Below are 52201 nucleotides of genomic sequence, written 5' to 3' on the forward strand. Positions count from 1 at the left end.
CCGAGCGGCGCGTCGCTGTGCGGTCGCGGTAGGAGACGGCCGCTGCTCGGCTGATCCGTAACAGGCCCGAAACTACCGGTTGAGAATCCTGGAACATTCTGCGAGCCTGAGAACCATCGATCGCTGTGAACGTTAACATGATCCACTCAGCTCTGGAGGCGCCGCACGCGACCGTCAGGCCCACCCCCAGAAAATCAGCAGGATTTCCCGGAACCGTCCCGCCGGGCGTACCCGATTCCGAACACCCACTACTTCCGGAACAGCCGCGATAGTTGCGGCTCTGGTCGTGTCGCTGCTGCCCAATCTCAGCTCCGGCGGCGACTACGGTCTGCTGCCGTACCGGCCGGGTCTGCTGACGCTGCAACGCTGACGATCGGACAGCGCCGGGGCGGGCAGGTTCGGCCCCCGACCGAACCCGCCCGCCCCGCACTCATCCACCACCAGGAGGTACCGACAGTGCGAGGACCCGCAGACCACCCCCCGCCCTCGGGCGACACCCATGCCGACCGAGTGTCCTTCCGGTCTCGCGGACGGCTGCTCAAGCTCGCCGCGGCCGGGATCGCCGCCGCGGTCGGGTTGTTCACCATGACTGTGGCGACCGGGTCGGCGTCGGCCGCCGACAACCCGTACCAGCGGGGCCCGGACCCCACGGCGGCCAGCGTCACCGCCGTGAACGGCCCCTTCGCCAACACCTCGGTAAGCGTCCCGACCGGGTACGGCTTCAACGGCGGCCGGATCTACTACCCGACCGACACGAGCCAGGGCACCTTCGGGGCCATCGCGATCTCGCCGGGTTACACCGCGTTGTTCTCCGCCGAGCTGGCCTGGATGGGACCGTGGCTGGCCTCCCACGGCTTCGTCGTGATCGGCATCGAGACCAACAGCCGCAACGACTTCGACACGGCCCGCGGCACCCAGTTGCTCGCCGCGCTGGACTACCTGACGCAGCAGAGCCCGGTACGCGACCGGGTCGACCCCAACCGGTTGGCGGTCGCCGGTCACTCCATGGGCGGCGGTGGCGCGCTGAGCGCGGCCAGCCGGCGCCCGTCGTTGAAGGCCGTGGTCGGCATCGCGCCCTACTCGCCGTCGTCGAACCTGGCCAACGACCGGGTGCCTACCATGATCTTCGCTGGGCAGGCGGACACGGTGGTCACCCCGTCCTACGCCACCGGCCTCTACAACAGCCTCCCGAGCACGACGGAGAGTGTCTACGTGGAGGTCGCCGGCGCGGACCATGGGTTCATGGTCGGACGGTCGAACCCGGTGATGGTCCGGACCATGCTGCCGTTCGTCAAGATGTTCCTCGACAACGACGCCCGGTACAGCCAGTTCCTCTGCCCGCTGCTGGACTCCAGCGGCGTGGTCACCTACCGCAGCACCTGCCCGCTGCTGCCGTCGACGCCGACCAGCCCGACGCCGACCACCACTGGAACGAGCACCCCGGCACCGACGCCCACCGTCACGCCCACCCTCCCACCCGGCTCGGCCAGCCAGATCGTCGGCACCCAGTCGGGTCGTTGCATAGACGTACCGAACGCCTCCCGCACCAACGGCACGCGGGTGCAGCTCTACGACTGCAACAGGCAGACCAACCAGGCGTGGACCTACACCTCAGGCAAACAACTACAGGTGTACGGCACCATGTGCCTCGACGCGGCAGGCTCGGGTAATGGCGCGGCGGTCCAGATCTACAGCTGCCACAGCCAGACCAACCAGCAGTGGAACGTCAACTCCAACGGCACCATCAGCAGCGTCCAGTCCGGACGGTGCCTGGACGTCTGGAGCACCGCCAACGGCGCCCAGATCCAGCTCTACGACTGCCACGGCCAGACCAACCAGCAGTTCCGGCTCGTCGCCCTGGCGTAACCCGCACCGGGCGGGCTCGGCGTCACGCCGGGCCCGCCCCGGCCATGCGGCGTCCGTGGCTCACGTACCGGTCAGCGGCGCCGTGCTCTCCCGCACCACGAGCTGGGGGACGACCAACGGCAGGGGCTGCGGCACCATGTCGTCGATGGCCTGGGTGACGGCCGTGATGGCCCGCTGACCGACCGCGCCGAAGTCCTGCTGGATCGTGGTCAACGGCGGAATCAGGTACGCCGCCTCGGGGACGTCGTCGAATCCGACGACGGAGATGTCCTGTGGCACTCGCCGTCCACGCTCGTGCAGTGCGCGCAGCACACCGATGGCCATCTGGTCGTTGGCGGCGAAGACCGCTGTGGTCCCGGGCATCTCGCAGATCCGCAGCCCGGCGACGTAGCCGCTGTGGGCCATCCAGTCACCCTGGACCGGCTCGGGCGGGCGTAGGCCCGCCGCGCTCATCGCCGCCCGCCAGCCGTCGCGGCGGGCGCGGGCCTCCGCCCAGTTGAGCGGACCGGACACATGCACGATCTCCTGGTGCCCGAGGCCGAGCAGGTGGTCGGTCGCCATCCGGGCGCCGAGCACCTGGTCGACGCCGACGGTGACGCTGGCCCGGGACAGATCGCCCTCCACCACCACGAAGGGCACGCCGGATCGGGTCATCCGTACCACTTCGAGGGCCTCGTCGTTGCCGGCGATCATCACGACGCCCTCCACGCCGACGCGCATGAGGTGTTCGGTGGCGTCGCTGAGCGCCCGTACCGTCACCTCCGAAAGGCTCACCGAGGTGGCGAAGTAGCCGGCAGCTCGGGCGGCATCCTCGACGCTGCGGTGGATGCTCGTCGGACCGAACAGCGTCCTGGCCGTGCCGATGATGCCGATCATCCCGGAGCGTCCGCGGACCAGCGCTCGGGCGGCGGTGTTGGGGCGGTAGTCGAGCCGTCGGATGGCCTCGAGAACCCGCTCCCGCGTCTCGCGCCTGATGGCGGGCGCCCCGTTGATGACCCGGGACACCGTCTGGTGCGACACGCCCGCCAGGCGGGCGACGTCCGCCATCACCGGTGGCCGATGGGCCGCGGTCACCGCTTTTTCCGCGTGAACTCGCACTGGCGGGCCGTCCGTTCTTCCATGCGTCGCTTCCTCGTACGTTCCGGGGCCGTCAGTGTGAGTGACGGGGCACTCCGCTGCCACTGCCACCGACGAGGAAGTCGAGGTCCGCGCCGCTGTCGGCCTGGAGAACATGCTCGCTGTACAGCCGCGTCCAACCTCGGTCGGCCACCGGTTGTGGTGGTTCCCAGGCGGAACGGCGCTCGGCGAGTTCCGCGTCGTCGACCAGGAGGTCCAGGCGGCGCGTGGTGACGTCGACGCGGACCAGGTCGCCGGTGCGCACCAGCGCGAGAGGTCCGCCCACGGACGCCTCCGGCGCCACGTGCAGGACGCACGTGCCGTAGCCGGTGCCGCTCATGCGGGCGTCCGAGATCCGCACCATGTCCGTGATGCCGTCGGCGAGCAACCGGCGGGGCATGGGCACGTTGCCCACCTCCGGGAAGCCGGGGTAGCCGCGTGGTCCGGCATTGCGGACGACGATCACCGTGTCGGCTGTGACATCGAGGTCCGGGTCGTCGGCGGCGACGACGTACTCCTCGATCCGGTCGAAGACGAGCGCCGGGCCGGTGTGCGTGAGGAGGTGGGGGGAGGCGGCGGAGACCTTCAGCACCGCCCCGGACGGCGCGAGCGACCCGCGCAGCACGACGGTGCCCGAGCCGGCGGGCTGGAACGGCTCCTCCAGGGTGGCGATGACGTCCCGGTTCCAGCACTGGGCGCCGTCGACGTTCTCCGCCACGCTCCTGCCGCTGACGGTGATGTGGTCCGTGTGCAGCAGCGGGGCGAGCTCCTTCATCACCACCGGAAGACCGCCCGCGTAGGCGAAGTCCTCCATCAGGTACGCCCCGGACGGCATGAGGTTGACGAGCAGGGGCACGTCGGCGGTGAGGGTGTCGAAGTCCTCCAACGACAGGGGCACGCCGAGGCGTCCGGCGATCGCGAGCAGGTGCACGACGGCGTTCGTGGAGCCACCGATCGCGGCGTTGACCCGGATCGCGTTCTCGAACGCCTCCCGGGTGAGCACCGAGGACAGCCGCTGGTCCTCGCCGACCATGGCGACGATCCGGCGCCCGGCGGCCTGCGCGAGCGCGTACCGCCGGGAGTCGACCGCCGGCACGGCGGCGGCCCCCGGCAGTTGTACGCCCAGCGCCTCGGTCACGCACGCCATCGTGGAGGCGGTGCCCATCGTCATACAGTGGCCCCGGCTGCGGGACATGCCGACCTCCGCCTCGGCGCAGTCGGCCGCGGTCATCCGGCCGGCCCGCATCTCCTCGGTGAAGCGCCAGACGACGGTGCCCGAGCCGATGTCCTGGCCGCGGAACTTGCCGTTGAGCATCGGGCCGCCGGTCATCATCAGCGTCGGCAGGTCGACGCTCGCCGCCCCCATCAGCAGGCCGGGAGTGGTCTTGTCGCAGCCGGAGAGCAGGACCACCCCGTCGAGCGGGTTGGCGCGGACCGACTCCTCCAACTCCATCGCCAGCAGGTTGCGGTAGAGCATGGTGGTGGGTCGCATGAGCGGCTCACCCAGGCTCATCGCCGGGAACTCCAGCGGCAGACCGCCGCTCTCCCACACGCCCCGCTTCACCGATTCGGCCAGGTCGCGCAGGTGGGCGTTGCAGGGCGTCAGCTCCGACCAGGTGGTGGCGATGCCGATCACCGGGCGGCCGTCGAAGACGTCGTCCGCGAAACCCTGGTTGCGCATCCAGGACCGATGGATGAACCCGTTACGGCCTTCCGCGCCGAACCACTGCCCGCTGCGCAGCGATCGATTCGTCGTCGACATCAGCACACCTTTCTGTTCATCCGCCCGGATAGCTGGTGGGAAGGGCGGCTTACCGGAGGCCGCCGACGGACAGTCCGCCGCGCCAGTGTCGTTGCAGACTGAAGATCCCCTGCCAGAGGCCGAGGCCGACGGTCACCGGGAAGAGCCGGTTGTCCGAGAGCATGGCCAGGGGCAGGAAGTAGGTGTTCCAGGACGCCACGGCCGACCGGAGCAGCACAGTGACCACCGCGGGGCGCATCAGGGGAACAGCGATCTAAATGAACGTCCGCACCTCCCCCGCGCCGTCAAGGAATTCGCGTGCCGGCCGCGGGTGACCCACAAAGGCACCCGAAGGAGACCGGCAGACGCCGTTAATCGGCCGCTGGCACCAACCTCCCGTCGACTCGCCGGGGAATGGCGGTGTACTCGTCGCGCAACTCCTCGGGAAGGATCCAGGCCGGGGCGTCCTGCCACGCCAGCGGGCGCAGGAAGCGTCGGATCGAGGTGGCGCCCACAGACGTGTGCACGGCGTTCGTCGACGGCCAGGGTCCACCGTGGTGCTGGGCCCACGACACCCGGACGCCGGTGGGATAGCCGTCGAAGACGATGCGACCCGCGCGGGCGGCGAGCGCGTCGACCAGCCGGCGTACGACGTCGACGTCGTCACCCGAGCCACGGTGGACGGAGCCAGTCAGCGACGGGGGTACGGCGTCCAGCGCGGCGTCGAGTTCGGCAGCGTCGTGATACCGGACCACGACCATGAGCGGACCGAAGCACTCGTCGGCGATCTCGGCGGTCAGCCCCGGCAGATCCACCTCCAGGAGCCTCGGCGCGGCGGTGAAGCCCGCGCCGGGGTCGACCTGGGCCCGTGCCGAGACCCGAGCACCGGCCCGCTCGAACTCCGTGGCCCGACTCTCGTACGCGTCCCGGATGCGCTCGTTGAGCAGGACCGTGCCACCCGAGTTGGCGACCTTCTCCCGCAGGACGTCGACCAGCTGGTCACCACCCCGGTCCGCCGGGATGAACGCCAGGCCGGGCTTGGTGCACAGTTGACCGCCCGAGGCGGTGAAGGAGGCGAACAGACCCTCGGCGATCTCGTCACCCCGGTCGGCGGCCGCGGCGGGCAGGACGACGATCGGGTTCACGCTGCTCAGTTCGGCGTACAGGGGAATGGGGTCGGGCCGTTCGTCGATGGCCGCCTGGATGGCGCGAACGGCGTTGACCGAGCCGGTCAGGGCGGCCGCGCGGATCGCGGGGTGACGCACCAGCGAGCGGCCCGCCTGCTCCCCGTACACGGTCGCGATGACACCCTCGGGCCCGCCCAGCTCGCGGACGGCCGAGGAGATCGCGGCGGCGGAGGCGTGCGACGTCAACGGGTGCGACGGGTGGGCCTTCAGGACCGCGGGGCAGCCGGCGGCCAGCGCGGCGGCCGTGTCACCGCCGGCGACCGAGAAGGCGAACGGGAAGTTGCTGGCGCCGAAGACGGCGACCGGCCCGACGGGTACGAGCATCCGCCGCACGTCCGGGCCGCGTCCGAGGGGTGTGTCGGCGGCGTGGTCGATGGCCGCCTCGACGTACGCCCCGTCGCGCAGCACATCGCCGAACATCCGGAACTGGACCGCGGCCCGGGTGAGTTCCCCGTCGAGGCGCGCGTGGCTCAGCCCGGTCTCCGCCTCGGCAGCCGCGACCAGATCCACCCGGTGGGACTGGAGGGATGCGGCGATCGCGTCCAGCAGCTCGGCCCGGCCACGCCTCCCGAGGTCGGCCAACCAGCGCGTCGCCGGGGACGTCTGACCGGCGATCGTCTCCAGCCGAGACTCGTCGGTCTCGGTGAGATCCGTCGCGCGACGCTTGCCGTCGCGCGGATCGACCGTGATGACCACGTTCACAGCAGTCCTCTCCTTACCAGATTGCCCATGAGATCGCGGACGCCGAAGTGCCAGGGTTCGCACTCCTGGGCGTGCCGCACCCGGTTGACCAGGGTGCCGAGTGCCGGACAGCTGATCCGTACCACGTCGTCGACCTTGTGGGTGAAGCCCTCACCGGGGCGGTCCCGGTCCTGGATGGGCGCGAACATGGTGCCGAGCATCAGGGCGGCCCCATCGGGATAGTGGTGGTGCGGGCCGATCAACTGCCGCACCAACTCCTCCGGGGCGCGCGACATCCGGGTCATCTCCGAGACCGCCTCCAGCAGGAAGCCGTCCCCACCGTGGACCTCCAGGCGCACCTCGAGTTCGCGTACCCGCTCCATCCCGAACCGGTCGTCGAAGAGCCGGATCAGGGGGCCGAGCGCGCAGGAGGCGTTGTTGTCCTTCGCCAGCGGAAGCAGGAGCGCCGAGCGGCCCTCGATGTCGCGCAGGTTCACGTCGTTGCCGAGGGTGGCGCCGACGATCCGGCCGCTGGACTGGACGATGAGGGTGATCTCGGGTTCCGGGTTGTTCCAGGTCGACGCGGCGAGCACACCGACCGGGACGCCGGTGCCGACGGCGGAGAGGATCTGCCCCTTGGTGAAGATCTCGGCGTCCGGGCCGATCCCCACCTCCAGGTACTGGCTCCACATGCCCTCGGCGACCAGCAGGCTCTTGAGCCGGTCCGCCTCGGCCGAGCCCGCCTCCAGGTTGTGCAGGTCGACACCGATGTCGGCGAACATCCGTTGCCGGATGTCCGCCGCGAGCGCCAGGTCTCCCCGTGCCCGCTCCTCGATGACGCGTTCGATCATCGAGATGGGGAAGGTCACGCCCGCGGCCTTGAGCGCCTGGAGGTCCACCGGGGCGAGCAGCCAGGGCCGGCCAGGGTCCCGGGTCGCGGCCGCCGTGTTAGCCAGGATCTCCCCGAAGTCGCCCACCCGCGCCCCGTCGAGCCCGGCCACGGTCGCGGCGGGGTCGGGCAGCTCGCAGATGTCCCGTACGGTCGGGAACCGGTGGCTGAGGTCGATGACCTCGCCGTTGCGGACGGCCACGGGCGTGGGGCCGTCGACGGACGGGTCCCAGATCCGGCCGATCAGAACAGCGTCCGCATCGTCCGGCAACGCCTCGGCGGCGGACCCGACCCAGTCCGCGCCGGCGGCGCCTGCGCGGGGCCGTGGGACCGTCATGAGCCGCTCTCCGCGATCCCGCCGGCGTGCGCGCGCTGCTTACCCATCGCTACTCCAGTGGTACGAGTTGGCATCGAGGGAATTAAATTGCAACGATCGTAGCGACATGTGCAACGGTGTCAAGAGGCGGTTGCGCATGACGCCAACTTCATTGCGTACTGTGCAATGGCAGCGACGGTGTCGTACCGCCGCCCCGAGGGGAGACAGAGCCTTGGCGCAATCGATTCGCCGCGCGATCGACCTCATCCGTCGGTCGGCCGAGCACCCGCTGTCCCTTACCGAGGCTGCGGACGTGCTCGGCGTCCACAAGTCCACGGCCCTGCGGATCCTGCAGACACTGGAATCGGCGCGCTTCGTCCGCCGGACCGGGGCGGGCACCTACGTGCTCGGCAGTGGACTCATCGAGTTGTCCGAACTCGCACTGGGCTCGATGGACCTGCGCCAGCCCGCCGCCGCGCACCTCCGGGCGCTGCAACGCGAGACCGGCCACACCGTGCACCTGGCACAGCTGACCGGCGACGAGATCATCTATATCGACAAGGTGGACAGTCCGGCGTTCGACGCCGTCAAGCTGCCCTCGCGGATCGGGCGCGCGGTGTCCATCTATGCGAGCGCGGTGGGAAAGACGATCCTGGCCTACCTACCTCGGGAGGAACGCGACCGTCTCCTCTCCCACGTCGTCTTCGAGAGATTCACCGCGACCACATTCACCGACCACGACGCCCTCGAAGCTGAACTCGCCCGCATCCACGAACGCGGCTGGGCCGTGGACAACGGCGAGCACGACGCCTACGTAATGTGCGTGGCCGCGCCGATCAGGGATTCGCGAGGTCAGGTCATCGCCGCCGCCTCGATCACGGCGATCGAGGTGATCGCAAGCCTCGACCAGCTGAAGAGCAACGTTCCGCTCCTTCTGGAGACCGCCAACCAGATCTCGTACGAACTCGGCTACCCGCGGCCCTCCGCGAACCCGGACGGTGACGGCCGGTCCACGACCTGACCGGGCGGTCACCGCAGTCCGGCGGTGCTTCAATCCTCCCTCCGCGGGATTGACCCTCGAAGATGGCCGATGTTAACTGCAAGTCAACGATGCAGGTCGATGTTCATCTCGCCGGAATCCGGTGCGTGACAGCGATCCGCGTCATCTCACATCGCCCCCGTTTCGGCGGACGTGGGCAGACCGGGGCTCTCCCCGGGGTGTGAGACATCCGCACGACGATCCAGAGGAGATCGTGTCGATGACGATGACGACGCCGCTACGAATCGCGCTCGCTGTCCCGTTCGCCGCTGGTGTCGTCGCCGTCGAACCGGCCGGACCAGCCGCCACGGCAACCACGGACGCCGCTTTCGGCACCAGCACCGGGACGTGAACCGGCACGCGACCGGCCCCCGGGAACGTTCGACCTGATCGCCCTCTGACGGCGAGCTGGCGGGTCCGCGACGGGCCCGACGGCCGGCGTCGCCCCATCGAGCCTGGCGTCGGCGGCCCGGCTTTGCCCATCCGCCCTGGCGTACGCGCACCCACCGGTGCGCGTGTGCCCGACCGTCCAGCCCACCCCGACCCCGGAGTACGCCATGCTCACACCACGTCCGCGCCTCACCGCGGCCGTTGTCCTGGCCATTCTCGCCAGCCTCCTGCCGATCCTGGTGGCGGTCACCGTCGCCGCACCGCCAGCGGCCGCGGCGCCACCCGCGACCACCCAGTTCGAGAAGGTCAAGCTCGACGGTGGGCTCTCCATGGGAGAGCCGATCGAACTGTCCGTCCTGCCCGACGCCAAGGTGCTCTACATCAACCGGGGCACCAGTTCCGGCGGCGGGCAGGTACGTCTCTACAACCCGGCCACCCGCACCACGACTGTGGCGCTGACCCTGCAACTGGACGCCCGATTCGAGGACGGCCTGATCGGCATCACCGCGCACCCGAGGTTCGCCACGAACCGCTGGGTGTACCTGTTCTACTCGCCGGCCACGACGCCGCTGGTCAACCGCATCTCGCGGTTCACCTTCAACCCGAGCACCCTGGTGCTCGACCCGGCGAGCGAGACCCGGCTGATCGAGTGGCCGACCGAGCGCCGGCTCTGCTGCCACTCGGCGGGCTCGATGACGTGGGACAGCAACGAGAACCTCTACTTTGCCGTCGGCGACAACACCAACTCCGGTGGAGACTCGGCGGGCATGGCGCCGATCGACGAGCGGACGAGCCGCGACGCCCAGTACGACGCGCAGCGGACCTCGGGCAACACCAACGACCTCCGCGGCAAGATCAACCGCATCCACCCGGAGGACAACGGCACGTACACCGTTCCGACGGGCAACCTCTTCGCCGCGGGCACCAGCGGCACCCGTGCGGAGATCTACGTGATGGGGGTGCGCAACCCGTACCGCCTGTGGGTGGACCGCAAGAGCAGCAACACGCTCTACTGGGGCGAGGTCGGGCCGGACGCCGGAGCGACGATCGCCAACCGCGGGCCGGCGGCGTACGACGAGTGGAACCGGGCCACCGCGCCGGGCAACCACGGATGGCCGTACTGCGGCGGCCCCAACGTCGCCTACAACGACTGGGACTTCGCCACCAACTCACCGCGTGGCTGGTTCCCGTGCGGTGGCAGCACCGGCCCGGTGAACAACTCGCCGCGCAACACAGGCCTTGCGCAGTTACCGCCGACCCGGGGCGCGCTGGTCTGGGAGCAGCACGGTGGCAGCCGGGAGTGGCCGGCCCTGGACAGCCCGGGCGGCTGCGGCTCGCCCAACCACGCCGAGGTCTACCACTACGACCCCAACCTGGCCTCGGACGTGAAGTGGCCGCAGTACTACGACAACAAGCTGGTCATCACCGAGTACTGCCGTAACTGGATCAAGGAGGTCCAGTTCGACAACGGCAACGCGCGTACCGGCAACCCGACAGTCATCGAGCCGGTGCTGGCCGGCATGTCGTTCGTCCACCCGATCGACATGGAGTTCGGGCCGGACGGGTCTCTCTACCTGCTGGAGTACGGCAACGGCTACTTCTCCGGCGATGCCGCCGCCGGCCTCTACAAAATCAACTACGTCGCCGGTGGCCGGTCTCCGACCGCTGTCGCGTCGGCCACCCCGGACAACGGCCTGAGCCCGCTGACGGTCAGCTTCTCCAGCGCCGGCAGCACCGACCCGGACGGCGACCCGCTGACCTACGCGTGGGACTTCGACAGCAACGGCACCGTCGACTCCACCGCCGCGAACCCGACCTACACGTACGCCAGCAACGGCGACAAGCGCGCCCGGCTCACGGTCTCCGACGGCACCGGCCGGTCCGGCACCACCCAGGTGACCGTCGTCGTGGGCAACACCCGGCCCACCGTCGCCCTCAACGGCATTCCCAACGGCGGACTGTTCTCCTGGGACGAGAACCTGACCGCCACCGCCACCGCCGCCGACGCCCAGGACGGCACGATCCCCTGCGCGAACGTGACGATCCGGGCGGCACTCGGCCACCAGGAGCACGCGCACGAGGAGGGCCAGGGCACCGGCTGCGGCTTCACCGTCAACACCGGACCGGTGCACGCCGGTCCGGACTCGGTGCTCTTCTTCCTGCTGCGGGCCGGTTACACCGACCGGGGCGCGGCCGGCACCGTGCCGCTCACCGCCGAAAAGGACGTCACCCTCTGGCCCAAGCAGTGGCAGGCCGAGCACTACGTCTCGTTGCACGGGCCCCAGGTCATCAACGCGGGAGGCGCCGAGGGCGGCCGGCGGCTCGGTGACATCCAGAACGGCGAGTACGTCCGGCACCACGCGGTGAGCCTCAAGGGCATCACCGGCATCCGGGCCCGGGTCTCCTCGGACAAGGCCGGCAACGTCGCCTCCTTCCGGTACGACTCGCCGACCGGTCCCGAGATCGCCCGGGTCACCGTGCCCAACACCGGCGGCTGGGACAACTACACCGAGATCAGCGCGCCGGTCACCAGGCCCGACGACAACACCCACGACCTGTACGTCGTGTTCACCGGCGGCACTGGAGGAGCCCTACTCGACCTGGACAGCTACACGTTCACCGGAGCCGGGGTGAGCACCCCGGCGAGCGGCCCCCGCACCGGCCCGATCCGGGGAATGGGCAAGTGCGTCGACGTCAACGCCGGCGCGACCGCCGACGGCACCAGCGTCCAGATGTGGGACTGCATCGCCGGCGCGACCAACCAGCAGTGGACGCTGCCCGGCGACGGCACCATCCGCAGCCTGGGCAAGTGCCTGGACGTGAAGTCCAGCGGCACCACCAACGGCACCCCGATCCACCTGTGGACCTGCAACGGCACCGGGGCCCAGCAGTGGGTGACCGGCACCGCGGGCAGTCTGCGCAATCCGCAGGCCAACCGGTGCCTCGACATCCCCGCCTCCACCCCCACCAACGGGCGGCAGCTGCAGATCTACGACTGCAACGGCACCTCCGCGCAGAACTGGACCCTGCCGTGACCCGTCCGCCCGCTCTCCCGCAAGGAGCCCCCATGCGCAGACGCCTCATCGCCGCCGTTGCCGCCGCCGTGGTCGCCGGGCTCACCGTCGCCACCGGCGCGACGGCCGTGGCACCGACCCCGGCCGAGGCCGCACCGCTGAGCAAGGTCCTGGTCTTCTCCAAGACCGCCGGCTTCCGGCACTCCTCCATCCCGAACGGCATCGCCGCCATCCAACAACTCGGTACGGCGAACGGCTTCACCGTCACCGCCACCGAGGACGCGGCCACCTTCACCACGGCCAACCTCGCCCAGTACCAGGCGGTGGTCTTCCTCAGCACCACCGGCGACGTGCTCGACGCCACCCAGCAGGGCGCGTTCGAGGCGTACATCGCCGCTGGCGGTGGCTTCGTCGGGGTGCACGCCGCCGCCGACACCGAGTACGACTGGCCGTGGTACGGCGGCCTGGTCGGGGCGTACTTCGCCTCGCACCCGGCCAACCAGCAGGCGACCGTCCGGGTCGAGGACCGGGCCAACGCCTCCACCGCACACCTGCCGCCGACCTGGACCCGCACCGACGAGTGGTACAACTACCGGGCCAACCCCCGCTCGGCGGTCAAGGTGCTGGCCAGCCTCGACGAGTCGTCGTACTCCGGTGGGTCGATGGGTGGCGACCACCCGATCACCTGGTGCCACAGCTACGGCGGCGGACGCTCCTGGTACACGGGCCTCGGCCACACCGAGCAGAGCTACACCGATCCGAACTTCACCCGCATGCTGCTCGGCGGCATTCAGGTGGCGGCCGGCGCGGTGGCGGCGGACTGCCGGCCGGAGCCCGGCTACACCCCGCTGTTCGACGGCACCCAGGCCAGCCTCGGGCAGTGGCGGCAGGCCGGGCCGGGCGGCTTCACCCTGGCCGACGGCACCCTCACGTCGAACGGCGGAATGGGGTTGCTCTGGTACCCGGTGCGCACGTTCGCCAACTACTCGCTCAAGGTCGACTGGATGATGCCGGGCGACGACAACGGCGGGGTCTTCATCGGATTCCCCGATCCGCAGGGCGACCCGTGGGGCCCGGTCAACGCCGGTCACGAGATCCAGATCGACGCCACCGACGGCGACCCGACGCGCACCACCGGCAGCGTCTACAGCCTCCAGGCACCCAACCAGGCCGCCCGTGCGGCGGCGCTCAACCCACCCGGCTCCTGGAACACCTACGAGATCGGCGTGCACGGTCAGCGGGTCGAGATCTGGCTCAACGGAATCAAGATCAATGATTACGTCAGCAGCCGGGCCATCGCCAACGGCTACCTCGGGGTGCAGAACGACGGCGCCGGCATGGACATCAACTACCGCAACGTGCGGATCAGGACGGACGGGCCGAGCGAGCCACCCGTCACCGACCTGGCCCGGGGCCGGCCGGTGACGGCGTCCAGTGTCGAGCCGGGCAGCGCGCACGTGGCGGCCAACGCCGTGGACGGCAACGCCACCACCCGCTGGGGCAGCGCGTACGCCGACCCACAGTGGATCACCGTCGACCTGGGGGCCACGTACGCGATCAACCGGGTGCGGCTGGCCTGGGAGACCGCCCACGCGCGGGCGTACCAGGTCCAGGTGTCGCCGGACAACGTCACCTGGTCGGCGGTGCACACCACGACCACCGGCGACGGCGGCGTCGACGACCTCACGGTCACCGGCACCGGCCGCTACCTGCGGGTGTACGGCACCCAGCGGGCCACCCAGTGGGGCTACTCGCTGTGGGACCTCAACGTCTACGGCACCGCCGCCGGTGGCACCCTGCTGTCCCGGGGCCGGCCGGTCACCGCGTCCAGCGTGGAGCCGGGCAGCACGCACGTGGCGGCCAACGCCGTGGACGGCAACGCCACCACCCGCTGGGGCAGCGCGTACGCCGACCCGCAGTGGATCACCGTCGACCTCGGGGCCACGTCCGCCATCAACCGGGTACGGCTGACCTGGGAGGCGGCGTACGCGCGGGCGTACCAGGTCCAGGTCTCCCCGGACAACGTCACCTGGTCACCGGTGCACACCACGACCACCGGCGACGGCGGCGTGGATGACATCGCCATCTCGGCCACCGGTCGTTACCTGCGTGTCCAGGGCACCCAACGGGCCCTGCCCGCGTACGGCTACTCGCTGTGGGAGCTGGAGGTCCACGGCACTGTCGCCTGACCCGCGCCCGGCAGGTCACCTCGGCATCTCGCTCGCGGTGACCTGCCGGCGCGGCAGCCACTTCGCTGGCGCCACCAGCACGAGCGGCCGGCGAGGAGCCGCCCGCTGGTGCAACCAGTTCGTCGACGGGCACGTCCGGAGGAGCGGCGGTTGATCCCCGCCGCCCCTCCGGGCGACATCACTTCCCGTACAGCTCGAATTCGTAGAGCGAGAAGCCGTACGAGGTGGCCCGCTTTACCCCGTACACCCGCACGTAGCGGGCGGTGACCGGGGCGAAGGTGGCGTTGTCGACGCCGCCGTTGCCGGTGGTGGTGGCGAACACCGGCGTCCAGGAGCTGCCGTCGCCGGAGACCTCGATCCGGTACGAGGTGGCGTACGCGGACTCCCACCGCAGCACCGTCCGGCTGACGGTGCGGGCCGCGCCGAGGTCGACCCGCAGCCACTGGTTGTCGTTGTAACTGCTGGCCCACCGGCTGCCGAGGCTGCCGTCGACCGCCTTGTCCGGGGTGTAGCTGGTCAGGAACTGGGTGCTCGACGCGGTGGCCGGACGACCCTGCGCCAGGTTCGCGACGTCGTCGCCCCGACGTGCCGGGAACGAGACGACCTGCTGGTAGGTGGGGCGGTTCTGCCAGGCGATCAGGGGGTGGGTGATGCCGCCGAGCCCGGACTGGGCGATCGAGTCGGCGCACCACTGGTCGCCGGCCCCACAGGACTTGTCTCCGGGGTAGACGGTGGTGGCCGGCACCGCGGCGGCCTGGCCGAGCGCGTCGAGCAGGGCCTGCCGGCACGTGCCGAGGTTGCCGTTGCCGCAGTACGTGCGGCCCAGCCCACCGGCCACCGGCTCGCCGAGGACGGTGCGCAGGTCCTTGTCGACGTAGCCCCACCAGCCGTACTGGAACGACGAGCCCTTGTGCGCCTGCCCCTGCAGGGCCCAGCTCGCCGTGCCGTCGCGCGCGCCGTTCTGGCCGCCCGACGGCGCCTCGTTCACCTCGATGGCGTCGACAAGCGCGGCGTAGAGGTCCGGCCCGAGGCCGGGGCGGAACTCCGCCGAGGCCAGCAGCGGCCACCAGGCGTCGAAGATCCGGATCGCGTCGGCGTGCTGGTAGACCTTGGAGCCGGGGGACGTCTCCACCCGCCGGGTGCCGGCCTGCTGCCAGGCCCGCAGCTTGCCCACCGCGTCGGCAAGCGCCGGATCCGTGACCGGCGTGCTGTCCAGCACCCGCAGCAGGTCGCCGAGAACCTGCTGGCCCCGCAGGTCGGTCACCGCCGCGTCCGCCATGATCTTGACGACGTCGGCGCGCCCGAGCTTGCGCTGGGCGATCGCGGCGCGCACCGGACCGTCGAGCAACTGAGCCCGGTGTACGGAGCCGAAACTGAAGTTGCCGTCCGCGGCCCCGAAGTCCCGCGCCTGCTTGTTGTTCCAGCTCACGTAGTAGTCCTGGTTGACCGACTGCGGGTGGGCCGCCGCCGGGGTGTAGCTGGCGTCGTTGGTGTCCGGGTTCCAGCCGGCCCACTCGTACGCCGGTTCGGCCTTGGTGGGCAGGTTCGGGTCGGCGGTGGCCGGACGGACCGGGTTCGAGCCGGAGTTGAAGTACGCCGCCTCGGTCGAGTTGACGTAGAACCAGTTGAACGCGTACCCGACGCTGGCCGCGGACGCCTGGAACGCCGCCGCGCTGCCCATCGCCGACGGGTCGTTGTAGGCCTGGAAGCCGATCGCCGAGTCGGCCTCGTGCCGGTAGGTGGAACGCAGTTTGGTGAACGCGGTCGGCTGCCCGTTCACCAGCCCCCGGTACGCGACCAGCCCGTACTTGGTGCGCAGCGCGCGCAGGGTGTACGACCCGGCCGGGGTGGAGTCGGCAAGCGTCGGGGACCAGGAGTTGCGCTTCTCCAGCGCCTCCATGGCGAGGCACTGCCCGTGGTAGAGGTAGCGGTTGGTGCGCAGCGTCGGGGCGCTGCCGTCGGTGGTGCACAGCGGCACCGCGTACGTGTCGGTGAGGTCCTGTGCGGCGGAGGTCGCGCTCCACGCGTAGTCCTGGCCCCGGCCGAGCAGCACGTAGAGGTTGAGCCCGGCGAACGCGGCGCCGCGCGCGCTGATTCCCGGGCCCTGCAGCTCCTGGAGCATCAGCAACTGCGGCGCGAAGTAGCCGGTCTGCGGCCCGAACACGGCGACCGGGTTGCCGGTGGTGGTGTGCCGCCCGGAGACCACTACCGCGTTGGACATGCCGTGCGCCCGCAGGTTGGACACGCCGCCGAGCAGCCCCTGGGTGGCGGTGCTGGCGCCGGTGCGGGCGGCGGCCCCGCCGCTGGCGTCGTAGGCGAGGGGCTCGGCGACCACCGTGCCGGCGTCGGGGAGCACCGCGCTGGTCGCGCCCGGCGGCGTCGCCCCGTACGGGAAGCTCTGCCCGTCGTGCAGGGTGAGTACGGTCTCCGGGTCGTTCTGCGACCGGAACGCCGCCCAGACCCGGTCCCCCTCGATGGTGCCGTACTTCGCCCGGGCGGCCACCCGGACCAGCGCGGACTGGATCTCGCTGCCCCCTCCCCCGCCGAAGAGCCCGCCGACAACACCGGCGGTGGCGATCAGGTCGGTCATGGTGAAGTGCGTCGGCTTGCCGGCGCCCGCGAGCACGTACTCGCCCGGGTAGTTGTCGTCGGCGATCGACTTGTCGATGTAGGCGTTGATACCGGCGATGTAGTCGACCACGTCGGTGTAGAGCTGCTGACCCCGGGCGCCCTTGGTGCGCAGCGCGTCCACCTGGGCCTGGAGGTCCGCCTCGGAGTAGGGCGAGTTGGCCCAGATGCTCTGCTCCAGTTCCCGGTTGCCGGGCGCGCCGCCGGCGAACGAGGTGAGCGTGCCGCGACCGGCGTGGCGCAGGAGATCCATCACCCAGAGCCGGTCCTGGGCCCCGGCGTAGCCCGCGCCGAACATCGTGCCGGCGCGGGTGGTGCCGGTGACGTGCGGGACGCCGGTGGCCTTGTCCCGCACGATGGTGACGTCCGCGCGCGGCGAGACGGTGCTCTCCACCTGCGCGGCCGGGACGCCGAACGAGGCGTCGTTGTAGAAGTGGGCGATCTGCTCGTCGGTCAGCCCGGCGTAGTTGTAGACCAGGTTCGCGTACTCGTCGAGCTGGTCGCTGGAGTGCGCCGGGCGGGTGCCGAGCGCCTGGTGCGCCAGGATGGCGACCAGCGTGGCGTTGCCGTTCTCCCCAGGGGGCAGGATGTCGGCGCACTGGCCGAGGCAGTAGTCGTTGGCGGCGAACGTGCTGGCGGCGAGCGCCGGTGAGGGCGGGGTCACCGTCAGGACGCTCGCGGTCAGGGCGGCGGCGGTGAACGCCGCGAGCCGGTTACGGAGAGCGGGACGAGGCATGGCGATCCTCCGGGGACGCGGAGTCGGGCCGTTCGGTACGCCCGGCTTCCGGTGCCGACGTCTCGCCCTCCGCGCCCGGGCGTTACACCAGGAGGTGAGAGTGACTCATGTCTATCTCCGGGCAATGATCGACGCAGGAGCCCCGTTCCGGATAGCCGTCGTTCACCACGCGCCAATGCCGACGTTTCGCCGCTTATCACGACGGAAACAGGCACGGCGGCACCGCGGGTCGATGGCGCGCGGCACGACCGCCAGTGAGCACGTCGAACCCAGCTCCAACCACCTCGGGCGCCCTGGTCGCCCTCAGCGACAGCGGTTGCCAGCGGATCTCCGCGGCGTTACGTTGGGATTTCATCGACAAACGTCTACACATAGGTACGGGGGCCACATGTCCACGTCTGTCACTCGCCGCAGCGTCCTGGCAGGTGGCGCCGGTGCGGCCATCGGCCTGGCGTTGCCCGGCCCCGCCGCCCACGCCGGCGGCCACCACAGCACCAGCGTGAGCTTCACCCTCGACGCGAGAACGCTCGACGGCGGTGAGCAGGTCACCTCGGTCACCCTCGACACCAGCGGGCTCGGGCCGATCGACCCCGCCGGGCTCACCCCCGGCACGTTCACCGTGCGTGCCAAGGCCACCAGCCCGATCCCGATCGCTCCCGATGACCTGATCTTCAGCGAGTACGACCTGGACCGCACGGTGACCGCGGCCCGGCTCGACCGGCACGGGAACGTCGTGCTGGAGCTCAGCACCGCCGAAGGTCAACTCGGCGGTGGCACCCTCGGCTACATCGTGAGCAGGGGCCGTAACGTCCGACTGGACCTCGTCTACACCATCACGCAGAACACCCCGCTCGTCCGGCGACACGGCCCGCCGGTCACCATCACGCGCTTCGTGCAGGGGCGGCTGTCGAACCCCGAGGTGGACGCCTTCAGCCACCACGTCTCGGGCTCGGGCCTGAAGTACCGGTTGTACTCCCCCAAGCGATCGCCCCGGCACGGTCGGCTGCCACTGATCCTCTGGCTGCACGGCGGCGGCGAGGGCGCCTCGCTGCCCGACGACTACTACGACAACGAGACCACGCTGCGCGCCAACCGCGGCGCGCTGGGCTTTGCCACGCCGGAGGCTCAACGGATCTTCTCCGGCGCGTACGTCGTCGCTCCGCAGAGCACCTCCTACTGGATGGAGGACGGCCCCCGGTTCGCCCCGCTGATCCGTGAGATCGTCCAGGACCTCGTACGCCGCGAGCGGGTCGACCCCGACCGGATCTACGTGGTCGGCTGCAGCAACGGCGGCTACATGTCCCTGGAGATGACCGTCGCCTATCCCGACCTGTTCGCCGCGTCGGTGCCGATCTGCGGGGTCGTCGAGCCGCTCGGCGGGGAGGGCCCGCCGCTGATCACCGACGCGGAGCTGTCGAGGATCCACACCCCGACCTGGCTGGTCGCCTCGCGCGACGACGACACCGTGCCACCCGAGACCAACACGATCCACGCCCACGACCTCATCGGCGGATCACTGATCACCCTGTACGACCACGTCGTCTGGAACGGCTACCAGTTCCCCGGTCACTGGTCCTGGATCTACGTGGCCCGCAACGACCCGAGCCGCAACGGCACCCACATCTGGCAGTGGATGGCCCGCCGCCGTCGGTGATCCGCCGTCCGAGGTCGCGTGTCACACCTCTGCGCCGTTCTGCTCCACGGGCGCCTCGATCGCCCCCTGGCGTACACCATCTGATCCTCGCCGTGCCCACCTCTGCCTGCCGGCCGACCCGCCGCCGCCCGCAAGCTCGTCGCCCATCGCTCACCTCAACCACGCAGGTCGCGCCGTCGGTACGCAACCGCGCCTGCGGCCATCAGAGCACCTGCCAGACCGGTCATCACGAATGCGCCGGGCCAGTCGACGGAGACCAGCGGCACCGGAGCGAGATGAGCGAACGGCGAAAGACTCGCCACCCAGGCCGGCGCGCCGACGCTGTCCGCGGTGACCTGCAGCAGGAAGCCGCCGGTAGCCGGCAGGCAGCCGACTGCCGTGACGGCGCTGGGCGTCATGCCGGTGGCAAGGACCGCCGCGCCCGCACTGAGCAGAACGATCGGCAGCGTATTCCACGTGCCCTGAAGTGCCGCGGTGATGGCGAAGTCGCCTCCAACGGCCACGACGCCGACCCAGGTGGCAATCGCGGCAAGGCTCACCAGGACGAGCGCACCGCCGATCGTGGTAACGAGCTCGGCCGAGAGAAGCCGGAGCCTGCTCAGCGGCTGAGCGGCCAGCAGGGTCAGGCGCCGATCGGACTCCGCGGCAACGAACGCGCCCATCCGAACCGCGGTGAAGGCGCCGACAGGGAGGGCGAGTAGCGCGAAGATCGTGGCGGTGAGACCCGCGACCGTGTCGAGCCCGGTGAAGCCCGCCTGCGCGGCAGCGTCGACGATCGCGGCGTTGTCGGCCAGGAAGTCCGTCACCGACGTGGTGGTCAGGCCGATGAGCAGAAAGTAGGCGATGACGCCGGTCGACCACGCGATCAGCGGGATCAACACCCGGCGCACGGCGAACGCCTCCACCGTCGACAGCGTCCGCAGACGAGGTGGCCGGCCGGTAGCCGGTGCCACCAGACCGCCGCCGACATCACGGCGCGCGGCCGCCGCCAGCGCGGCACCGGACACGAGGGCCGCCATCACCAACAAGATCATCAATGGCAGCGGGCGGTTGGGCCCATAGGGTGCGCTGAGTTCCAGTAGGCCGAACGGTGACAGCCAACGCAGCCAGGCCAGGGCGCTGAGACCGTCACCGACCATGCGCGCCAGCAGGCCGACGCCGAGCACGGCGATCGCGACACCGGTGGCGACGGCGCGGGCCGGAAAGATCTGCGCGGTCAGCGCGGCGACGGCGACGGCGAACAGCCCGAGGACGCTCAGGCCCACGCCATGCACGACCGCGCCGGTCCGATCGGGCCCGGCGTTCGACAGCACGGCGGTGACCGCGAGGCCGGCAAGCACCGGCACGAAGGCGACGACCGCGACGTGCCGAACCACGACGCCGCGCAGCGTGGCTCGGCCGGCCAACAGCACATCCCACCGTCCGGCGTCTTCCTCCCCGCGCGTGATGCGAGTGGTGGACAGGATCGACCAGACGGCGAGGACGACGGCGACGAAAGTCCCGACCCGCCACACGGTGAACCCACCGGCTTCGTCGAGCGCGATCGGGTCGCCGAACAGGGTGCGGATGGCCGGATTGCCAGCCAGCGCATCGAGGCTTGCTGACGCGGACGGATCCGCCATCACACTGTCGTAGCCGGCCACCACGATGGCCGGCATCGTCGCGGCGAAGAGCACGACGAGCAGGGCGCCGCGGCGGACCTGACGGGTTGCCAGGCCGGTGACGGCATGGTCCGGCGCGGAGCGCGTGATACTCGCCAAGCCGGTCATCGCGCCGTGTCCGCACCGTAGTAGCCGAGGAAGATCTCCTCCAGGCTGGGCTCCAGCACCGTGAGCGCCGTGACGTCGGCCTCGGCCAGCACCCTCAATGCGGGTGCGGGCGGCCCGCTCAGCGAAAACCGCAGGCGGCCGTCGCCGACGGCCTCAACCGAGTCGACGCCCGGCACGGCCGCCAGTGCCGGTGGTGCGCCGGTGAAGGCGACGCTCACCTCGGCGCGATGCAGCGGACGCAGCCGTTCCACAGGTGCGACGTCGACGAGCCGGCCGGCGCGCAGGATTCCCACGCGGTCGCACACTGCTTCCACCTCGGCGAGCTGGTGGGAGCTGAGGAATACCGTCTGGCCGCGATCGCGTGCCTGCCCGACGGCGGCGCGGAACTCCCGTTCCATGAGCGGATCGAGGCCGCTTGTCGGCTCATCCAGCACCAACAGGGGCGCGCGGGTGGCGAACGCCGCGATCAACGCGACTTTCTGCCGATTGCCCGTCGAGTACGTCCGAGCAGGCTTCGACAGGTCGAGCGCGAACCGCTCAACCAACTCATCCCGGTAGGCCAGATCGGTGCCGGGGCCGGTGCGCGCCAGCAGGTGCAGGATTTCCGCGCCGGTCAGTTGCGGCCACAACGCGACGTCGGCGGGCACGTACGCCAGCACCTGATGCGCGCGGGCGACGTCGGCGGCGTCGATCCCCACGACACTGGCACGCCCGGCCGTGGGCCGGGCGAGACCGAGCACCATCCGGATGGTCGTGGACTTGCCGGCGCCGTTCGGGCCGAGGAACCCGAACACCTCCCCAGCCACGACGTCCAGATGCAGGTCTTCGACGGCCGTCAGACGGCCGTATCGCTTGGTAAGCCCGACGGTACGCAGGGCGGAGCCACTCATCGAAGAGGCCCTTTCGGTCGGCGCGAATCATCACCGCCGACCAGGCTTCCCGGCACACCTGGGGCTCACGATACTCCCACGAACAGCGTGCAGATAGGCCCGTTGCCTGTCGGTCGGCCGCGGACGGACGTGCGGCACTGGCCGACGGTGGTTTGTCGTCGACCGCGACCGACCTGACAGGCGTGTCGGTTCGTCGCGCTCAGGTCCGGGCAGCCCCGTCCCGTGGATGAGACCCTGCTCCGAAGTTCAGCAGCCGAGCCGCTTACTCGAAAGGGCGATGTCGTCGATCCAGAGGTCGAACTCGCCCGGTGTCGTGCCGCCCTGGTAGAGCTGCCAGCCGATCTTCACCGTGTCGACCGTCGGCAGGACGAAGGGAACGTCGTTGCCACCGTGGTCGCTCGTGGAGGCGGTCAGCTCCGGGTTCGCCACGCCGTCGATCCACACCGCGACGCGGTTGTCCGCCGCGTCGATCTTCCACTCGAAGCACTGCCAGGTGTCCTCGGCGACCGGGGCGGACTCCCGCCAGTTGGTCCAGTCGCCGGTCGGACCGCCGTCGGCGCCGATACCCCAGAAGGTTCCGGGGACCGTGGGCGCGTACTGGCCACCGATCGGACGGACGACCTCCGCGCTGCCGGTGCCGGTCGCTTCCACAAGTGTGAAGTGCGCCCAGTCCGGGGCGGTGGGGAAGGCATCGACGCGCAGACGCATCCGGCCGTAGAAGCGGTTGCCCGGCGCGGCGAAGTCGTCGACGCGCAGGAAGGCGCGTCCGTTGTCAACCGTGTGGATGTGCAGCACCTGGTTGCCGCGACGGGCACGTTCGACGGTGAGCGTGCCGTGGCGGGTGTCGACGCCCCAGTTCAACGTGCTGGGGCCTCCGGGAGGCAGTCGCTCGAAGTCCTCACAGAAGAGCAGGCCGCGGGGGCACGAGGGCGGGGAGGCGCCCGACGCGCCGGCCGGAACGCTGCCGACTGCGGCGCCGAGGATCAGGGTGGCGCTGAGCGCCGCGAGGAAATTGCGCATGGTCATCCTCCAGGACGGCTGGTCCCCCACCACACGGGCCGGGCCAGCAGGCACTTTCCGGCCATCCGATGCTGCCGTGCTTCCGCTCGCACCGCTGCGCGGTTGCCCGCGCCACGGCGATTCGAGCTGTTCCGGCACGGCCGCATCAGCTCCGGTTAGATAGATATATATCGGTGTACGCGAAGTGGTCCGCTTCAGTCGGCCGGCAGTGGATTCCCACCAGCGGGTCCCGAGACGAGGCAGGAGCATCGGCAAGCGTCCGACCGGCAGCCGGTCGACCGGCGTAGACCGGGTCCGACCCGACCACGACGGCACCCGGGCCCGGAGCCGGTGGCTCCGGGCCGGGTCAGCGTCCTGAGGCGGCGGGTTGGTGCGTGTCGCCGGTCAGGGGCTGGTGCAGGAGAGGCCGCCGGGCGCGGCGTTGCTGCTGCCGTTGACCAGGAAGCCGAAGGTGGTCGAGGCGTTCGCGCCGAGGGACCCGTTGTAGTCGGCGTTACGCACGCTGACCGTCCCGCTGGTGCCGGTGTTGATGCCGTTCCAGACGTTGGCGATGGTCTGCCCGCTGGCCAGCGTCAGCCGTACGGTCCAGCCGCTGAGGGCGGTGGACCCGTTGTTGGCCACGGTGACCTCGCCCTGGAAGCCGCCGCCCCAGCTGTTGACCATGCGGTACGTCGCGGTACAGGCACCCGGCGGCGGCGTGGTCGGCGGAGCAGTCGTCGGTGGAGCGGTGGTCGGCGGAGTGGTCGTTGGCGGAGCGGTGGTCGGTGGAGCGGTGGTCGGCGGAGCGGTGGTCGGTGGAGCAGTCGTCGGCGGAGCGGTGGTCGGCGGGGTCGTGGTCGGCGGCGTGCCCGGCACGGTGGTGGAGGCGGCGTTGAGAGCATTGAGGACGGCGGTGTACGCCGCCTTGGGGCTGCTGTTGCGGTCGAACAGCAGCGGGTTCTCGCTGCCGCGCCAGGAGTCGCTGTCCCGGATGCCCCACGTCGTGATGCCGACGCAGCGGGGGACGTTCATGCAGGCCTGAGTCAGGCCCTGGTACTGGCTGGTCGAGGCGTTGGTGACGTCGGCCTCGGTCAACGCCACGTCGACCCCGAGGGCCGCGAAGCTGGACAGCGTCTGCTGGAAGTTGCCCGGCAGCGAACTGCCACCGGTGAAGTGGGTCTGGAGCCCGACGCAGTCGACCGGGACGCCCCGGGACTTGAAGTCCCTGATCATGTTGTAGACGCCCTGCGTCTTGGCGTACGTCCAGTTCTCGATGTTGTAGTCGTTGTAGCACAGCTTCACGCTCGGGTCCGCGGCGCGCGCGGTCCGGAACGCCACCTCGATCCAGTCGTTCCCGGTGGACTGCAGGTTCGACGACCGCCGGCTGCCGTTCTCGGCGAAGGCCTCGTTCACCACGTCCCAGTAGGCGAGCTTGCCCTTGTAGTGGGCCATCACGCCGTTGATGTGGCTGATCATCGCGGACCGCAGGGCGCTGCCGCTGAGGCTCCCCCAGAACCTCGGCTGCTGAGCGTGCCAGGCCAGGGTGTGACCGCGGACCCGCATGCCGTGCTGGGTGGCCCAGTTGTAGATCGCGTCACCGTTACGGAAGTCGAACTGACCCTGGTTGGGCTCGGTCGCGTCGGGCTTCATCTCGTTGACGGCCGTCATCATGTCGAACTCGCGGTCCGCGATGGCCAGGAAGCCCGAATCGTTGAGACGGTCCGCCCCCATGGCAGCGCCGAAGTACCGGCCGCTGCGCTCGGCGGCGGCCTGCAGTGTGGTCCCGGGCGGGCCGCTGAGATCGGCTTGGGCGAAGGTCGCCATGGCCATCGAGGACACGGTGACCGCCAGGGCGCAGGCCCCACCCAGAAGCAGCCTGGCGGCACCTCTGGTTCGGTGTTTCGGTCGAGCGGGTAGGTCGTTCATCTGCGTTTCTCCTCGGTGTGACCACCGGCCGCTGCCCGGATCGCCCGGTGGATGAAGTGCATTGACGTCGTACGCCCGTGCGGAGTGACCCTGCCCTGCCGCGATGCTATATCGAATCAATTCGATCTGCGCGTCCGGCGGCCGATAGTGTTGGGCCAGCGACGAGCGCGACACCGACGGTGACGTGACGAGATCGCCGCGGTAATGGCGATGCGGCGGAACCTGCTGGTGCCCCACACTCCCCCGTATGGCCACGTCACTGAGCAGTGTCGCCGAGCTGACCGGCGAGATGCGTTCGGGCGCCCGGGTCAAGTTCCTGTTCTTCTGGGGCCACCAGCCGCAACGCGACGGCGCCATCGGGGCTGGCTGCCTGAGTCAGTGGTGGCCGGCGCCGTTCACCATCGACGGGCTGCGCTTCCCCACGACCGAGCACTACATGATGTGGCGCAAGGCGACCCTGTTCGGTGACCAGGCGACGGCCGCCCAGATTCTGACGGTGAGGCACCCGCACGCGGCGAAGACCCTCGGCCGGCAGGTCGCCAGCTTCGACCAGCAGGTATGGGGAGCAGCACCGGTACGACGTCGTGGTGACCGGCAGCGCGGCGAAGTTCGGCCAGCATCCCGCGCTGCGCACCTACCTGCTGGGCACCCGCGAGCGGGTGCTCGTGGAGGCCAGTCCGCTCGACCGGGTCTGGGGCATCGGCCTGACCGCCGACCACCCGCACGCCGCCGACCCCGCACGGTGGCGAGGACTGAACCTGCTCGGCTTCGCACTCATGCAGACCCGCGCGACCCTGCGCGAGCAGGAACCAACCGATGGGTAAGCCTTCGGCGCCGCTCCGGACCTGACCGGCCGCGGGGCGCCAGCGCGGCCGAGCGTCGGCGCCGGCATCCGAGCCGTCGCGCACCGCGACGCCCGGTCGGCGCATCACCGCCGCCCCGCCCGCCCGGGGTCGAATCCGCACTGACGCTTGTCAATGTTGCCAGAGCGGACGCAGACGTGCTGGAATGGCTCATATCGCCGCAGCACGGGGGCAACCGTGCTGAGAACGGCCAGCACGGGAGCATCGCAGGGCCAGCAGCGCGTCGCCGTGACAGACGCGCGCAGGCCCATCGCCGGGCCATCGCCAGGACGGCGGGCACTCCGCCGGGTGGGCATTCCCCCGCCACACGTATCCCCCGGCACGCGGCCCCGATGGCCGACGCGCTCGACCGCTGACATGCCGGGGCATCCGAATCGGTCTGCCAACGCACCAGAAACCGGCAACGAGGTGAGAAGCGATCATGGATTCCCGAGAGAGTTTCGCGGAGCGGTACGGCCGTCGCCCGCTCTGGGCGGCGGTGATCCTGCTGGCGGTGTCGGTCGGCGCGGTCGTACTGCTCAACCGGGCCGACCCGGAGGCGGAGCCGGCGGATCTGCAAGCGCAGATCGTGGCCCGGATGCGGACCACGCTCGAACAGGCGGACCCGGGGCAGCACAACCACGCCGGACACAGCGCCCAGCAGGGGAACACGACGGAGAAGCCGCCAGTGATCTGCGGGGTTCGCGTCTACGGCTACGAGCCGGCAGAAGCCACCGCCCTCGCCGACGTCCAGAAGGTCTACGGCTTTCACCTCTGCGGAGTCGCCGAGCAGAAGCGTCCCTGGGACGTGGCGGTCAAGCTGGCCGGCCCTCTGATCATGGACCTGTCCACCGACCCTCCGGGCATCCAGGTCGTCGAGGCGACAGCCGACGTCAGGTTCGTTGATCGGCTGCGGGAGATGTTCCCGGCCAAGTACGCGACGTTGGCGCAGGAGGAGGCGCTGACCGCTACGGAGATGGCCGACCAGCGCCGCCGGTACGACGCCGCAGCCGGGCTCTGACCACGCCGGGCCGCCGAGCAGGGTCCGTGGACCCGTCACCGATCCGGCGATCCCGGACAGCTTGCTTCACATCCACCTATAGATAGATCAGCATTGATATTTAAGTTGATAGATGCAACAGTGGCTTTGGGAGCGTTCCCATGCTGATCTCTCGTACCGAGGAACGGAGGATGAACAGTGCGTTCACACAGGTCCGACCAATCCGGCGGACGACCCCGGTCAACCGTCCGGCGGTCCCTCCAGGCGCTCGTCCTGATGTTCGCCATGGTGGTCGGCACGCTGCCCTGGACCGGCGCAGCCCAGGCCCACGGCACCGTCATCAGTCCGGCGACTCGCGCGTACCAGTGCTGGAAGACCTGGGGCAACCAGCACACGAACCCGGCCATGCAGCAGCAGGACCCGATGTGCTGGCAAGCGTTCCAGGCGAACCCCGACACCATGTGGAACTGGATGAGTCAACTGCGGGACGGCCTCGCTGGCCAGTACCAGGCCCGCACGCCCGATGGGCAGCTGTGCAGCAACGCCCTCTCCAGGAACGACGCGGTGAACAAGCCCGGGGCATGGAAGACGACCACCGTCAGCCGCAACCTCACGGTCCAGATGTACGACCAGGCCAGCCACGGCGCTGACTACTTCCAGGTCTACGTCACCAAGCAGGGGTTCAACCCGGCCACCCAGCGGCTCGGGTGGGGCAACCTCGACCTGATCGCGACGACCGGGCGCTACGCGCCAGCGCAGAACATCTCGTTCAACGTCTCGCTCCCCGCACGCAGCGGGAACCAGATCCTGTTCGTGATCTGGAGGGCGTCACACCTGGACCAGACCTACATGTGGTGCAGCGACATCACCATCACCTGATCGGCAGGTCCGACGGCACGGCACCACTCCGGCCCAGGGCGCGTTGGCACCCTGGGCCGGATTGTCCTTCCGGTATCCGCCGACACCGCGCCCCCACCCACCTGCTCGAGGAGCTGAACATGCAGCGACGGCGTTATCGCCCGGCCACCATGCTGGCCGGGCTGCTCATCCTGACCCTGTCCGCGCTTCTGGTGCCACCGGCGCCGGTGGCCAGCACTGCGACAGCCGGCCCATCGCACACCCGTGCGGCGCCACTCGCTGAGCTGACCGTGGTATCCGAACGGCTGGCGTTCGGCCTGCAGCGTCCGATCGCGCTCACCGGACTGCCGGACGGTCGGATGCTGATTGCAGAGAAGAGCGGCACCGTCCGTGCGTACCACCCCGATACCGGCTTGGCGGCAGAGCCGGTGCTCGACCTGACCGCCCGGATCGACACGTCGGACAACGAGCGCGGCCTCCTCGGCATTACGCCTGCGCCGAACTTCGCGCGTACCGGGATCCTCTACGTGGCCTACACGAGCCTGCCGGCCGGCACGCTGACCCTGGCGCGGGTGCCCCTCGGCGCTCCCGACCGGCTGCAGGTGCTGCTCACCCAGGAGCACGCCGAGTACGGCAACCATAACGGCGGACAGGTGGCCTTCGGCCGCGACGGCTACCTGTACTGGTCACTCGGCGACGGCGGCAACGCGAACGACCCCTTCAAGAGCGGTCAGAACCTCGGCACCCTGCTCGGCAAGATTCTGCGGATCGACGTCAACCGCACCTGCGCGGGTAAGCCCTACTGCGTACCCTCGGACAACCCGTTCGTCCGCACGCCTGGCGCGCGGCCGGAGATCTGGGTCTACGGGCTGCGCAACCCGTGGAAGTTCTCCATCGACCCGGTCGACAACTCGCTGTGGATCGGCGACGTCGGCCAGGGCCTGGTCGAGGAGATCGACCACATCCGCCCGTCGCAGCGGGGAGCGAACCTCGGGTGGTCCTGCCGAGAGGGCACGCCGGTCTTCGACCAGACGCAGTGCCGGCCGGGCGTGCGGCTTACCGACCCGGTCTTCGAGTACGACCACTACATGACGGAGAACTGCTCGGTGATCGGCGGCGTGGTGTACCGAGGGTCCGCCACCCCGGAGGCATACGGGACCTACATCGCGAGCGACTACTGCTCGACCCTCGCGTTCGCCGTCCGCCCCAAGCCCACGGGTGGCTACGAGTCCGCCACGATCGGCAACTTCCCCACCCAGCCGACCGCGATCGGCCCCGATGTGCACGGCGAGCTGTACGTGCTCAGTGACCTCCCGGGATGGCTGAGCCGGGTACGGTTCGAGCGGGTCCCGCCAGCCTCTGCCACCGGGGTGACGAACCGCTGAACCTGGGAACAGTCCCTCCGCATTCGTGACGCCACTGTGGACGGCCGCTTACCGGGCGGCCGTCCACGCCGGGCTCGGCCCCCACCGCTTCGCCTACCGCCCCACCCGGGTCCGCCAGGGAGATCGTTGGCGCGCCCAACGCTCGTGCGCTGGGTTCTCACCGGAGTGCGTGGGCAGAGCCTCCGCGACCAGAGCAGACGTCCCCGAGAAGCGCGCTACCGGAGCGGCAGTCGCTCGCCAGGATGATCGCGGTACTGACCCGGGCGCCCACGGATGGGCGGCGATCGCGCAGCGCGTCGCGGACGAACAGTCGTGGCAGGCCGAGAACGGGGCGATCAGCAGTCCGGCGTCATGAGACTCCTGCGCAAACCGCCCTTAAGGGTCGCAACGGTCTGCGAGGATGTGAACGCCAGAATTGGCATGGCTCATCGGTGAGCGAATTCTTCACGGGGGAAACAGATGAAGGCTGTCGTGTACGAGGGACCCAGGACTGTCAGCGTCAAGGAGGTTCCGGACGCGAGAATCGAGAGACCGACTGATGCGCTGATCCGGATTACGACGACGAACATCTGCGGCTCGGACCTGCACATGTACGAAGGACGCACGGACATGGAGTCTGGACGCGTGCTCGGGCATGAGAACATGGGTGAGGTGATCGAGGTCGGCGAAGGGGTCGATCTGGTCAAGGTCGGCGACATGGTGTGCCTGCCGTTCAACGTGGCGTGCGGGTCCTGCGCCAACTGCAACCAGGGTCTGACCGCGTTCTGTCTGGTGGCCAACCCGGCGCCGGGCATGGCCGGCGCGGCCTACGGGTTCGCCGACATGGGTCCCTACAACGGCGGTCAGGCCGAGTTGTTGCGGGTGCCATGGGCGGACTTCAACTGTCTGGTCCTGCCGCCGGACGCCCGGGACATGAGCAGGCAGAAGGACTACGTCATGCTGTCGGACATCTTCCCGACCGGCTGGCACGCCACCGAGCTCGCCTGTGTACGGCCCGGCGACAGTGTGGCGGTCTACGGTGGCGGACCGGTCGGCCTGCTCGCCGCGTACTCCGCGATCATCAAGGGCGCCAACAAGGTGATGGTGGTCGACCGCCATCCGGACCGGCTGCGCCTGGCGGAGCAGATCGGCGCGATCCCGATCGACGATTCGAAGGGATCACCGGTCGACCAGATCCTGGAGCAGACCGGCGGGATGGGCGCGGACCGCGGCTGTGAGGCCGTCGGTTACCAGGCGCACGACCCGGGTGGCCAGGAGAAGGCGGGGCTGACGGTGAACAACCTCGTGCACTCCGTGCGGTTCGGCGGCACGATCGGCGTGGTCGGCGTGTACGTGCCTCAGGACCCGGGAGCGCCGGACCCGCTACAGAAGCAGGGCAAGGTGCCGTTCGACTTCGGCATGTTCTGGTTCAAGGGGCAGACCATGGCAACCGGGCAGTGCAACGTGAAGAACTACAATCGGCAGCTGCTGAACCTCATCGCTACCGGCAAGGCCCACCCGTCGTTCTTGGTGTCCCACGAACTCACGCTGGACGAGGCGCCCACGGGGTACCAGAACTTCGATGCCCGCACCGACGGCTGGACCAAGGTTCTGCTGCACCCGGACGGTCGACACTAGAAACCGGCAACCTGCAGGTGTTTTTCAGCGTGGCCAGGCTGCCTACGCCACCGCGGGGGCCGACAGCAGCCTGGCTCCGCCTGCCTACGCCAGAGCCGGCACTGGCCGATGGACGGCGGCGGGCCCGGCTGGCCGGTGAGGAGCACCGATGACCGACAGCGAACAGGACCGCCCGGAGATCGTCGTCGGACTGGTGGCGACCCCGCCGGACCACCCGGCCCGGGTGGCAGCTCGGCTCACCACCGAGCTGGCCGGCCGGCTCGCCGAGCGGGTGAACGCGGACGTGCGGTGGACCATCCGGGAAGGCTGGGGTGAGGTGGCGCCGCGCCGCGACGGTGGCGTTGAGGCGCTGCTCGAGGATCTGGCCCAACGGCGTGCCGACGACCGGTGGGACGTCGCGATCTGTCTGACCGACCTGCCGCTGAACGCCGAACGGGTGCCGCTGGTCGCGCAGACCTCGGCTCGCCGTGCAGTGGCGATGGTGTCCCTGCCCGCGCTGGGACTGCCTCAGCTGCGAGCGGCCCGCGCGGTCGTTCCGGATCTGGTGAGCCGACTGCTGACCGACGCTTCCGACGAGCGGGTGCCGCCGGCAGGCTGGGCACCAGCCGAAATGACACGTCGGATTCCCGCCGTCCACCGGGTGGTCGACGAGGCCGACGGGGATCTGGGCTACGTCGCCTCCGGGCTGATCGGCCGGGTGCGGCTGTTGACCGGAATGGTCCGCGCCAACCGCCCGGGGCGCGCCCTGCTGGGCCTGTCCAAGCTGCTCGTCGGCGCGTTCGGCACGGCGGCGTTCGCGCTCACCACGGACACCATCTGGCAGATGGGCGATGCGCTCGGAGGACTCCGGCTCACCGTGATCATGTTGCTCGGGCTGACCGCGTTGGTGACCTGGCTGATCGTCGCGCACGACCTGTGGGAGAAGCCAGACCGGGAGACGCCAGCTGAGCTGGCCCGGCTGTTCAACCTGGGTACGATCCTCACCCTCGCCCTGGCCACGGCCGTGTCCTACCTGGTGCTGTTTGCTGGCACGGTGCTCGTCGGGGCGCTGCTGATCGACACATCCGTGCTGGAACAGACCTTGCAGCGGCCGGTCAGTTTCACCGACTACCTGACGCTCGCCTGGATCACCAGCTCGCTGGCCACCGTCGGCGGCGCGATCGGCTCCGGGCTGGAGAACGAGGAAACGGTACGGGCCGCCGCATACGGCTACCATCCCCAACCCGGCGGCTCGCGGGACGAGACGGCTAGCCCATCGCGGGCGGGATGAGCGGGCACGCACGAGCGAACCGCTGGTGATCCGCGGCCGTGACGTCGCGCTGCGCAGTGGGAGCGGGGCCGGTGCGCGCCGGGCAGGCTTTTCGGGCGCTCGCCGACCGGTTGCCGCGACGAAGTCCGCCGACGCCGTCTGGACGGCCCGGACCGGGAGGGCGATCTTGATGCGGCGGCCGATCAGCGGGTTCAGGTGGTTCCCGGGGGGTAACCGGGCCCCAATGAGTCGTGCCCCGGGTCGCCGTGAGCCGGGCTGCCCGGGCGGGTGCGACCGGATACGGAGGGCTACCCGTGACTCGACTGGCAACCCGAGAGGCAGCCAAGGCCAGGCAGGACGAGGTGCAGCGGCGGGGGCGCGGGCTCGGCTGGATGAGCCTCGGCCTGGGCGTGGCACAACTGGCGGCACCGGACACGGTGCGCCGGATCAGCGGAGTGGACGACTCTTCGACGTCCCGGGCGATGGTGCCACTCGTCGGGGCGCGGGAGCTGATACACGCGGCCGGGCTCCTGACGAGCCGGCGCAAGAGCATGTGGGCGTGGACCCGGGTCGCGGGCGACGCGATGGACCTGGCCTCGCTCGGACTGGCCATCGCCCACCGGGGCGGGCGCCGCCGGCGGCGGCTCCTCGTTGTCACCGGCGCCATCGTCGGGATCACGGTGGTGGACCTGTTGACCGCCGTACAGGCCACCCGGGCGAAGGAGATCGGCTCAGCGCCGGCGGTACGAGGCATCCGCACAGGAGGACCCATGGAGCTGACAGCCACGACAACCATTCGCAAACCGCCGCCTAAGGTCTACGCGTTCTGGCGCGAACTGGACAATCTCCCGACGTTCATGGCTCATCTCGAGGAGATCCGCTCCACCGGTAGCCGTACGAGCCACTGGTCCGCCAGCGCCCCGTTCGGCACGAACGTCGAGTGGGACGCGGAGATCGTCGACGACTCGCCCGGCGAGAAGATCGCGTGGCGGTCGACCGGCAACGCCGACGTGCCGAACGCCGGTACGGTCCGCTTTGTGCCCGCCCCGGATGGTGTGAGCACCGAGGTGCACGTCGTCCTGTCGTACGACATCCCGGGCGGCGCGATCGGCAAGGCGGTCGCCAGGTACTTCGGCGAGGAGCCGCACCAGCAGCTCGACGACGACCTGCGTCGGCTCAAGCAGGTGCTGGAGACCGGCGAGGTGGTCCGGTCCGACGGCGCCCCGTGGGGCAAACGGGCCCGCAAGGAGTTCCCGCAGCGTCCGGCGCAGCCGCTGTCGGATGCCGAGTTCGCGAAGGAGGCCCCGGCATGAGGGCGAACACCTGGGCGGGCCGCAACAAGGTCAAGGTCCGTGACGTGCCGGACCCGAGGATCCTGAACGAGCGCGATGCCATCGTACGGATCACGTCCACCGCTATCTGTGGCTCGGACCTGCACCTGGTCGATGGGTATGTGCCCACGATGCAGAACGGCGACGTCATGGGTCACGAGTTCATGGGTGAGGTGATCGAGGTCGGCCGGGGCGTCGATCCAGGTCGGCTGCGCGTCGGGGACCGGGTCGTGGTGCCGTTCCCGATCGCCTGCGGCGCGTGCGGCGCCTGCGCCGCCGAGCTGTACTCCTGCTGCGAGAACTCCAACCCCAACGCCGGGATCGCGGAGAAGATGTTCGGTCACCCGGTCGCCGGGATCTTCGGCTATTCGCATCTGACCGGCGGCTTCGCGGGCGGTCAGGCGCAGTACGCGCGGGTGCCGTTCGCCGACGTCGGTCCGCTGAAGATCGAGTCCGACCTGACCGACGAGCAGGTGCTGTTCCTCTCGGACATCCTTCCCACCGGCTACATGGGTGCCGACATGTGCGACATCCAGTCCACCGACGTGGTGGCGGTGTGGGGCGCCGGCCCGGTCGGCCAGTTCGCGATGGACAGCGCCCGGGTGCTCGGCGCCGCAAAGGTCATCGCCATCGACAAGGAGCCGTACCGGCTGCAGATGGCCGAACGGGCGGGCTACACGCCGGTGAACTTCGAGGAGGTGGACGTGCGGTCCCGGCTGCTGGAACTGACCGGTGGGCGGGGACCGGACAAGTGCATTGACGCGGTTGGCCTGGAGGCCACGCACGGCAGCGCGGCCCTCTACGCCTATGACCGGGTCAAGCAGGCGGTCCGCTCGGAGACCGAGCGTCCGCACGCGCTGCGGCAGGCCATTCTGTCCTGCCGCAGCGGTGGCATCGTGTCGGTGATCGGAGTGTACGGCGGTCTGCTGGACAAGTTTCCCGCCGGCGCGTGGATGAACCGCGCGCTGACCCTGCGTACCGGCCAGTGCCACGTGCAGCGCTACATGAAGCCGCTGCTGCAGCGCATCGAGCGTGGGGAGATCGATCCGACCCGGGTCATCACCCACACCCTGTCGCTGGACGAGGCAGAACGCGGCTTCGAGATGTTCAAGAACAAGCAGGACAACTGCGAGAAGGTTGTCCTCAAACCCTGACGGATCACTTGCATCCGGCCGCCGCGCGCGCACGGCGGCCGGCCGGATGCGGCGTCCTCCCGGTGTGGAGCGCCGCGCCCGGCAGTTTGCGGCGGACGACACTGGGTAGGCGCGCTTGGTGAGCGGGTCAGACACGGACCTGGGCACCCGGTCGGACACCAGCCGTGCCGTGGCGTTCAGCGATGCCATCTTCGCCATCATCATCACACTGCTGGTCCTGGACCTCCGGGTACCGGACGTACCACCCGGCCACCTCCTGTCCGGCCTGCTCAACCAGTGGCCGTCGTATGGCGCGTATCTCGCGTCCTACTCGTACGTGGCCGTCGTCTGGCTCAATCACAAGGCGGCGTTCAACCGCATTCAGCAGACCGATCGCGGCCTGCACTGGGTGAACCTGTTCGTGCTGTTCAGCACGGCCCTGCTACCGTTTCCGACCGCCGTCGTGTCGCACGCGCTGCAGGAGCACAACAACGCGGACCAGCGCGTGGCCGTCGCCTTTTACGCGTTGATCGGCGCGTTGCTGTGCGCAAGCTGGCTGGCGTTCTACCACTACCTGGCCCGGAGCCCCGACTTGCTGAAGGAACAGGTCAGAGACGACTTCTTTCACGTCGAGCGATTCCGGGCCCTCGCCGGGGTCGTCCTGTACGTCCTCGCGGGAGTAGTCGGCTACCTGGTGGCGCCGTTGCTCGGCCTCGCCATATTTCTCCTTCTGCCCGTCTTCTACGCGATCACCAGCGCTGGCCTGTACCAGTTCGGGGTGATTCGCCGGATCACTCGCCGACCTGGCCGACGAAGAGGCTGAAGGCGGCGGGCCAGCCGCCGTTCTACCCGGCGGGCGCGAGCACCCGCCGGGTTCCGGGTTCGAGGGCATTCCCACAAGCCCACCCTCAGTCGGAGGTTGGTGACGCTACAAGATCTCGAGCGGTTGCGGGCCGGTCGGCGGCGGGAACGCGGTGTCGAGTGCCGCCACGTCCTCCTCAGTCAGCTGCAGGTCTCGCGCTTCCGCGTTCTCCAGGGTGTGTTCGGGGTTGGACGATCGGGGGATGGCCGCCACCATTTCCTGCCGCAGCACCCAGGCCAGCGCCACCTGGGCCGGGGTGGCCTCGTGCCGGGCGGCGATCTCCGCGATCTGGGAGTGGCCGAGCAGTCGACCCTGCTCGATCGGCGAGTAGGCCATCACCGGGATCCGGTGCTCGCGTAGCCACGGCAGCAGGTCATATTCCGGACCGCGGCGGGTGAGGTTGTACAGGATCTGATTGGTCGCGCAGTCTTGCCCGCCCGTCGTCTCGAGTAGCTCCGTCATGTCGGAAAGATCGAAGTTGCTCACGCCCCACTGCCCGATGTCACCGGCGTCGACGAGTTCCGCGAACGCCTCGATGGTCTCCGCGAGTGGATGCGAGCCGCGCCAGTGCAGCAGGTAGAGGTCGATGTGGTCGACGCCGAGTCGTTGCAGGCTGCGGCGGCAGGCCTGCACGGTTCCCCGTCGGCTGGCGTTGGACGGCAGCACCTTGTCGACCAGAAAGACGTCGTCGCGTCGTCCGGTGATCGCCTCGCCGACGAGTTCCTCGGAAGCGCCGTCACCGTACATCTCCGCAGTGTCGATCATGGTCAAGCCCAGGTCGAGCCCGGTGTGTAGGGCGGCGATCTCGTCCCGCCGCTTTGCGGGGCGCTCACCCAGGTACCAGGTTCCCTGGCCGAGCACGGGCATGGTTTGGCCGGACGGCAGCTCGATCATTTGTCGACCTTCCTGAGCCTGAATACGAGTAGGTTGCCTGCGTTACCCGCTGCGACAGGCAGCACACCCACGGGCGGCGTTCGCTGGCCCGTTTGTGGGTGCCCGCACCGGGAAGGCGACCCGGGAGTGAGCGATGCGCCGCCGACGGGGTGGCGCCGCGAAGGGGAGGCCGCAGAATGGCGCAGAGCCAGCAGCCACTGACCGGCAAGCGAGTTGCTTGCCTCGCCGCTGACGGGGTGGAGGACGTGGAATACACCCAGTCCCGGGCCGCCGCAGAGCAGGCCGGAGCCGAGGTCCACCTGATCTCGTTGCAATCCGGCGAGATCCAGTCGATGAACCAGGACATCAATCCGGCCAACCGATATCACGTGGACCGGACCGTGAACGAGGCCGATGCGGCCGACTATGACGCCCTGTTGCTGCCAGGCGGGACTGTCAACCCCGACCGGCTCCGGATGAACCCGCAGGCGATGGACTTCGTCCGAGCGTTCTTTCAGCAGAATAAGCCGGTGGCGGCGATCTGCCACGGCCCCTGGTCGCTGGTCGAGACCGGAATGGTCAACGGTCGGACCGTCACCTCGTTCCCCAGCCTGCGCACCGACATCCGCAACGCTGGCGGAAACTGGGTGGACCAACAGGTGCAGGTCGACAACGGCCTGGTCACCAGCCGCAACCCCAGCGACCTCCCAGCCTTCTGCTCGAAAATGGTCGAGGAGTTCGCCGAGGGCAAACACGTCCGCCAGATGTCGACAGCCTGACTCGATGGGGCTCAGGGCCGGGAGGATCAGCCCGGCCCCGAGCGCTGCCCGGCGGCTGACCCAGCGCAACGGCGGGGCCGAAAAAGACCCGCCGGTCACGGCTGGTACTGGTTGCGGGTGCGGGGCAACCACTGGGGGTGCTGGTCACGCAGATAGCGGATCAGTCCCTCGCGTAGGTCGCAGCTCAGGTCCCAGGCGCTGGCGCCGTCCGCAGCTGAGGCCTGCACCTGGATGATCACGGTCTGCGCGGTGGCGTCGACCATCTGGAGCACCCACTGGCTGCGATCCCACAGCGGTGCGGACTCGACCAGTCGGCGTACCTCCCGGCGCAGGTCGTTAAGGTCCGCGGTGTGGTCGACATGGATCTGGATCTTGCCGATCACCCGCGACTCGTTGCGGGTCCAGTTCTGAAACGGCCGCTCGGTGAAGTACGTGGTCGGCAGGATGAGTATCCGTTCGTCCCAGAGCCGGATCACCACGTTGGTCAGCTTCACCTCCTCGACCCGGCCCCATTCGCCTTCCACCACCAACACGTCGCCGACGTGCAGCCCGTCGGCGAAGGCGACCTGGATGCCGGCGAACGCGTTGGCGAGCGCGGTTCGGGCGGAGAGGCCGATCACCGCGCCGACCACCCCGGCCGAGGTCAGAATGGAGACGCCGAAGAGGCGTACCGGCCGGAAGGTGATCAGGATCAGGCCGATCGCAACGATCGTGACGACGACCACCGTGAGCCGCCGCACCGGACGGATCTGGGTCCGGGCCCGCCGGGCCCGCCGGCTCCTGGTCACATCATTCGGCAGTCGACTGAACACGACCGCCTCGGCCACCTGCAACACCCTGACCACCAGCCACGCACCGACGGCGATCAGGGTCAGCAGGATGGCGTGCCGCAGATAACGCTGCCACCCGGTCAGTCCGGGCGGCAGCGCGTAGTACACCACCCAGACCAGCAGGACCGCGGCCGCCGGGCGGCGGCAGGCGAGCCGCAGCGGCTCCAGCAGCCACTTGTAGCGGCCACGGGCAACCCGGCGAGCCAGCACGCCGGAGACCAGGTCCACGACCACGGCCGCCGCCAGCGCGGCCAACACGATCAACGCGGTACGCATCAGTTGCCGTTCACCGTGATCCTGATGCCACCTTTCCCTGGCTCGCTGCCCAGTCCACGGGCCCAGGGTGCCATCCGGTCCGGTGGCGGGCGGCGAACATCGACAAACAACCGCTGAACGGGCCTGCGTCAGCCGCCCGACGGTGGCTTCCGGGTTGCCGGCCTGGCAGCGCCGATCCGCCACCGCCTACGGGCGGGTGACCGTGGAGCGGGGCGTCGGCCATGCGCGGCATTCGGCGGCCCGCCGCGAACGCAACTGGAACTGGCTGCGATGGAGGTGACCACGTTCGGGCACACGGGTCAGTCGAGGCGGAAGCTTGCGAGGGCCAGTCGTTGCAGAGGCTCCGTCGCGGTCCACTGGCTGTCCTGGGTCATCCAGGACAGGCTGTGGGCACGGGTCCTGCTGTCATTGACCAGCAGCCGCCGGACGTGCAGCCGCACACCGCCGGCCTGGTCGCAGGTGTACTCCCACTCCGCGGCGCCACCCGCGCGGATGACCGGCCCGATGCTGATCTTCTGGTAGCCGGAAAGCGCCCCGGTCTTCACCGCCTCGCGCTCTGCGGCGGCCCACTGCTTCGAGGGTGTGGGGGAAGCTTCGGCGGTGAGGTCGACAGCGATGGCTCGCACCTCGGCGGGGTCGCGGAAGCAGACAGTTTCGCCCTCGGTGTGCCGGGTCCATCCGTGCGGAACTGCCACCAGGAAGCGGGCCGGGTCCTGGTGCCAAGCCCATCCGTCGGGCAGCGCGTACGGGAGCGGTGCGGTGGGTTCCTGCAGAGGCTCGGCCTCGCTGGAGGCGTCATCGTCCAGGCAGAGGTGGGCGGGCACTTCCGCACTGGTCGACTCCATCGCGCCGGCCGCCGCACCGCCCGGGTCGACGGCCGGCACGCCGTCCTGGCCACGCAGGCCGCCGAGAACGGCACCGGCTGCCGTGACAATGATGGCCACGACCGTCAACAGTCCCAACACTGCGCCAGCGAACGCCCAGCCGGTCGTCCGGTCGCGGGTGTTCGACGCCCTCGCCGTGATGACCGTGGTGTCGATCGCGTCCTCGGCGATCGGCACCGGCGGCGTGGTGGTCCGCGACCGCCGCGGCGGTCGGGTGGACATCCGCCACCGGCGGCGCGCCCGGGGCACCGGCACGGGCTCGATCGGTACGGTCGCCTCGGCCACCTGCTCCAGCAGGGCGCGGGCCTCGTACGCGGACAGACGCTGACGGGGATTGCGCAGCAGGAGTCCAGTGACCGCCGGTTCGAGTGGCAGGACGCTCATCCGGTCGGGCGCCTCGGTGGCCAGAGCGGCGAGTGTGGCCAGGGTCGAGGGCCGGGTCCACGGTGGGCGGCCCTCCGCGGCCAGGTAGAGCGTCGCGCCGAGAGCCCACAGGTCCGAGGCGGGGGTGGCCCTGCCATCGCGAGCGCGCTCCGGCGCGACGTACTGGTTCCTCGACAGGTTCGCCGCACTGACGGTCGCCGGGCTGTGGCTGTCGAAGATCGACAGGCCGAACCCGCCGAGCATGACGCGCCCGTCGTCGCCGAGCAGCACGTTCTGCGGACAGAGCTCCCGATGCACCACACCCATCTCGTGTGCGGCGTTCAGTGCGGCGAGCAGGTGCAGCCCGACCCGCGCCACCTCGACCGGCGTCAGCGGGCCGTCGGCGGCAACCACCTCGGGCAGGGACCGGGAGGGCACGTACTCCATGACAAGCCACAGGTGCCCGTCGGCGCTCAGCACGTCCCACATCCCCATCACGCTCGGGTGGTCCAGCCCGGCCAGTCCACGAACCTCGGCCAGCGTCCGCTCGTGCAACCGGGACCGTTCGGCGTCGCTCGCCCATCCCGGCACGGCGATCTGCTTGAGCGCGACGTCCCGGTCGAGCACCTCGTCGCGGGCCAGCCAGACCCGTCCCGGAGTGGCAGGGTCCTCGATCGGCAGGAGCCTGCGGTACCGGCCGGCGAGCAGCTCGTCATCCATGCTGGTGATTCGGAGCGGTCCACCGCTCGGATGGGTGGATGAGCGGGAAGCACATCGGCCGTCGGTGCGGACCGGCTGGACCGGCTGACGGTGTGACCGCAGCCGGCCCGTGCTCAGCTCAGCTCAGCTCGACCGTACCCACGATTCGCGTGGGGGCGACGGAGCCGCCCGCGGGCTCGTTGGAAACGCCGAAGGTTGCCGCCTCGGCGACCGGGCCGATGACCGTGGTCGACGCCCTGGCACCCTCGGCTAGTCGCCCCACCTTGCGGGGTTCGCTGCCGCGGATGAGCCAGAGCTCGTAGATCCGCCCGGGGCCGGGTTCCGGCAGGTCGCGCAGCAGCACCACCCCTCGGTCTCGGTCGCGGGAGACCACCACGGTCGCGGAGCCGCCGGGCTGCAGCGACCGCTCGAACACCCGGGCGTCCGGGGCGTCCAGGACGGCGGCGATCTGCCGAGCCTGGTCGCTGCTGGCCTGCTCGTCGCTGATCCGATCATTGCTCACGGTCCAGGTGACCGCGCTCGCGCCGCCGGCCACGAGGACGGCCGCGGCGGCAGCCACGGTGATCCGTCGCCACCTGCTTGCCTGCCGTCTGGCGCTGTCTCCTGCGGCAGCCGAGCGCAACTGCGGGGTGCGCGCCGCCTGGGTGAGGGTGCGCTCCCGTAACCCCGGGGGTGTGGCCTCGACGACGGTGTCGTCGGCGAGCCGTGCGACCGTCTCCCGTAATTCGGTCACCTCCAGGCGGCACGACTCGCAGTCCGCCAGGTGCCGCTCGAACGCCGCCCTCTCGAGGTCGTCGACCGCGTTCAGGGCGTACGCGCCGGCGAGGGTGTGGATGTCGGCGCTCATGCCCGTCCCTCCATTTCGATTCCCAGGCAGTCGCGCATCCGGATCAGTCCGTCGCGCATCCGCGTCTTCACCGTCGGCAGCGGTGTCTTCAGCTTTTCGGCGACCTCCCGGTAGGTGTGGCCGCCGTAGTAGGCCAGGGCCACCGCCTCCCGTTGGACCGGCGTCAGCCGGCCCAGGCACCGGCGGACCTGTTCCCGCTCCAACCGGGCGGTGACGTCCTCGACAACCTCGTCATAGGGGACATGCGTCTCGGTCGCGGCGACCTGCAGGGTGCGGTTGGTGTGGGACTGCTCGGAACGCACTCGATCCACCGCCCGGCGGTGCGCCATGGTCAGAATCCAGGCCGAGGCTGAGCCACGACCGGCCTCGAAGCGGCCAGCGGTGCGCCACACCTCGACCATCACCTCCTGCGTCACCTCCTCGGCCTGCGCCGGGTCGCGCACGACGCGGCGGGTCAGCCCGAGGACGCGGCCCGCCATCGTGTCGTACAGCGCCGCGAACGCCGCCTCGTCGCCCCGTGCCACCCGAGTCAGCAGCTCGTCGGCGCTCGGTGGCGTCGGGGTGTCCGGCGGCACCGAACGTAGCCGCCGCGCCTGTTCCGGGTCACCGCTCATTCTCGGCATGTCCTCTCCTGTGCTGGCGGCCGTTCCGTGTGCCGCCGCGTACTCGGGTGCTAGGCGACATGAGCGTGAGCGAGGCGCGCGTAGACGATGACATTGTCGCGATAGTGCTGAGTGGCGTCGTCGAACTCGCCGCCGCAGGTGATCAGGCGTAGCGCCGAATGGTCGGTAGCCCCGTACACCTCATCGGTGGGAAAGGCGTCCTTGGGATACTGCTCGACCTTGCTGACGGTGAACATCGCGGTGCTGCCGTCCTGACGGTTGACCGTTATCCCGGCGCCGACGGACAGCTTGCCCAGATCGAAGAACGTTCCACGACGGCCCTTCCAGTTGACGTGCCCGGCCAGCACGGCCGGACCGAGGGCCCCTGGCGTCGGTGCCTTGGTGAACCAGCCCACGTCGGTGGCGCTGTCCGGGACCTCCATCGCCCCGTCCGCCCGCAGGCCGAGGGCGACAATCGCGGCGGTGGCCTTCAGCGACGGGATCGACACCCGCGTTGGGGGCGAACTGGCCATCAGTGGTCCCGAGGTCAATTCACCCGGCTTGGTCGCCCGAGCGGGCGACGCCGTCGCGGCTGGGGCGGCAGCGGAGGCGTCGGGCCGAGGTGGCTCCCCAGCCCGGTAGGCCACCGCGAAGCCGATCGACACGGCCGCCGTCACGGTGAGGATGCCGGCCACCGCCAGGAGCGCGAAGCGCCCCCGGCGGCGTCCGGCCGGCACTGGTGCGTCGCCGGTGTCCATCACGAACGATTCCGGCTCAGCGCTCGCCGGCGAGCCGGCGTCGCGCGACGACCGCACCCGCGGCGCCGAGCAGCGCGAGGCCACCCACGGTGTACATCATCATCGGCGATCCACCGGAGGTGCTGCCATCGCCGGTGGCGACACCCCCGGCGGGTACGGACCCGGCGGCGGCGCCGCTGACCATGCCGCACGTCGCGGGGTCGGTGGCCTCGGCGGGGATGCCGTTGACGCCGATGGACTTGGCGAACGTCGACTCCCCGAGAGCTTCCATGTCGTACTTACCGTTCTTGTTGGCGTCGATGCCGTGTTGCACGAGGTGCAGGTCCTTGAGGTGCTCGATGGTGCCCTTGGGCAGGTCGGCAGCGGGGATGGTGCGCTCGTAGCTGAGGTTGCCCTGCGCGTCGGCCTTCGGCATCCGGTCCACCGCCAACCCGCTGGCCTTGGTCGTGTCCCCGGTGGTGGTCAGCGAGATGAAGATGTCCCCGTACATCTTCAGGCCCTCCTCCGTGCTGACGAAGCCGTTGCCGTTGGTGTCGGCGGACTTGTCCGGGCAGTGGAAGTCCATACCGTTGGCCGCGCCGTGCACGTGCTGGGCGTGCGGCGAGTTCGGCGTCATGCCCTTCGACCGGATCATGACCTTCAGGTCGCCGCCACTCGTCGCGGTCAACGTCGCGGTACCGGTGGCACCGGTCTCGTTGAGGTCCTGCAGCTGGACCTGCACGCTCTCGTCGGCCTGCGCGACGCCCGGGAACGCGAGGACCAGCACGGCCGCTGGTAGGGCGAGCAGGGCTCGGGACAGTCTCACAACAGATCTCCGTCTCCGCCTGGGTACGGCGTTGATACTCACGTGCGGTCAGGAGGGATTCGTGGCGTGGTGGTCGCCGGATTGGTGCCGGACGGGGTTCTTTTCGGCCCGGGAGGTCAGGTGATGGTGACGGTGGTGCTGTGCCAGCCGGTCGCGCCGTCAGGGAAGGGCGCGGCCCGCTGGTCGGTCTGGGTCGCACCGGTGGCATCGGTGGCCCGTACCCGCAGCGTGTGGCTGCCAGGGGTGGCGTCCCAGCGGTAGGTCCACTGCCGCCACAGGTCCGGCGATGGGCCGTCGGCGAGGCGGGCCTGCCGCCACGGCCCGTCGTCGATCTGCACCTCGACGGCGGTGATTCCGCGCCGTTGCGCCCAGGCGACACCGGCGATCATGACGGGTCCGACGCGACGTTGGGCGAAGGGTTTCGGAGTGTCGATGCGAGATGCGGTCTTGACGGGTGCGTCGGCTGCCCACCCGCGTTGGACCCAGTAGGGGTCGAACGCGTCGAAGGTGGTGACCTTCATCGAGGTGAGCCATTTGCAGGCGCCGACGTAACCGTAGAGGCCGGGCACGAGCATGCGGACGGGGAAGCCGTGTTCCAGGGGCAGGGGTTCGCCGTTCATGGCCACGGCCAGGAGCGCGTCGCGCCCATCGAGGATCGCCTCGATCGGGGTGCCGATGGTCATGCCCTCCACCGAGCGGCTGACGAGCTGGTTCTGCCCGGGGCGTACGCCCGCTTCGCGTAGCAGCGGTGCGAGGGGAACGCCGGTCCAGCGGGCTGTGCCGATGTAGGGACCACCGACCTCGTTCGAGACACAGTTGAGCGTGATGTCACGCTCCACGAGGCCACGGGCGAGAAGATCCTCGAATCTCCAGGTACGAGGGCGATCGACCGCTCCGTCGAGAGTCAACCGCCAGGTTTCAAGGTCGACCTGCGGGACGGTGAGAGCGGTGTCGACCCGGTAAAAGTCCCGGTTGGGGGTGACGAACGCCGAGGCCCCGTCCACGCCAACGGAGACACCGCCGGGTAGCGGCGGCGCCGGTCGCACTGGCGGCGGAATCCGAACGCCGGCGCGGGAACGGGCACCCACCGCGCTGCCGCGACCGACAGCCTGGCCGATCGCGGCCGCGACGCCGGCGGTCAGCGCTGCCCCCGTCGCCGTGGCCAGGAATTGACGGCGGTTGAGCAGCCGCGGCCGGCTCGACGCGGTGACCCTGACCGTCCGAGCGGCGCGCACCAACACCAGCATCGCCGCCATCCCGATGCCGACGCCCGCCAGGACCGGCAGGACGTCCGACGACGTCGCCCCCGGGCGGGACAGGATGGCGGCGACACCGACAGCAGCGAACACGGCGAGGCCAGCCAGACCGTAGCGGCGTCGTCGTAGCGCCGCCGCGCCGAGCAGAACCGCGGTCAGGGCGAGCAGGGCGTAGACGCCGACAAGGAGAGCGATCTTGTCGTTGGCGCCGAAGGTGCGGATGGCGAATGCCTTGACGCTCTGCGGTGCCAGGTCGATAGCGACGCCACCGACTGCCAGCACCGGGTCGGCGGCCGGATCGACCAGCGCCGCGAGGAGATGAGCCACGGCGAGGGCCACCCCGGCGGTCAACACGCCGACGACGAGGCCGCGAACGGCGGTCATGCTGAGGGACGGCCCCGGCCGGCGGTTCGCCGGCCGGGGCTCGATGTCGGTCGACGCCATCAGCTCTTGGGCATCAGAACGGTGTCAACGATGTACACGGTGGCGTTGGCCGTCGAGACATTCCCGCAGACCACCATCGAGGTGCCATTGACGGTGAACGACGAGCCGCTGCCGGTCACCACGAGCTCGCCGCCCTGCAACGTCTTGTGGGTGCCAGCCAGAGTGTCCGGCGACAACTGGGTCGGCACCACGTGGTAGGTCAGGACCTTCTTCAGCATGGCGTCGTCGGCCAGGACCTTGTCCAGATCCGCCTTCGGGATCTTGGCGAACGCGTCATTGGTCGGCGCGAACACCGTGACGCCCGGCGCGCCGTTGAGCGAGTCCACCAGGTTGGCCTTCTTGACCGCCGTCACCAGCGTCGAGAGCAGCGGATTGCCGGATGCGGCGGTGGCCACGGGCACCTTCGCCATCGCCTCGAAACTACCCGGGTTGGACGGATCGGCCGGCACGGCCGAGCACCCCGAGCCGAACTGACCCGACATCATCATCGAAGGCGAGGCCGAAGCCATCGGCGCGCTGGCCGACATGCTCGGCGCGCCGCTGGCGCTGTCCCCGCTGTCGGTACCGCCGCAGGCGGACAGGGCCAGCACCGCGATTACGCCAACCGTGGCAAACAGGCGCCGCTTCATACGAACTCCTCAGATGCTTGTACGTCATTGCTGCTGTCATGAGGCATTCGAGGCCGCCCTAGAGACGGATGGGCGCAAGGTGGAGAAATTTGGCGCGCTCGACGGCCATGCCGGCGCGTGATGCCGGCGGGGCGTCGGCGATGCTGTGAGCGTGGAGTACGTGTCCAGAGTGCCGCGACCGCCGCTCGACGGGCTGATCGACGACCTTTACTACCTGGAGGGTACGCCGCCGTACGCCCGGCTGACGCTGCCGCCGATGCCGGCGGCGTTGCTCATCGTCAATTTCGGACCGCCGTTCCGCATCCGCGCCGGCACCGACATCGAGACGGCCGAGTACGCCGACGGCTGCGTGGTCACCACGCCTACCCGCGCGTTCGAGTTCGGCTATCCACTCCGGACCCGGTCCGTCGGCGTGCACGTCAAGCCGTGGGGGCTGGCGCCGTTCCTGCCGATGCCCGCGGCCGAGCTGTGTGACCGGCCGGTGACGCTGGAGCAGGTCTGGGGCCGGCCCGCCGTCGCCGAGCTGCGAGACCGGCTGGCCACGGCGGACGGACCCCACGAGATGCTGACGCTGCTCGAGGAGGAGCTGATGCGACGGCTGTGCGAGACCGCCGGCCTGGGGCTGGTCCGCCACACGAGCAGCGTCATCGCGGCGACCAGCGGGGCGGTGGCGATCGGCGACCTGAGTGTCGCAGCCGGTGTCAGCAGCACCCATCTGGCGCAGCGGTTCAAGGAGCTCATCGGCGTCACGCCGAAGCGGCTGGCCCGCACCCACCGCTTCACCGCCACCGTGTTCGCGATCAACCCCGCCGGACCGATCGACTGGGGCGAGCTCGCCGGTGCTGCGGGCTACTTCGACCAGGCCCACTTCGGCCACGAGTTCCGGGCGTTCACCGGGCTCACTCCGACCCGGTACCTCGAAGTCCGGCGGCGGTTCCTGCGCGAACATCCCGGCCACGCGATGGACGGCTGGCCACTGCCGGCCGATTGATTTCCTACAAGAGCGACAGCTCACGGCGCGCTAACTTGAGGGCACCCCGAAGTAGAGGAGAGCCCCGTGGGCACAGTGGTCATGTACAGCTCGGTGTCCGTGGATGGCTTCATCGCGGACGAGAATGACCAGCCCGGGCCGCTGTTCGACTGGTTGACCAGCGGTGACGTCCCGTTGGACGAGGGCGGCGGGCTCAAGGTGTCGCAGACGTCCTACGACTACACCTGGCCGTACTGGGACCAGATCGGGGTGACAGTCGTCGGCCGCCACGTCTTCGACATGACGGACGGCTGGGACGGGAAGCCTCCGGGCGGGATCGACCACGTGGTCGTCGTGACGCACCGGCCGGCGCCCGAGGGCTGGGATCCCGAGGCGCCGTTCCACTTCGTCGACGGCGTCGAGGCAGCCATGGCCAAGGCACAGGAGCTTGCGGGTGACCGAGTGGTCGAGGTCGCCGCTGGCGACGTCGGTGGCCAGGTGCTTGCCGCGGGCCTGATCGACGAGGTGCGCACGGACGTCGTACCCGTCGTGTTCGGGTCCGGCAAGCGCTACTTCGGGTCGGTCCACGCGCAGCACCTGTTGGAGGATCCTGACGTGGTGATTCAGGGCAACCGGGTGCTTCACCTGCGCTATCGGGTGCGCCGCTGACCGATCTGAGCGGGTACGCGAAGAAGCCTGCCGGAGTTCCCGCCGCTGGATCCCCAAGCAGACGACGCCGGTCGTGGTACGCACCCTGCTGATCACCAGTGGCGGAAATGAACGAACCGCCTCCTGGTGCCTGGACGGCCTTACGCGCCGGACGGGATGTCTGCACATCAGCGACATGATTTTCTGGCCCGCCGGCCGCTCCCGGACAGCCGAGGACATCGTCGACCACGCTTGGTCCTGCACGCCGATCAGCCTGTAACAACCCCTACGACGAGCGGGCGGAGGTCCGGGCGGTGCTCCAGCGGGATCGAAGGAGCTGGATTCCGATCGGCAGGACGGAGACTACGACGATGCCGATCAGGATGATCTCGATGTTGGCCTTGACGAACGCGACCTGGCCGAGGAAGTAGCCCAGGACGGTTACGCCGACGCCCCAGAGGGCCCCGCCGATGATGTTGTAGGCCAGGAACGTCCGGTAGCGCATGTGGCTGACTCCGGCGATAATTGGGGTGAACGTCCGCACAATCGGCACGAACCGGGCCAGCACCACGGACCGGGCTCCATGGCGGTCGAAGAAGTCGTTGGCCCGGTGCACGTTCTCCTGCTTGAACAGGCGGGAGTTGGGTCGGCGGAACAGGCTCGGGCCGACTCGCCTGCCGAACAGGTACCCCACCTGATCCCCGGCGATCGCGGCCACGGCCACCAGCAGGCAGAGCAGCCAGAGCGGTTGGTGCAGGTAGTGGCCGTCGGCGACGAGAAGCCCGGCGGTGAACAGCAGCGAGTCACCCGGCAGGAAGAACCCGATCAGCAGCCCTGACTCGGCGAACACGATCGCGAGGATGCCGATCAGCCCGAAGGTGGAGATCAACCACTCCGGGTCGAGGAAGCTGGGCCCCGCAGCCGCCGAAGCGAGGGACGTTGACACGATAGAACCTCCGAGGGGTGTAGTGCGTAATCGGGCGGTGCGGGCGGGCAAGAGTGATCAGTGATTGCTGGTCGCAGCCCGTGGACGGTGTTGGTGGGCGCGCCAACCGAGGACGCGTGCGGCAAGCGCGATGATCAGAACCGCTCCCCCGCCGATGACCGCGCCGGCGAGGATGTCGGCTGGGTAATGCACGCCCGCCCAGACTCGGGCGAAGCCGATGACAGCGGCCAGCACCGAGAGCAGTAACCCCCAGCGCCAGGACAGGAACACCCCGACGGCGAAGGCCACCGCGAAAGCCGCCGTGGCGTGGTCGCTGGGCAGCGACCCTCCTGGGTCGTGTGGGATCAGCTGATGCACGGGATGCGTCTGAAACGGGCGGGCCTCGTTGCTGGCACGTGCGACCACCTGACCGGCGGCGAACGCCAAGGCCAGCGACGCCCCGACGCGGACGAGTAGCGGCCAACCACGCGATCTCAGGCCGAGCAGCAGCGCGAACGCCGCCACGGCGCCGAGGGGGTAGATCAGCCAGACAGCGCACCACTCCAGCACGTCGTCGAGCGGATCACGATGTCCGGCAGCTGCGTTGATGAGGTGAAACAGGTGATAGTTCATCGGGCGTCCGATCCCGTCGCCGACCCGGCTCCCGTCGACCGGCTGGGCCCAGCCAATCTGTTCGCGACTGAGAGGACCCTGAAAGGCGAGGACACCGGCAGTCGCACACGCCCTGGGGGTCAGTCGCCCGGTTCGTTGTCGCCGGTCAGCGGCAGACGGATCTGGATCGTCATTCCGGGGCCAGGCAGCACCCGCACGGTCCCGCCGTGCGCCGCAACGATCTCCCGGGTGATCGGCAGGCCCAGACCACTTCCGCCGTCGGCGCGGGCCCTGCTCTCGTCGAGCCGGACGAACCGTTCGAAGATCCGTTCCCGCTGGGCGACCGGCACGCCCGGCCCATCGTCGGTGACCTCCAGGCATCCCCACCCGTCCTCGGCCCCGACCCGTAGGAGCACCTCGTGGCGTGCGTGGTGAGCGGCGTTGTCAGCGAGGTTGCGCAGCGCCCGCCCGAGGTCGTGGGCGTCGCCGGTCACCCGCACCGCGGTGAGCTGGGTTCGGACGGTCAGGTCCGGTCGGCGGGCGGAGAGGTGCTCCCGCTCGGTGTAGGCCAGGTCGTCGAGGTCGACGTCCTCACGGCGCAGGGTGAGCCCGTGTTCGTCGATACGGGCGAGGAGCAGCAGGTCGGCGACCAGCCTGCCCAGTCGCTGCGACTCTCGGCGCATCAGTCGGACCAGGTCGTCGTTCGCGCCAGGCAGGGGCGTCATCGTAAGGCGGTCGAGGCCGGCCTGCAGGGTTGCCAGCGGGCTGCGCAGTTCGTGGCTGGCGTCGGCGATGAACCGCCGTTGACTGGTCGCCGCCGTCTGCAGTCGGTCGAGCATGCTGTTCATCGTCTGCGCGAGTGCCGCCACCTCGTCGTGCGCTTGGGGCACCGGCACCCGGGCGTGCAGATCTCGGGCGGTGATGCCCGCTACCCGACGGCGAATCGCCTCCACCGGACGCAGCGACCGGCCAACGAACAGGAACACGGCCGCGCCGATCAGCAGCAGCATCGCCGGCAACCCGATGACCAGGATCGCGGCGATCACCTCGGTGCTCTCGTGGACTGGTCGCAACGACTGGGCCACCAGCACCGTCCGGGTGCCCGAGCTGGTGCCGACACCAATCGCGACCACCCGATAGGCGTCATCGTCCGCGAAGGGCAGCGTCCGCTGTTCCCGCAGCGTCTGGCCGGCAGCGGGACGCAGCCGGGACAGTGGCACGGCACCGTCGAGCGTCGGCGACGCCGCCTGCACCACACCCGACGGCGCCAGTACCTGCACCAGGCTCTGCTCCCCCGGACGGGGCTTCAGCGTCTGGGCGATGGCACCGGAGTCACCGCCAGCTACCGCCGTGGCCACCTCGGCGGCGCGTTGCCGGGCAGCCGCGTCCACGTTGCGGACCAGGTTGGCCCGGGCCAGGTAGACGAAGACGGCCGCGCCAATCCCGAAGACCACCGCCACCACCATGGTGGCGGCCAGCGCCGAACTCAGCCGCACGCCCAGGCGGCGGCGTGCCCACCGGGCCGGGGCCCGCAACGAGGTGAGCATCGTGGCCATATCCGCAGCCTAGGGTCCACGGGGCTGAGAAGGCGCTGAGAGACCGCCAGGGTGGTGCGACTGCGCCACGTGGGGCACTGTCATCCGCCGTCGGCGGCCAGCCGGTAGCCCATGCCCCGTTCCGTCTGGATGGCCCGCCTGCCAAACGGATGGTCGATCTTGCGGCGCAGGTAGCCGACATACACCTCGACGATGTTGGGGTCGCCGTCGAAGTGGGCGTCCCAGACGTTGTCGATGATCTGCCGCTTGGACACCACGTCGCCACGATGACGCATGAGGAACTCCAGCAGCGCGAACTCCCGGGCGGTCACCCGGATCGGTTGCCCAGCGCGGGTGACCTGCCGCCGGGCCGGGTCCACTGCCAGGTCACCGGCGGTCAGGATCACCGGTCGGGCCGGGGCGCCCCGGCGGATCAGTGCCCGCAGGCGGGCCACCAGCACCACGAACGAGAACGGCTTGATCAAATAGTCGTCGGCGCCGAGGTCGAACGCGTCGGCCTGGTCGTACTCGCCGTCCTTGGCGGTCAACATCAGCACCGGCGTCCACACGTCCCGCGAGCGCAACTGGCGGCACACCTCGTAGCCGTTGAGGCCGGGCAGCATGATGTCGAGCACCACCGCGTCGTACGGGTTCTCGGTGGCTGCCCACAGCCCGTCAATCCCGTTGTGCTGCACATCGACGGTGAATCCCTCGTCGGTCAGGCCGGCGCGGATCACCTCCGCCAGGGCGGTCTCGTCCTCGACGACCAGCACGCGCACGCCGCTCGTTCCTTCCCGCCCGTAGACCCGGCGGACCCGGCCGGGTCCGCGTCACCTCCGATCATCGCGCGCGAAGGGGCGGAGGCGGCCGAGTCAGGATATAGGCGACCCAAAAGGCCAAGATCGGGCTCAACCAGGACCGTGGGGACGCCGCCGCGGCCACGGGCCCAGTACACCCACGGCACATATGCCCACACGTCAGCGACGGCTCGGCCGGGGTTTCGGCGTGGCGGGTTGGAGACGGCTGCGGGCCACCAGTTCGACGGTGAGGACGACGGCGACGGCCTCTACGGCGAGGAGCCCGACGAGGACGACCAACTGCGTCACTCCGGCGGCGAGCGGGCTCGCTCCGCCGAGCAGCACACCGACGAAGGCGCCGGGCAGGGTCACCAGGCCAACCGTCCGGGTCTGGTCAAGCGCCGGGACCAACGCCTGTCCCGCCGCCGGACGGCACACCAGCAGCACCGCGTCGCGGGGCAGCAAGCCCAGGGCCAGGCCGGCCTCCACCTCACCGCGCCTGCTGGTCAGCTCGTCGAGCGCGCGCCGCCCGGCCAGCGACGTCGCGGTCATCGCCCCGCCGATCAGGATCCCCGCGACCGGGATGATCGCGATGCCGCGCATCGGCACCAGGCCCGCCAACAGCAGCCCCGCCACCACAGCCATGCTTCCCACCACGATCGGCGCGCCGGCCCACCACCCCCGACCGCCGCCCGTGACACGCCGACCGGACGTGCCCGCCGCCACCGCGCACATCAGGACAACAAACGCAGCTGTGGCCCACAGCGACACCGCGATGCCCACGATCAGCAGCGACACGGCACCCAGTTGGATCGCGGCACGGACGGCGGCGACCATCACCTGCCGACCGTGACCCAGCTTTCCGAAGGTCACGACGACCGCCGCTACAAGGGTCAGGACAACCAGCGCGACACCGAGCTTCGGGCCAACCACGAGCATGGTCGAGGACATGCCGACAGTCTCCCGCCACGCCCGGCCCTCGCGGTCGCGGCCGACATGCCGCGCTGTCGATATTCGCCGAGCGTAGGACGCTGGAGACGGGCGCCCGGGTACGTGCTCCTCCGGGCACCCGCCCCCGGCGGGGGTTGGTCAGCCGCGTCGCCACTTCTGGTTGGCGCCGCCGTTGCAGGTCCACAACTGCAGGACCGCGTCGTTGTTCGGGTCCCAGTCCTTGATGTCGACGCACTTGTTGGCCTGCGGATTGACCAGGTCACCGGCGCCGCTGAGCACGAACTGCTGCGCGGGATTGCCCGAACAGGTGGCGATCTGGATGGCAGCGCCGTCGGCAGTGGAACCCCAGGCCACGTCCATGCACTTGTTGTTCTGGGTACGCAACGTGCC

Annotated in this window: 41 protein-coding genes and 1 pseudogene; 17 read left to right on the plus strand and 25 right to left on the minus strand. The window is 69.9% G+C overall.

Going from position 1 to position 52201, the window contains the following annotated elements:
- Positions 1–456: 456 nt before the first annotated feature.
- Positions 457–1866 carry a ricin-type beta-trefoil lectin domain protein gene (locus ABZU46_RS14555; protein ID WP_354857687.1) on the plus strand — a complete coding sequence of 470 codons (1410 nt, stop codon included), beginning with the start codon at positions 457–459 and terminating at the stop codon, positions 1864–1866.
- Positions 1867–1926: 60 nt separating this feature from the next.
- Here ABZU46_RS14555 and ABZU46_RS14560 read toward each other — a convergent pair whose 3' ends face one another.
- From ABZU46_RS14560 to ABZU46_RS14580, 5 genes are all read right to left on the minus strand, one after another.
- On the minus strand, positions 1927–2940 hold the full coding sequence (locus tag ABZU46_RS14560; RefSeq protein ID WP_354857690.1) for a LacI family DNA-binding transcriptional regulator: 1014 nt from the start codon (positions 2938–2940) through the stop codon (positions 1927–1929).
- Positions 2941–3016: 76 nt separating this feature from the next.
- Positions 3017–4744, minus strand: coding sequence for an IlvD/Edd family dehydratase (locus tag ABZU46_RS14565; protein ID WP_354857693.1), 1728 nt, complete (start codon positions 4742–4744; stop codon positions 3017–3019).
- Positions 4745–4793: 49 nt separating this feature from the next.
- On the minus strand, positions 4794–4961 hold the full coding sequence (locus ABZU46_RS14570) for a hypothetical protein (RefSeq protein ID WP_354857696.1): 168 nt from the start codon (positions 4959–4961) through the stop codon (positions 4794–4796).
- A 133-nt stretch (positions 4962–5094) separates the two neighbouring features.
- Complete coding sequence (locus ABZU46_RS14575) at positions 5095–6612, minus strand: aldehyde dehydrogenase family protein (protein WP_354857698.1); 1518 nt, start codon at positions 6610–6612, stop codon at positions 5095–5097.
- Positions 6609–7817: a fumarylacetoacetate hydrolase family protein gene (locus ABZU46_RS14580; RefSeq protein WP_354857700.1), complete on the minus strand. Its 1209-nt coding sequence runs from the start codon at positions 7815–7817 to the stop codon at positions 6609–6611. Before ABZU46_RS14580 ends, ABZU46_RS14575 begins: the two co-directional genes overlap by 4 nt.
- Positions 7818–7953: 136 nt before the next feature.
- Between ABZU46_RS14580 and ABZU46_RS14585 the strand changes: the two genes are divergently transcribed.
- The 3 genes from ABZU46_RS14585 to ABZU46_RS14595 all read left to right on the plus strand — a co-directional run bounded on the left by ABZU46_RS14585 (position 7954) and on the right by ABZU46_RS14595 (position 14428).
- The gene (locus tag ABZU46_RS14585; RefSeq protein ID WP_354857702.1) at positions 7954–8817 is read left to right on the plus strand and encodes an IclR family transcriptional regulator; all 864 of its coding nucleotides are present in this window, start codon (positions 7954–7956) and stop codon (positions 8815–8817) included.
- 575 nt (positions 8818–9392) lie between these two features.
- Positions 9393–12260, plus strand: coding sequence for a ricin-type beta-trefoil lectin domain protein (locus ABZU46_RS14590; protein WP_354857704.1), 2868 nt, complete (start codon positions 9393–9395; stop codon positions 12258–12260).
- A 32-nt stretch (positions 12261–12292) separates the two neighbouring features.
- Positions 12293–14428, plus strand: a complete 2136-nt coding sequence (locus tag ABZU46_RS14595; protein WP_354857706.1) for a ThuA domain-containing protein — start codon at positions 12293–12295, stop codon at positions 14426–14428.
- A 178-nt stretch (positions 14429–14606) separates the two neighbouring features.
- On the opposite strand, the gene ABZU46_RS14600 is transcribed toward ABZU46_RS14595, so the two are convergent.
- Entirely contained in the window at positions 14607–17792 is a 3186-nt protein-coding gene (locus ABZU46_RS14600; RefSeq protein ID WP_354857708.1) for a penicillin acylase family protein, read from the minus strand.
- 388 nt (positions 17793–18180) lie between these two features.
- On the opposite strand from ABZU46_RS14600, the gene ABZU46_RS14605 reads away from it, so the two are divergent.
- Positions 18181–19446 (plus strand): PHB depolymerase family esterase, encoded by a 1266-nt coding sequence (locus ABZU46_RS14605; protein ID WP_354857710.1) that lies wholly within the window; start codon positions 18181–18183, stop codon positions 19444–19446.
- Positions 19447–19601: 155 nt separating this feature from the next.
- On the opposite strand, the gene ABZU46_RS14610 is transcribed toward ABZU46_RS14605, so the two are convergent.
- The 4 genes from ABZU46_RS14610 to ABZU46_RS14625 form a co-directional block, all read right to left on the minus strand.
- Positions 19602–21215 carry a hypothetical protein gene (locus ABZU46_RS14610; protein WP_354857712.1) on the minus strand — a complete coding sequence of 538 codons (1614 nt, stop codon included), beginning with the start codon at positions 21213–21215 and terminating at the stop codon, positions 19602–19604.
- Positions 21212–22105 carry an ABC transporter ATP-binding protein gene (locus tag ABZU46_RS14615; RefSeq protein WP_354857714.1) on the minus strand — a complete coding sequence of 298 codons (894 nt, stop codon included), beginning with the start codon at positions 22103–22105 and terminating at the stop codon, positions 21212–21214. The genes ABZU46_RS14610 and ABZU46_RS14615 overlap by 4 nt, the downstream gene beginning before the upstream one ends.
- A 246-nt stretch (positions 22106–22351) precedes the next feature.
- A complete protein-coding gene (locus ABZU46_RS14620) occupies positions 22352–23125 on the minus strand; it encodes a hypothetical protein (protein WP_354857717.1) in 774 nt (257 codons plus the stop codon).
- Between the two features lie 384 nt (positions 23126–23509).
- A complete protein-coding gene (locus ABZU46_RS14625; protein WP_354857720.1) occupies positions 23510–24934 on the minus strand; it encodes an endo-1,4-beta-xylanase in 1425 nt (474 codons plus the stop codon).
- Between the two features lie 343 nt (positions 24935–25277).
- Between ABZU46_RS14625 and ABZU46_RS14630 the strand changes: the two are divergent.
- The 9 genes and pseudogenes from ABZU46_RS14630 to ABZU46_RS14670 all read left to right on the plus strand — a co-directional run bounded on the left by ABZU46_RS14630 (position 25278) and on the right by ABZU46_RS14670 (position 35268).
- Positions 25278–25854 (plus strand): annotated as a pseudogene (locus tag ABZU46_RS14630) (NADAR family protein).
- Between the two features lie 460 nt (positions 25855–26314).
- The gene (locus tag ABZU46_RS14635) at positions 26315–26893 is read left to right on the plus strand and encodes a hypothetical protein (protein WP_354857723.1); all 579 of its coding nucleotides are present in this window, start codon (positions 26315–26317) and stop codon (positions 26891–26893) included.
- A 255-nt stretch (positions 26894–27148) separates the two neighbouring features.
- Complete coding sequence (locus ABZU46_RS14640; protein WP_354857725.1) at positions 27149–27751, plus strand: lytic polysaccharide monooxygenase; 603 nt, start codon at positions 27149–27151, stop codon at positions 27749–27751.
- Between the two features lie 119 nt (positions 27752–27870).
- Positions 27871–29115, plus strand: coding sequence for a PQQ-dependent sugar dehydrogenase (locus ABZU46_RS14645; RefSeq protein WP_354857727.1), 1245 nt, complete (start codon positions 27871–27873; stop codon positions 29113–29115).
- Positions 29116–29574: 459 nt separating this feature from the next.
- Positions 29575–30732, plus strand: a complete 1158-nt coding sequence (locus tag ABZU46_RS14650) for a glutathione-independent formaldehyde dehydrogenase (RefSeq protein ID WP_354857730.1) — start codon at positions 29575–29577, stop codon at positions 30730–30732.
- A 148-nt stretch (positions 30733–30880) separates the two neighbouring features.
- Positions 30881–32002: a hypothetical protein gene (locus tag ABZU46_RS14655; RefSeq protein WP_354857733.1), complete on the plus strand. Its 1122-nt coding sequence runs from the start codon at positions 30881–30883 to the stop codon at positions 32000–32002.
- 293 nt (positions 32003–32295) lie between these two features.
- On the plus strand, positions 32296–33294 hold the full coding sequence (locus ABZU46_RS14660) for an SRPBCC family protein (RefSeq protein WP_354857734.1): 999 nt from the start codon (positions 32296–32298) through the stop codon (positions 33292–33294).
- Positions 33291–34466: a zinc-dependent alcohol dehydrogenase gene (locus ABZU46_RS14665; RefSeq protein ID WP_354857737.1), complete on the plus strand. Its 1176-nt coding sequence runs from the start codon at positions 33291–33293 to the stop codon at positions 34464–34466. Before ABZU46_RS14660 ends, ABZU46_RS14665 begins: the two co-directional genes overlap by 4 nt.
- A gap of 169 nt (positions 34467–34635) precedes the next feature.
- Complete coding sequence (locus ABZU46_RS14670) at positions 34636–35268, plus strand: TMEM175 family protein (RefSeq protein ID WP_354857739.1); 633 nt, start codon at positions 34636–34638, stop codon at positions 35266–35268.
- Between the two features lie 105 nt (positions 35269–35373).
- Here ABZU46_RS14670 and ABZU46_RS14675 read toward each other — a convergent pair whose 3' ends face one another.
- A complete protein-coding gene (locus tag ABZU46_RS14675; protein WP_354857742.1) occupies positions 35374–36201 on the minus strand; it encodes an aldo/keto reductase in 828 nt (275 codons plus the stop codon).
- A 176-nt stretch (positions 36202–36377) separates the two neighbouring features.
- On the opposite strand from ABZU46_RS14675, the gene ABZU46_RS14680 reads away from it, so the two are divergent.
- Complete coding sequence (locus ABZU46_RS14680) at positions 36378–36959, plus strand: type 1 glutamine amidotransferase domain-containing protein (RefSeq protein ID WP_354857744.1); 582 nt, start codon at positions 36378–36380, stop codon at positions 36957–36959.
- Positions 36960–37054: 95 nt separating this feature from the next.
- Here ABZU46_RS14680 and ABZU46_RS14685 read toward each other — a convergent pair whose 3' ends face one another.
- The 8 genes from ABZU46_RS14685 to ABZU46_RS14720 form a co-directional block, all read right to left on the minus strand.
- Complete coding sequence (locus ABZU46_RS14685) at positions 37055–38065, minus strand: mechanosensitive ion channel domain-containing protein (RefSeq protein WP_354857747.1); 1011 nt, start codon at positions 38063–38065, stop codon at positions 37055–37057.
- Between the two features lie 299 nt (positions 38066–38364).
- Entirely contained in the window at positions 38365–40032 is a 1668-nt protein-coding gene (locus ABZU46_RS14690; RefSeq protein ID WP_354857749.1) for a serine/threonine-protein kinase, read from the minus strand.
- A 118-nt stretch (positions 40033–40150) separates the two neighbouring features.
- A complete protein-coding gene (locus ABZU46_RS14695) occupies positions 40151–40879 on the minus strand; it encodes an anti-sigma factor (protein WP_354857751.1) in 729 nt (242 codons plus the stop codon).
- Positions 40876–41502: an ECF RNA polymerase sigma factor SigK gene (gene sigK, locus ABZU46_RS14700; protein ID WP_354857753.1), complete on the minus strand. Its 627-nt coding sequence runs from the start codon at positions 41500–41502 to the stop codon at positions 40876–40878. The genes ABZU46_RS14695 and sigK overlap by 4 nt, the downstream gene beginning before the upstream one ends.
- A gap of 50 nt (positions 41503–41552) precedes the next feature.
- A complete protein-coding gene (locus ABZU46_RS14705; protein WP_354857756.1) occupies positions 41553–42176 on the minus strand; it encodes a class F sortase in 624 nt (207 codons plus the stop codon).
- 79 nt (positions 42177–42255) lie between these two features.
- Positions 42256–43044 (minus strand): hypothetical protein, encoded by a 789-nt coding sequence (locus tag ABZU46_RS14710; protein WP_354857757.1) that lies wholly within the window; start codon positions 43042–43044, stop codon positions 42256–42258.
- 116 nt (positions 43045–43160) lie between these two features.
- Complete coding sequence (locus ABZU46_RS14715; RefSeq protein WP_354857759.1) at positions 43161–44684, minus strand: molybdopterin-dependent oxidoreductase; 1524 nt, start codon at positions 44682–44684, stop codon at positions 43161–43163.
- A 59-nt stretch (positions 44685–44743) separates the two neighbouring features.
- Complete coding sequence (locus ABZU46_RS14720; RefSeq protein WP_354857762.1) at positions 44744–45373, minus strand: fasciclin domain-containing protein; 630 nt, start codon at positions 45371–45373, stop codon at positions 44744–44746.
- Positions 45374–45524: 151 nt separating this feature from the next.
- Here ABZU46_RS14720 and ABZU46_RS14725 point away from each other — a divergent pair, with 151 nt between their 5' ends.
- Positions 45525–46364 (plus strand): helix-turn-helix domain-containing protein, encoded by an 840-nt coding sequence (locus ABZU46_RS14725; protein WP_354857765.1) that lies wholly within the window; start codon positions 45525–45527, stop codon positions 46362–46364.
- Positions 46365–46430: 66 nt separating this feature from the next.
- Positions 46431–47012 carry a dihydrofolate reductase family protein gene (locus ABZU46_RS14730; RefSeq protein ID WP_354857767.1) on the plus strand — a complete coding sequence of 194 codons (582 nt, stop codon included), beginning with the start codon at positions 46431–46433 and terminating at the stop codon, positions 47010–47012.
- A gap of 265 nt (positions 47013–47277) precedes the next feature.
- Here the strand turns inward: ABZU46_RS14730 and ABZU46_RS14735 are convergent, their stop codons facing one another.
- From ABZU46_RS14735 to ABZU46_RS14760, 6 genes are all read right to left on the minus strand, one after another.
- Positions 47278–47937 carry a VTT domain-containing protein gene (locus ABZU46_RS14735; protein ID WP_354857770.1) on the minus strand — a complete coding sequence of 220 codons (660 nt, stop codon included), beginning with the start codon at positions 47935–47937 and terminating at the stop codon, positions 47278–47280.
- 57 nt (positions 47938–47994) lie between these two features.
- Entirely contained in the window at positions 47995–48549 is a 555-nt protein-coding gene (locus ABZU46_RS14740; RefSeq protein ID WP_354857773.1) for a phosphatase PAP2 family protein, read from the minus strand.
- Between the two features lie 119 nt (positions 48550–48668).
- A complete protein-coding gene (locus ABZU46_RS14745) occupies positions 48669–50084 on the minus strand; it encodes a HAMP domain-containing sensor histidine kinase (protein WP_354857776.1) in 1416 nt (471 codons plus the stop codon).
- 80 nt (positions 50085–50164) lie between these two features.
- Complete coding sequence (locus ABZU46_RS14750) at positions 50165–50842, minus strand: response regulator transcription factor (protein WP_354857778.1); 678 nt, start codon at positions 50840–50842, stop codon at positions 50165–50167.
- Between the two features lie 198 nt (positions 50843–51040).
- Complete coding sequence (locus ABZU46_RS14755; RefSeq protein ID WP_354857780.1) at positions 51041–51811, minus strand: ABC transporter permease; 771 nt, start codon at positions 51809–51811, stop codon at positions 51041–51043.
- Positions 51812–51949: 138 nt separating this feature from the next.
- Positions 51950–52201 (minus strand): ricin-type beta-trefoil lectin domain protein (locus ABZU46_RS14760; RefSeq protein WP_354857782.1); only part of this gene is annotated, 252 nt, incomplete at its 5' end.

Origin of the sequence: Micromonospora sp. NPDC005197, assembly GCF_040608295.1 — a bacterium.
Lineage (GTDB): Bacteria > Actinomycetota > Actinomycetes > Mycobacteriales > Micromonosporaceae > Micromonospora.

What these genes read in the sequence shown, in the direction of transcription:
- ABZU46_RS14565 (WP_354857693.1), bottom strand. Translation starts at nt 4,744, where the DNA reads ATGTCGACGACGAATCGATCGCTGCGCAGCGGGCAGTGGTTCGGCGCG.
- ABZU46_RS14580 (WP_354857700.1), bottom strand. Translation starts at nt 7,817, where the DNA reads ATGACGGTCCCACGGCCCCGCGCAGGCGCCGCCGGCGCGGACTGGGTC.
- ABZU46_RS14585 (WP_354857702.1), top strand. Translation starts at nt 7,954, where the DNA reads ATGACGCCAACTTCATTGCGTACTGTGCAATGGCAGCGACGGTGTCGT.
- ABZU46_RS14590 (WP_354857704.1), top strand. Translation starts at nt 9,393, where the DNA reads ATGCTCACACCACGTCCGCGCCTCACCGCGGCCGTTGTCCTGGCCATT.
- ABZU46_RS14595 (WP_354857706.1), top strand. Translation starts at nt 12,293, where the DNA reads ATGCGCAGACGCCTCATCGCCGCCGTTGCCGCCGCCGTGGTCGCCGGG.
- ABZU46_RS14600 (WP_354857708.1), bottom strand. Translation starts at nt 17,792, where the DNA reads ATGCCTCGTCCCGCTCTCCGTAACCGGCTCGCGGCGTTCACCGCCGCC.
- ABZU46_RS14605 (WP_354857710.1), top strand. Translation starts at nt 18,181, where the DNA reads ATGTCCACGTCTGTCACTCGCCGCAGCGTCCTGGCAGGTGGCGCCGGT.
- ABZU46_RS14610 (WP_354857712.1), bottom strand. Translation starts at nt 21,215, where the DNA reads ATGACCGGCTTGGCGAGTATCACGCGCTCCGCGCCGGACCATGCCGTC.
- ABZU46_RS14615 (WP_354857714.1), bottom strand. Translation starts at nt 22,105, where the DNA reads ATGAGTGGCTCCGCCCTGCGTACCGTCGGGCTTACCAAGCGATACGGC.
- ABZU46_RS14620 (WP_354857717.1), bottom strand. Translation starts at nt 23,125, where the DNA reads ATGCGCAATTTCCTCGCGGCGCTCAGCGCCACCCTGATCCTCGGCGCC.
- ABZU46_RS14625 (WP_354857720.1), bottom strand. Translation starts at nt 24,934, where the DNA reads ATGGCCATGGCGACCTTCGCCCAAGCCGATCTCAGCGGCCCGCCCGGG.
- ABZU46_RS14635 (WP_354857723.1), top strand. Translation starts at nt 26,315, where the DNA reads ATGGATTCCCGAGAGAGTTTCGCGGAGCGGTACGGCCGTCGCCCGCTC.
- ABZU46_RS14640 (WP_354857725.1), top strand. Translation starts at nt 27,149, where the DNA reads ATGTTCGCCATGGTGGTCGGCACGCTGCCCTGGACCGGCGCAGCCCAG.
- ABZU46_RS14645 (WP_354857727.1), top strand. Translation starts at nt 27,871, where the DNA reads ATGCAGCGACGGCGTTATCGCCCGGCCACCATGCTGGCCGGGCTGCTC.
- ABZU46_RS14650 (WP_354857730.1), top strand. Translation starts at nt 29,575, where the DNA reads ATGAAGGCTGTCGTGTACGAGGGACCCAGGACTGTCAGCGTCAAGGAG.
- ABZU46_RS14655 (WP_354857733.1), top strand. Translation starts at nt 30,881, where the DNA reads ATGACCGACAGCGAACAGGACCGCCCGGAGATCGTCGTCGGACTGGTG.
- ABZU46_RS14665 (WP_354857737.1), top strand. Translation starts at nt 33,291, where the DNA reads ATGAGGGCGAACACCTGGGCGGGCCGCAACAAGGTCAAGGTCCGTGAC.
- ABZU46_RS14675 (WP_354857742.1), bottom strand. Translation starts at nt 36,201, where the DNA reads ATGATCGAGCTGCCGTCCGGCCAAACCATGCCCGTGCTCGGCCAGGGA.
- ABZU46_RS14680 (WP_354857744.1), top strand. Translation starts at nt 36,378, where the DNA reads ATGGCGCAGAGCCAGCAGCCACTGACCGGCAAGCGAGTTGCTTGCCTC.
- ABZU46_RS14685 (WP_354857747.1), bottom strand. Translation starts at nt 38,065, where the DNA reads ATGCGTACCGCGTTGATCGTGTTGGCCGCGCTGGCGGCGGCCGTGGTC.
- ABZU46_RS14690 (WP_354857749.1), bottom strand. Translation starts at nt 40,032, where the DNA reads ATGGATGACGAGCTGCTCGCCGGCCGGTACCGCAGGCTCCTGCCGATC.
- ABZU46_RS14695 (WP_354857751.1), bottom strand. Translation starts at nt 40,879, where the DNA reads ATGAGCGCCGACATCCACACCCTCGCCGGCGCGTACGCCCTGAACGCG.
- sigK (WP_354857753.1), bottom strand. Translation starts at nt 41,502, where the DNA reads ATGCCGAGAATGAGCGGTGACCCGGAACAGGCGCGGCGGCTACGTTCG.
- ABZU46_RS14715 (WP_354857759.1), bottom strand. Translation starts at nt 44,684, where the DNA reads ATGACCGCCGTTCGCGGCCTCGTCGTCGGCGTGTTGACCGCCGGGGTG.
- ABZU46_RS14720 (WP_354857762.1), bottom strand. Translation starts at nt 45,373, where the DNA reads ATGAAGCGGCGCCTGTTTGCCACGGTTGGCGTAATCGCGGTGCTGGCC.
- ABZU46_RS14740 (WP_354857773.1), bottom strand. Translation starts at nt 48,549, where the DNA reads ATGAACTATCACCTGTTTCACCTCATCAACGCAGCTGCCGGACATCGT.
- ABZU46_RS14745 (WP_354857776.1), bottom strand. Translation starts at nt 50,084, where the DNA reads ATGGCCACGATGCTCACCTCGTTGCGGGCCCCGGCCCGGTGGGCACGC.
- ABZU46_RS14755 (WP_354857780.1), bottom strand. Translation starts at nt 51,811, where the DNA reads ATGTCCTCGACCATGCTCGTGGTTGGCCCGAAGCTCGGTGTCGCGCTG.